The sequence below is a fragment of the Amycolatopsis roodepoortensis genome (assembly GCF_014873915.1).
Taxonomy (GTDB): Bacteria; Actinomycetota; Actinomycetes; order Mycobacteriales; family Pseudonocardiaceae; genus Amycolatopsis; species Amycolatopsis roodepoortensis.
Genome location: NZ_JADBEJ010000001.1, coordinates 111,620 through 169,290, shown reverse-complemented (window position 1 = coordinate 169,290; position 57,671 = coordinate 111,620). Strand labels below are relative to the sequence as shown.

Here is a 57,671-nt window from a genome sequence, read left to right as displayed (position 1 = left end):
GCGGGTGATACACGCGTTCACTCACGCCAAGACCGGCGGCGACCTGCACGGGTTCTTCTCGAAGGAACACCTCGCCGAGGCCGCGCCCTGGTACCCCGACGCCGAAACCTTCCTCTGCGGTCCGAAGCCGCTGATGGATTCGGTCCGCGAAGTCTTCGAGGCCGACGGCCTGGGCGCACATCTGCACACCGAGGAGTTCACCCCGCCGGCGCTCACCTTCGACACCGAGAACGCCGAAGGGCAGGTGCGGTTCGCGCGCAGCGGCCGCGAGTTCGCCAACTCCGGGAAACCGTTGCTGGAGCAGGCCGAAGAGGCCGGCCTCAGCCCGGAACACGGCTGCCGGATGGGCATCTGCTTCTCCTGCACGCAGATCAAGACCTCCGGCTGTGTGCGCAACGCCAAGACCGGCGAAACCTCCAGCGAAGAGAACGAAGAGATCCAGCTCTGCATCTCCGTCCCGGTCGGGGACGTCGAGATCAACGCTTAGAAAGGAGCCCGGGATGACCGGCTTGCAGGACAAGCTCACCCCCGCCCAGGTCGAGGAGTTCGGCCGCGAACTGGACGAGATCCGGCAGCGGATCGTCGCCGATCTCGGCCAGGCCGACGTCGACTACATCCACAACGTCATCAAGACCCAGCGCGCGCTCGAGGTCGCCGGCCGCGGGCTGCTGTTCGCCGGGTTCTTCCCGCCAGCGTGGGTCGCCGGGGTGACCGCGCTCTCGGTGGCGAAGATCCTCGACAACATGGAGATCGGCCACAACGTCATGCACGGCCAGTACGACTGGACGCGCGACCCGGCGCTGAGCTCGCAGAAGTTCGAATGGGACACCGTCGCGCCGTCGGAGAACTGGCGTCACTCCCACAACTACATCCACCACACGTACACGAACATCCTCGACAAGGACCGCGACATCGGTTACGGCGTCCTGCGGATGGACACCGCGCAGAAATGGCACCCGTACTACCTGGGCAACCCGGTGTACGCGACGCTGCTCGCGCTGTTCTTCCAGTGGGGCGTCATGCTGCACGACCTCGAGTTCGACCGCGTCGTCAAGGGCGAGCGCAAGTGGTCGGACAACAAGGAGGTCGGCCTGAAGATGCTCAAGAAGGCGGGCCGCCAGGTCGGCAAGGACTACGTGCTGTTCCCGCTGCTGACCGGTCCGCTCGCGCCGCTGACCTTCCTCGGCAACGCCACCGCGAACCTGACCCGCAACCTGTGGGCGTTCTCGATCATCTTCTGCGGGCACTTCCCCGCCGACGTCGAGAGCTTCACCGAGGAGGAGACCGAGAACGAGTCGCGGGGCCAGTGGTACCTGCGGCAGATCCTCGGGTCGGCGAACATCACCGGCGGCAAGCTCTTCCACATCATGACCGGGAACCTCTCGCACCAGATCGAGCACCACCTGTTCCCGGACATCCCGGCGCGCCGCTACCCGGAGATCGCGGGCGAGGTGCGGGCGATCTGCGAGAAGTACGGCCTGCCGTACAACACCGGCCCGCTGCACAAGCAGCTGTTCTCGGTGGCCAAGAAGATCGTGAAACTGGCCCTTCCGTGGAACGGCGAACCCCGCACACCGGCTACCGTGGAGAGCGACAAGACCCTCCGAGCGGCTTAAGGTGTCTGACATGGTCGGTCAGTTCGAGAGCACCAAGGACGTGGTCCAAGAGGTCACCGAGTCCGCGGCCACCCATATCGGCAACATCGCGACGATCATCACCGGCGCGATCCGGGACATCGCCCGCGAGACCGGTGACTGGCTGACGGACGTCATCGAGATGCGCGAGGCGTCCCAGCGGGCGCAGGCGGACGAGAACCGCGAGGACTAGCGGCACAGGTCGCCGAAGATTACGGAAAACCGGATGGGCACGGGGCGGGTGATCACGGCAGGCTGAAGCCGTGACCACCCGCCTCGCTCTTCCCCGACGCGTCCTCAGCGCCCAGCTGAGCCGCGCGTACTGGGCCGAGCTGGCGTGGGTGATCGCCGGCGCGCCGCTGACGCTGATTTTCGTGGTGCTCGTCGTCGTCGGGTTGTTCCTCGGCGCCGGCCTGAGCCTGCTCACCATCGGCCTGCCCGTGCTCATCGGCGTCCTGGCGGGCGCGCGGCTGATCGGCATCGCCCACATCGGCCTGGCGCGTGCCCTGCTCGGGACGACGGTCACCCCGCCCACCCGGCCCGAGCTGCGGCCGGGGCTCTGGAACGGCGTCAAAGGGCGGCTCGGGGATCCGCTCGGCTGGCGGTCGATCGCCTATCTGCTGATCCGGCTGCCGCTGTCGTTGATCGGGTTCTTCCTGGTCGCGAGCATGTTCGTGTACGCAGGGAGCACGCTGAGCTATCCGCTGTTCTGGTTCACCCTGAACGGCGAAGCCATGCCGACGTTCGACCTCCGCGTCGATACCTGGCCCCTCACCCTGCCGCTCGCCGCCACCGGGCTGGCCGTCCTGCTGGCGATGCCGTGGGTGGTACACGGGCTCACCGAATTCGACCGCCTGCTGGTGCGCGGCGTCCTCGGCGCCGAGGACCTCTCCCAACGCGTGCGCGAGCTCGAACGCAGCCGCGCGACCGCGGTCGACGACGCGACGCGGCGGCTGCGCCGGATCGAACGCGACCTGCACGACGGCGCGCAGGCCCAGCTGGTCGCGCTGGCGATGAAGCTCGGCATCGCGAAGGACGAGCTAGCCGCCGGCGGCGACATCGAGCAGGTCACCGCCCTGGTGACCGCCGCACACGCCAACGCGAAACAGGCGCTGGTCGAGCTGCGCGACCTCGCCCGCGGCATCCATCCCGCCGCGCTCGACGCGGGCCTCGACGTCGCACTGTCCACTTTGGCCGCGGGCTCGGGTATCGACGCGCGGATCACCGTGGACCTGCCGGAGCGGCCGTCGCCGTCGATCGAGACCATCGCCTACTTCACCGTCGCCGAGCTGCTGACGAATGCCGCCAAGCACACTTCCGCCGCGATCGAGGTCGACGTGGGTATCGTCGGCGAAGACCTGCGGCTCGTCGTGCGCGACGGCGGCGAAGGCGGGGCCCGGCCGGTACGCGGCGGCGGGTTGGCCGGGATCGCCGAGCGGCTCGCGACGGTGGACGGCGGGCTCGAAATCGACAGCCCACCGGGTGGGCCTACGGTGATCAGCGCGGGAATACCGATACGGAAATAGGGGGCGGCGTGCGCGTCGTGATCGCGGAGGATTCGGCAATCCTCCGGGCGGGGCTCGTCGAACTGCTGAACCTTCGGGGGCACGAGGTCGTCGCGGCCGTCGCCGACGGGGACAGCCTCTGCGCGGCGGTGCGCGAACACCGCCCCGATGTGTCCATTGTGGATATCCGGATGCCGCCGACGCACACCGACGAGGGGCTGCGCGCGTCCATCGCGCTGCGCGCGGAGCTGCCGGGGTGCGCGATCCTGCTGTTCTCTCAATACGTCGAGACTCAGTACGCGACGGAACTCCTCGCCGACCGCGCGGGCGGTGTCGGCTATCTGCTGAAGGACCGCGTCGCGGAGGTTTCGGATTTCCTCGACGCGCTCCGGCGGGTGGCCGACGGCGAGACCGTGCTCGACCCGGAAGTGGTCAGCCAGCTGTTCACCGCCACCCGGAAGACGGACGCGCTCGCCGGGCTGACGCCGCGGGAGCGTGAAGTGCTGGGTTTGATGGCCGAAGGGCGGTCGAACTCGGCCATCGCGGCGGCGCTGTTCCTTTCGGCGGGCTCGGTGGAGAAGTACGTGTCGAGCATCTTCGGGAAGCTGGCGCTGCCGCAGTCCGAAGGGGACAACCGGCGGGTTCTCGCCGTGCTGCGGTACCTGGAGTCCTAGGACGGCTCGACCGGCACTCCGTCCGGCTCCGGCAGGCACAGCTGCACCCACGCGACATCCCGCCAGGCTCCGTGCTTGTAGCCGATGCGCCGGTACGTCCCCACCGGCTCGAATCCCAGCGCGCGGTGCAGCCCGGCGCTCGCGTCGTTCGGCAGCACCATTCCGGCGCAGAAGTTCCGGAAGCCGCGCGACGCCAGCTTGTCCAACAGCGCCTGATAGAGCGCGCGCCCGCCGCCGGTCCTCCGTCGGCCGAGTTCCAGATAGATACTGACCTCGCAGGACCACCGATAAGACGGCCGGCCGCTGAAGGGGCCTCCGTAGGCGTATCCGGCGACGCGGCCTTCGTCGTCTTCGAGCACGAGCCACGCGTGTGATCGCTGCGCCTTGGCGATGCGCTCGGCCATCTCGTCCGGTTTGGGCGGCTCGGTTTCGAACGAGATCACCGTGTCGGTGACATACGGCGCGTAGATCTCCGCGCACGCCGTCGCGTCGGCTTCCGTCGCTTCCCTGATCACCATGGCGACCATAGTAACCGAGGCTGCCACTATAGTGAGCAGCATGTCCGATCCCCTGTCCGCGTCGCTCGCCGCGACGCTCCAGTCCACGAGACTCGACCAGAACCTTTCGGCCAACGCCCTCGCCGAGTCCTCGGGCGTGTCCAGGGCGATGATCGGCAAGATCGAACGCGGCGAGGCACAGCCGACGGCGGTCCTGCTCGGCAGGCTTTCCGCCGCGCTCGGGATGACGCTGTCCGAGCTGATCGCCCGCGCCGAACACGGCGACCGGCGCCTCGTGCGCGCCGCCGATCAGCCGACCTGGACCGACCCCGACACCGGGTACGTGCGCCGCGCGGTCTCACCTTCGCTCGGCGGCCCGCTGGAACTGGTCGAGGTCGTGCTGCCCGCGGGCGCCGAGGTCGCCTTCCCCGCGCACACCTACGCGCTGACCCATCACCAGATCTGGGTGCTCGACGGGCACCTGCGCTTCCGCGAGGGCGACGTCGAGCACGAACTCGACGCCGGTGACTGCCTCCAGCTCGGCACCCCCAAGCCGTGCGCCTACGTCAATCCGACCGGCGAACCGGTCCGATATCTGGTCGCGCTCGCCCGGCGGCACGCCTGATACTCGGCTGATGAACCACCGCGCCCTCGCCTGCGTCGCGGCGAAGGCACGCGGCGGGCACGAGGCCGGACTGCCGGTGACGCTGCACTTCCATCCGGACAGGTCCACAGTGGACGGCCGCCCGGTGCTGGCGGCGATGGCCGAGGACGGGTTCTACCGCAACCAGTTCGAAACCGGGACGAGCAACGGAGGGCTCACCGCGCGTCCCGGCGGAGACCGCTGGCACTGGGAGAGCCGGATGTTCGGCGGCGCCTACGACGACGCGCCCGCCGCAGAACGGCCCAAGTACGGCGCCTTGAACTTCCGCCGCCGCGCGGTCGGCGGCGCGCCGAGATTCGGCTCCGCCCATTTCCGGATGGCCGCGCACACCCTCGGCAGGACGACGTTCTGCTATCCGGACAGCGTGCTGAGCCCGGCGGATTTCGGGTGCGGCACCAGGGTTTCCGCGCTGATCGCGCTGGCGGAACAGGACGACACCGACCTTCTCGACGACTACATCGAGGCGCACGTCCACGGGCCGATCGATCTCACGAAGGACGTCGAAGCCCTCGTTCTCGACCCGAGCCACCGCGGCACCGACGTCGAGGAGGCCGCGTCGAGACTCGGCTGCTCGGTCGAATGGCATCCCGGTTTCCGTCTGTCCACCGACGAATTAACCCGCCATCCGGCGTACCGCGGCCCCGAGTTCGTCGAACTCGGCCTGGCGCTGGCCGAAGACGGCTATCTCGATCCGCGCGTCCTCGGCGAAGCCCGCGACGTCGACCAGCAAGCCCTCAAACGCGTCTGGCACTACGTCGCCCGCTTCGGGGCACTACCGTGAAGAGCATGTACTCCACGGAGATCGAGGTGCGCACCGGCAGCGTGGCCGTGGTGCACGACCTGACCAAGGACGCCGAGGCCTTTTTGCGCGACGCGGACGCCGAAGACGGGATCCTGCACGTCTTCGTCCCGCACGCGACCTCCGGGCTGGCGATCCTCGAAACCGGCGCCGGCAGCGACGAAGACCTGCTCACGGCGCTCGACGAACTGCTCCCCCGCGACGGCCGCTGGCGGCACCAGCACGGCAGTCCCGGTCACGGCCGTGACCACGTCCTGCCCGCGCTGCTGCCGCCGTTCGCGACGATCCCGGTGCTCGGCGGGGTGATGACGCTGGGCACCTGGCAGTCGGTCTGCCTAGTGGACACCAACCTGGACAACCCGGTCCGGCGCGTCCGCTTCAGCCTTCTGGAGGGCTGACCGGCCCGGCCACAGCGCGAGGACCAGCCCCGCCGCGAGCAGTCCGGCGAGCACCCACACCCCGGTCGTGACGTCCGGCGCGCCGGACACACCCTGCAGCAGGCTCCGGAGCCCTTCCGCCGAGAACCGGAACGGCGTCCAGGACCACAGCACCGCGCGGTACGCGGGGTTCAGCAGCTCCGGCACCTGACCCGCGACGGCGGGCGCGACCAGGTACAGCGGGCCGAGGATCGCCATCGCCCGTACGCCGAGCAGCCGCAGCAACCCGGTCTGCAGGGCGGCGAACCCGGTCGAGGTCAGGAAAAGGAAGCCGAGGACGTCCCAGCCGAGCGGGAGCGACGAGTCCCACAGCTTCAGGAATCCGGCCAGCGCACCGGTGACCAGCACACCCGCCGAGACGATCTGCGTGAAGCGCGCCGCGGCTCCCGCGTCCCGGCCGATCCGGCGTCCGGCCAGGATCAGCACGGCGCCCGCGGCCAGGCAGCCGACCCATGCCAGCGCGCTCAGCGCGAGCGGCGCGACCCGGCCCGCCGCGCTCGCGGGGTGCAGCGTCTCGACCTTCGGCGTGCCGCCGACGGCTTGCGCGGCGCCGGTCAGGACCTGTTGCGCGATCTGCGTTCCGGACGGGTTCACCGCCCCGGAGACCACGACCGTCGACGGCAGTTCGAGGACGCCGTAGACCTCCTTGTCCTCCAGCAGTTTCCGGCCTTCCGCCGGCGAGGTCACGCGCCACGAGACCTGGCCTCCGCCATGGGACGCGATCCCGTTCGCGGCCGCCTGGAGCGGTCCCGGAGGCGCGGCCACCGCGACGGGCAGCCCGTCGGGCGCGACGGTGGCCTGCGCGCCGAAGGTGAGAAAGCCGAGCACGACGGCGACCAGCGCACCGGCCACCGCGGCGAGTAAGGCGAAGGCCCCGGCGGGGCGACGGTTCGACATGACCGTCCTCCATTTATTCGTCATCTGTTGAATTAGCTGCCAAGGTAAGCCTCCCGGCCGCGGAAGTCAACAGACGTTGAATTAGCTCACCGGTACCGTCGGCCGCGTGACTACTCCGCATCGGCTCGTGCTTTGGGACATCGACCAGACCCTCGTGGACCTGCGCGGCGTCGGCGCCGCCTGGTACACGACCGCGCTCGCCGAGGTCGCCGGCGTCGAGTTGCGGACGTTGCCGAATTTCGGCGGCCGCACCGAACGCGCCATCAGCGCCGACATCCTGATCTCGCACGGCGTCGAGCCCACCGAGGAGAACGTGCGCAAGCTCTGGCTCGCACTGATCGCGGTCTCCGAAAGCCACGCACCCACGCTGGCTTCGAGCGGCCGGGCGCTCCCTGGCGCGAAGGACGCGCTGAACGCCTTCGCGACGCAGGGCGGCATCGTCCAGACCCTGGTCACCGGGAATCTGCCGGAGATCTCCGTGCACAAGCTGACCGCGTTCGACCTGCACGAACACGTGGACTTCGAGATCGGCGGCTACGGCTCGCTCTCGGCGCACCGCCCCGATCTGGTGCCCGCCGCCGTGGGCCACGCTTCGGCGAAACACGGCACCGAGTTCGCGCCGGCGTCGGTCGTCGTCATCGGCGACACCCCGGACGACGTACGGGCCGCGCTCGACAACGGCGCCGTCGCGGTGGCCGTGGCGACCGGGCAGTTCAGCGCGGAGGAACTGGCCGACGCGGGCGCGCACACCGTGCTCGCGGACCTGTCCGACCTGGCAGCGGTGCGTGCGGCCGTGCTCGGGAACGTTAACTAAGCTCGCTTCATGGCATACCCAGGCGGCAACGGCTGGCCGGAGCAGCAACCGCAGCAGCCCTATCAGCAGCAGGGCTACCCACTCCAGTACCCCCAGCAGCAGTACCAGGGTTACCAGCAGTTCCCGCAGCAGACGTACCAGGGTTTCGCGCCGGAGCCGCCGAAGAAGGGCAACAAAGGGCTGTGGATCGGCCTCGGCGCGCTCCTCCTGGTGATCGCCGTCGGCGCCACGCTGTTCTTCGTCCTGCGTGACGGCGAAGAGCCGCAGCCCCAGGCAGGTCCGCCGCCTTCCTCCGCGCCGGTGCCGCCCTCGTCGTCGGCGTCGAAGCCGTCGTCCTCGAGCAGTGATGCCCCGAAGGACAACAAAGTCCCCTCGACGACGCCCGGCTGGCAGGGGATCCTGTCGGTGAAGGACAAAACCGCCTACGACCTGCCCCCGTCGGGCTGGGAGACCAAGCCGGGCTATGTCACCGGGAACACCGAGCGGGACATGAAGATGGTGATCCACGAAGCGATGAGGTACAAGCTCGGCGCCTGCCCCGACGTCAGCGGTTCGCACCGGGGACTGGTCGGCTTCGCCACCGCGGACCAGATCCCCGTCGAGAACGCCGCCCGAGGCGCTGTCCGGCTGTGGATCCAGTCCGCCACCGGCAAGGCCGACGTGCCGCTGCCCGAGCTCAAGCAGATCACCATCGCCGGCGGCACGATCCAGGCGCTCAGTTCCACCGCCTCGTTCACCCCGAGCGAAGGCGAAGGCTGCCGGGCTCCGAGCGTGAAGGTCACTTCGGCGGCCTTCAAGAACGGTGAGCAGACCATCTGCTTCGTGATGGTCCTCGACCAGGGCACCCCGGACGCCCTGCCCGAAGCGGACGCGCAAATGATCCTCGCGAGTTTGAGGCCGCAGCAATGACCGGCCCCGGTGGGCGGAACGACGAACCTCGGCAGTGGTTCGTCGATCCCCTCACCGGGCAGCCGCTCGAAACCGAGGCCGAACAGACGAGACCGCTTCCGATCGTCCGGGACGCCGTCCCGCCGCGCCGTCGCCTGCGCCTGCGGCCGACGCTCGGCGTCCTCGGGCTGGCCGTCGTCCTCGCCGTCGGCGCGACGGCCACCTACCAGGCGAAGACCGCGCCTCCACCGCCGTCCGCCCACGACCTCGTCCTGCCCGACCCGGTGCCCGCCACACGGGTCCAGCCGGTGATCGCGGGCTGGCAACCGGTGGTGTCCGGCGATCATCCGTTCGTCTACGACGTCCCGCCCGATTGGACGCTCGAAGAGCCCGACGTCGCCATCGGCTACGAGACCCCGGCCGGGGACCTCGTCACCCTGCAGGGGGTCGCGCGGTTCCGCCGGGCGTTCTGCCCCAGCACCGATCTCTCGGCACGCGCGACGGCGGGATTCACGACGATCGACGAAGGCGAAGTCGGCGGCCTCGCCCAGGCCGCCGAGGAAACGACGCTGCGCTGGGCCGAAGCGGCGTACGGTCGCTCCGCGACGGCGGAGATCGGCGACCCCGGCCCGGTGCCCGTCCTGGACGGCGGGACGACCGCCACCGCCGTGACCACCTCCGTCGTCCCCGCCCCGGACGGGCCGTGCCCCGCCCCGTCGGTCGCGATCACCGCGATCGCTCTCCCGTTGCGCGCACTGCCCGGATCCGGCCGCTACCACGTCCTCCTCGTACTGGCGGACCAGGAGATCCCCGGTGCGATAGCCGGCGGTGTCGTCCTCAAGATGGGTGAGAGCATCCGTCGCGAGTAGCACTCCCCTAAGGGATAAATGGGTCCCGTGCCGGATGTGTCGGAGCACCTCCCGGACCTAATTTGAGTTCCATGCCAAAAGGGGGAAGCGGGACGGCCGCGCCGGGCCGGACACGCAAGATCATCACGGTGCTGAGGCACCGGCTGCCGTTCACCAGCCTCGTCACGCTCACCATGCTCGCGCTCGCCTTGGCCACGGGCGCGCTCTGGTCGGCCGCCGAGGACCGCGCGGTGTACCCGTATATCGCGTATGGGCTGCCGTCGCTCGAATCAGGCCGGTGGTGGACCTTGTTCACCGGACCGCTGTTCGCGGTCGTCCCGCTGTACTACCTGCCGATGGTGCTCAGCTTCGCGTTGTTCGCCGGGTTCGCGGAATGGCGGCTCGGCACCCGGCGGGCGATGGCCGTCGCCATCGGCGGCCAGTTCGTCAGTGTCCTGGTGGCGGTCCAGTTCCTGGCGCTGAGCCGCAACTCCGGCTGGGAATGGGCGGAACGGGTCGCGGCCAGCCTCGACGTCGGGTTCTCCGGCGGCGCGCTCGCCGCGGTCGCGGTCGCCAGCGCCACCCTGCGCCCGCCGTGGCGCCTGCGGTTGCGCGCCGGGCTGTGCGTCTACGCCGGGGTCGCGATCATCTTCGTCGGCACGCTCGCCGACCTCGTGCACTTCTTCGCCCTCGTCCTCGCCTTGCCGTTCGGCCGGAAGTTCCTCGGTGCCAAGGATTCCTCGCGCGAACGGCGGCCCAGCCTGCGTGAGTGGCGGTTCTACGTCATGGCGGGCCTGCTGGTACTGACGGTCGCCGAACTGGTGATGTCCTTCGTGCCGGGCAACGGTCCCTTCGGTTCGTCCGAAGAGCTTTCGCTGTCCACCTGGGAAGTCGTCGTGCTGTGCCTGATCGTGGTGCCGATCATGAACGGCCTGCGCAAGGGCAGCCAGGTCGCCTGGTGGTGCGCGATGATCCTGACGTCGTTCGTCATCCTGCAGGTGATGGTCTACGGCGGGGTGCTCACGCTGGCGGAGATCTTCGGCGAGGACGCCGGCGTGGTGGATCCGCCGCTGTTCTTCGTGGACAACCTGCTCTGGACGGTCGAATTCGCCCTGCTGGTCTCCTCCCGCGGCGCCTTCCGCGTGCCGTCGCGGCGGAAGTGCCGCCGCCTCGGCCGGATGGGCAACCCCGCGCTGGCCCGCACGCTGCTCAGCCGCCACGGCGGGAGCACGCTTTCGTGGATGACGACCTGGCCGCAGAACTCGTACTTCGTGGCCGCGGACGGCAAGTCCTACCTCGCCTACCGGCGGCACGCGGGGGTCGCCATCGCCCTCGGCGACCCGATCGCCCCGGACGGCGCCGCCGACCGGACGATCGCCGAGTTCATCACGATGTGCGAGAACACCGGTCTCGTGCCGTGCCTGTTCTCCGCCACCGGTGACACCACCGCCAAAACCGAAGAGCTCGGCTGGAAGCAGGTCCAGGTCGCCGAGGACACCCTGATCGAACTGGAAACGCTGGAGTTCCGCGGCAAGCGCTGGCAGGACGTGCGGACCGCGCTCAACCGGGCCAAGAAGGACGGCATCGAGTTCCGGCTCGTCCGGCTCGCCGACCAGCCACGCGCGGTGATCTCGCAGGTCCGCGCGATCTCCGAGGAGTGGATCAGCGACAAGGGCATGCCGGAAATGGGCTTCACCCTCGGCGGCGTCGACGAGGCGATGGACCCCGAGACCCGGGTGGGTCTCGCGGTGGACGCCGACGGTGTGGTCCACGGCGTGACGTCGTGGCTGCCGGTGTACACCGGAGCGGGTGCGATCGGCGGCTGGACCCTCGACGTCATGCGCAAACGCGCCGACGGGTTCCGCCCGTCGATGGAGTTCCTGATCGCGTCGTCGTGCCTGGCGTTCCGCGAGGAAGGCGCGAAGTTCGTCTCGCTGTCCGGCGCCCCACTGGCGAGCTCCGGCGAACCCGCGCACGCCGTCGAGCGGGTGCTCGACGCGCTCGGCACGATGATGGAGCCGTTCTACGGGTTCCGTTCACTGCACGCGTTCAAGGCGAAGTTCCAGCCGCGCCACGTGCCGCTGTACCTCGCGTTCCGCGACGAGGCGGACCTGCCGCGCATCGGGATCGCGCTCGGCCGGGCCTACCTGCCGAACACCGGGCTGCTGCGGCTGGCGAAGCTCGCGCGGTCGGGCAAGAAGCCTCAGCGCACGCTCGTGAACCCGCAGCCGCGAAGTACTTCTTCGCTGGCTTCACGGTAGAAGAGGCCATGCCCCGCGAAAGCCACTTTCGGGACATCAGGCGTCGCGAAAGTGGCTTTCGCGACCTGCCACGTTTGACTTTCGGCTCAATACAAACCAGACATTTCACCGCCTGGAGTCGTCCCGCAGTCCGGCTCCGCCGGGAGCCTCAGCGCAACGTCGAAGGCGGCGGCGTGATGGTCTTGCGGTCGGCCTCCGGGACACCCCGGTAGGTCTTGAGGATCTTCAGGATCAGCTCGCGGTCCGCGCCGCCCGGAGCGCCCTGGCCCGAATAGACGGCCAGGGCCGCCGAGGCGTCGCCCAGTTCCGGTGCGAGCACACCGACCAGGGCTCGCTGGACACCACAGGGCCCCGGCGGGGTGACGACCTCCGCGAAAACGATGCTGGCGGGGACCTTCTTGCCGGTACCGAGGGTGAATTCGGCCGGCTGGGGTGGTTCCGGGGTGATCTTGGCGGTCAGCGGGCCGTTCTCCGGGTTGTAGGCGCTGACGGCGAGATCGTCGACCGCCTTCTTCGCGGCGGCGGCGGGATCGGAGACCTTGATGTTGGCCACGCCGGCGCCGCCGACCCTGCTTCCCTTCTCCTGCGGGCAGTAACCCTCGCCGACGAAGGCGCTGGCGACCATGGTGATGCCCGGGACCTGGGTGCCCTTTTCCCAGCCGTGGATCGTGCCGGGTTTCGGTATCCAGTTCGGCGGGACGTCGTAGGCGTAGACGCCGTCCTTGCCGGCCACCGACTGCCAGCCTTCGGTCACCGGCGGCGCGACGACCCGGGGCGAAGGCGTGTAGACGACCGGGGCCCGGGTGGTCGGCCCGCTGCTGTCCGACCTGTCGCTGTTGTTCGCAAGCGCGGCGACCGTGATGACGCCGATCGTCGCGAAGAAGCCGTACATGGCCCTTCGCCCGCTCCGCGACATCGGCTGCTTCGCGGGCTTCTCCGGCTCCGGCTCGGGTTCAGGAGCCGGGGTCTCGGGAGCGGGCGTGTAGCCGGACGAGTCCGAGGGCTGATAGCCCCCGAACCCGTCCAGCGCCGCGTTGTCCTCGTAGCCCGGGGAATCCCTGCGCTTCTTGCCGAACATTACGAGCGGACGAGTTTGACCAGGTGCTCCACGACCGCGTCGACGGCGATCTCCTCGCGCTCGCCGGTGCGGCGGTCCTTGACCTCGACGACCCCGTTCGCCAGGCCGCGCCCGACGACGAGGATCGTCGGAACACCGACGAGTTCGGCGTCGGCGAACTTCACGCCGGGGGTGGCCTTGCGGTCGTCGAGGACGACCTCGATACCGGCGGCGTCCAGTTCGGCGGCGAGCTTCTCCGCGCCCGCGGCGACCGTCTCGTCCTTGCCCGCGATGACGACGTGCACGTCGAAGGGCGAGACCTCGCGCGGCCAGACGATGCCGAGGTCGTCGTGGTTCTGCTCGGCGAGCACGCCGACCAGCCGCGAGACTCCGACGCCGTACGAACCCATGGTGATGCGGATGGGCTTGGAGTCCGGGCCCAGCGCGTCGAGCTCGAACGCGTCCGCGTACTTGCGGCCCAGCTGGAAGATGTGCCCGATCTCGATCCCGCGGGCGGCGACCAGGGTGCCCTTGCCGTCGGGCGACGCGTCGCCCTCGCGGACCTCGGCGGCCTCGATCGTGCCGTCGCCGGTGAAGTCGCGGCCCGCGACCAGGTCGACCACGTGGTGGTCGCGCTCGTCGGCGCCGGTGACCCAGGCGGTGCCGTCGACGACGCGCGGGTCGAGCAGGTAGCGGACGCCGTTGTCCTTCAGCGCCTTCGGGCCGATGTAGCCCTTGACGAGGAAGGGGTTCTTGGCGAAATCGGCCTCTTCGAGCAGCTCGAATTCGGCGGGCTCGAGCGACGCTTCGAGGCGCTTCGTGTCGACCTCGCGGTCGCCGGGGAGGCCGATGGCCAGCAGCTCCCACTCCTTCGCTCCCGGCTGGCGGGTCTTCACCAGTACGTTCTTGAGCGTGTCCGCGGCGGTGAAGGTGCGGCCGAGATCGGCGTTGTTGAGGAACGCGACCAGGGACTCGATGGTCGGGGTGTCCGGCGTGTGGTGGACCTTCGCCTCGGGCAGGCCTTCGATCGGCTTCGCCTCGGGAGCGGGCGTGGTGACCGCTTCGACGTTGGCCGCGTACCCCGATTCGGTGCTGCGGACGTAGGTGTCCTCACCCGTCTCGGCGACGGCGAGGAACTCTTCGGAGGCCGAGCCGCCCATCGCGCCGGAGGTCGCCTTCACGACGACGTACTCGATGCCGAGGCGGTCGAACAGCTTCGTGTACGCCTGGCGGTGCAGCTCGTACGACTTGGTCAGGCCCTCGTCGTCGAGGTCGAAGGAGTAGGAGTCCTTCATGACGAACTCGCGGCCGCGGAGGATGCCTGCCCGGGGGCGCGCTTCGTCGCGGTACTTCGTCTGGATCTGGTACAGGACGACCGGGTAGTCCTTGTACGAGCTGTATTCACCCTTCACGGTGAGCGCGAAGAGCTCTTCGTGCGTCGGGCCGAGGAGGTAGTCGGCGCCCTTGCGGTCCTTGAGGCGGAACAACGCGTCGCCGTACTCGGTCCACCGGCCGGTGGCCTCGTAGGGCTCCTTCGGCAGCAGCGCGGGGAACTGGATCTCCTGCGCGCCGATGGCGTTCATCTCTTCGCGGACGACGTTCTCGATACGGCGCAGCACCCGCAGGCCCAGCGGCAGCCAGGAGTAGCCGCCCGGGGCGACCCGGCGGACGTAGCCGGCGCGTACCAGGAGCCGGTGGCTCGGTACCTCGGCGTCCGCCGGATCCTCACGCAGGGTGCGAAGGAACAACGACGACATCCTGGTGATCACTTCTGGGCTCCTCGCTGGAATTACGTGCTTAGACGTTCTGCGCAGCGTAGTCACCCCGCCCCGGGCGGGTTCAACCGGTTATCGCGGGCGCCCGGTTTTGTCGGTGGGTGCGGCTAGCGTGCCGCCATGGGTATCGAACTGGGCATGATCACGATCGACTGCGCGGATCCGCGCGGGCTCGCGGCGTTCTGGACGAAGGCGCTCGGGGTCGAGGTGGATCAGGACCACGGCGGCGAGTTCCTGATCCTGCGTGCCAAGAAGGAGAACGGGCCGGTGTTCGCCTTCCAGCGTGTACCGGAGGAGCGGGCGGGCAAGAACCGGGTCCACATGGACTTCGGTACCGACGACATGGAGAAGGAGGTGGAGCGTCTGGTCGGATTGGGCGCGAAGAAGCTGGACAGGCACGAGATGCCGGGCTTCGCCTGGACGGTGCTGGCCGATCCCGTCGGCAACGAGTTCTGCGTCGCGGCCCACGGAGGGTGACGCCGGTCGCGGCGGCCAGAATGGCGGCATGACGGAGCGAGCCATCCTGCCTTGGTCCGACATCGAGCTGCCCGAGGGCCTGAGCGTGCGGCTCTACGACGGTCTGGGTCCGCTGCCGGACGAGGGCCTCGATGAGGTTGAGGTCTACGTGCTGCCGTACGACACCGGTGCCGAGCCGATGAAGCTGCTCTCGCGGCTTCCGTCGCTGAAGCTCGTGCAATCGTTGTCGGCCGGGGTGGAGAAGCTGATCCCGCTGGTGCCGGCGGGGGTGAAGCTGGCCAACGGCCGCGGCCTGCATGACCTCAGCGTGGCCGAACACGCCCTGGCACTGATCCACGCCTCACAGCGGGATCTGCCGCGCTGGTTCGCGCAGCAGGCGACGGCGTCGTGGGAACGCGAGCACACGCGTTCGCTGGCCGACAGCCGGGTGCTGCTGGTCGGTCACGGTTCGATCGGCCAGGCCATCGAGCGGCAACTGGTCGCGGCCGAGGCGGTCGTGACCAGGGTGGCGAGCACGGCCCGGCCCGCGGAGCGCGTGCACGGCGTGGGTGAGCTGGCCGAACTGCTGCCGTCCGCCGACATCGTGGTCCTGATCCTGCCCGAAACGCCCGCGACGATGGGCCTGTTCGGCGCCGCGGAACTCGCCGCGCTGCCGGACGGCGCCCTGGTGGTGAACGTCGGGCGAGGCTCGGCGATCGACACCGCGGCGCTCACGGCCGAGACCGGCTCCGGGCGGCTGCGCGCCGCGCTGGACGTCGTCGACCCGGAACCGCTGCCCGCCGGGCATCCACTGTGGACCACGCCGGGCGTAATCGTCACGCCGCATATCGCGGGTGGTTCGGCGTCGTTCTACCCACGCGCGAAGCGGCTGGTCGCCGAGCAGTTGCGCCGGTACGCCGCCGGCGAGGAGCCGCTGAACCTCGTGAGCGGTATGGACGGTTAGAACCGGCCTGGCCACTCACGACTCCTTTCTCCCGCCCCGAGGTGTCGCCCCCCGGTGGCGTTGCGAAAGCCACTTTCGCAACGTTGAAGGTTGCGAAAGTGGCTTTCGCAACGGGTCCCCGGCCGCAGTGAACTAGCGACGGCCCTGGTCGAGGCCGATGTCGCGAAAGCCACTTTCGGGACACCTGACGTCGCGAAAGTGGCTTTCGCGACACACGTCGGCGCTCACGAGCCGACGCCCGAATCTGGAGGGTACAAGTCAAACAGAACGCGACCAGCAAGACGTGAAAGGGCCTTTCGCCGCATCAGACGCAGCGAAAGCTCCCTTCAGCGCAGCTGCGACGAGCACGCCACATGAACCTCGTGAGCGGTATGGACGGTTAGAACCGTCCTGGCCACTCACGAGCCGGGCTGCTGCCGCGCGGAGGGCGGACACCCGTTCGCCGCCCTTGCGCGAAGGTGAGGGCCGCAGGCACAAGGTCGTCTGTGGAGGATTTGGGACACTCGACGTCCCGATTCCTTCATAGACGGCGCCGGCCGCCGCGCTACTGCCAATGCGTCCGGTAAGCGAGCCACTCGCGCATGGCCGCCGCGAGACGCCGTTGCGCCACGCGCACACCCGTCGTCGCAGGCGGTTCCGGTAGCCGGGACGCTCGTTCGGCGTGCCCGGCCAGTGCGACGCCGAACGCGGTGACCGCCCAGACCGGGACCCCGGCCAGTACGGGGCGCCGCCGGAGCAGCCGGTCGACGTCGGCGGGTTCGTGTCCGGCGTCGAGCAGGTACGGGACGAGCGCGACCAGATCGAGCCAGCCCGCGCCCCGCGCCGGGTAGCGCCAGTTGGTGACCAGCACCCGGCCCGGCCCGGTCCGCACCAGGTATTCGGGCTGGATGTCGTTGTGCAGCAACGTGTCCCCGGCCGACCACGGATGCCACGACGTCTCCAGCTGGACGAGCCGGTCGAGGTTGCGGACGGCCCAGCCGTCGAGGTCGTCCGGCGGTTCCTTCGCCAGTTCGTGCCAGCCTCGCAGGAGTGGGCCGAGATCGTCGAGGGCGTCCGGGACGTCGGGCAGCGGGCACGGCGTGAGCGTGCGCCTGAGCGCGCCGAAGGTGGCCAGCACCGCGGAAAGGTCCGGCGATCCGGGGCGCAGGTTCGGCCTGGTGCCGTCGAAATCGGCGAACGCGAGCACCAGCCACTCACCATCCACAAAGGACAGGAGCTTCGGTGTGGGCGCCTCCGCGGGAAGCCGCCGCGCGATGGCGGCCTCTGTCCGGTAACCGCCCGCGCGCGGGCTGTCCGCGGGGATCGCCTTCAGGAAGACCCAGCGATGACCGCGTTCGAGTTCGAGCCGCGCGGCGACACCGCCGTCGAATTCCGGGGTCTGCCACAGCGAACGACGGACCGCCGACCCGAGCTCACGCTCCACGGCGTCACGCGTCGCCGACGGCAGGTCGTGCCAGCCGAGGCGTGCGGAAACCGGCAACGCCCTACCACCCCCAGCGATCTCATCCGAGAAGATCGACTGTACCGAAATCCGCCCTTTCGGGTGACAACCGGTCAGGTCGGAACGGGCTTCACGTACCCGGCCCAGCGCTGGAACTCGCTGAACCCGACGCGCTCGTAGACCCCGAGGGCGCGGTGGGTGTTGTCCTGGTCGACGTTGAGCGAAGCCCGCTGGAAACCGTCGGCCTTGGCCTGGACGAGCGTGTGCCCGAGCAGCGCGCCCGCGATCCCGCGCCCGCGAAGGCCCGCGTCGGTCGCGACGTGGCTGACGTACAGATCCTTCACGCCGGTGGCCGCCGTATCGGAGGCGAAGTGGGCGCTCAGCACCATCGCGACCACCCGGTCCCTGTCCGGGCTCAGCAGCAGGAACGACAGGTGCGGCTGGAAGTCCTTCGCACCGACGACCAGATGCCGCCAGGCCTGCGGGGACTGCTCCGTGCTCCCCCAGTGGTCGGCGAAGGTCTCGTTACGGGACCGCAGCGTGAGGGCCTCGTACTTCTGCTCGTACGCGACGAGCGGGAACTCCTCGGGCAGCGGTTTCAGCGGCGGGATCGAGCCGAGGTCGGCCCGCATGTCGACGAACCACCGGGCGTGCTCGTACCCGGCGTCCACGAGTACCTCGGAAAGCCAGCGCTGCTTGGTGTTGGCCGCGGCGTGCAGCTCCAGCGGTACGTCCGGGTGGGACTTCGCGTGGAGCGCCTTGCCCGCCTCCTCGAACCAACCGGTGAGGTGCGCGGCGATCGTGTCGTCGCGGTACGCGGGGTGGACGAGCGTCTCGACTCGCATCATGTGCACCGGATCGGCCGCGTCACGCTTCCGGAGCAGACCGTAGGCGACCAGCGTTTCGCCGTCCCACGCGCTGGTGGACGCCGTCGGCAGGTCGACGGTCGGCGTACCGATCTCTTCGGCGAGGTCCTCCGCGCTGTAGTGCTCCTCGATCGGCTCGACACGCTCCGCCTCGGCGAAGGTCTCGGCCAGTCGCGGCATGTCGTCCATGGTCAGCGGGCGCCAGGTCAGGCTCATGCGGACGAGGCTAAGCCCGCGCCTCGGGGTGACGCACCCCATTTAGTTACGCTTCCGTGGTGCTCGTGCTCCTCCCCCCTTCCGAGACCAAGGCCGCCGGCGGCACCGGCGCGCCGCTGGACCTCGACGCGCTGTCGTTCCCGGAGCTGAACCCGACCCGGGCGAAGCTGGCCGACGCGCTGACCGAACTGGCCGTCGACGTCCCGGCCAGTGTCGCCGCGCTGGGCATCACGCCGCGGCAAGCCGACGAGGTCGCCCGCAACGCCGAGCTGTGGACGTCCCCCACGATGCCCGCGCTGCGCCGCTACACCGGAGTCCTCTACGACGCGCTCGACGTGAAGTCCTTTACCAAGGCGACGCTGGCGAAGGCCGAGAAGCGCCTCGCCGTCGCTTCGGCGCTGTTCGGCGTGGTCGCGGCGACCGACCCGATCCCCGCATACCGGCTTTCGGGCGGGAACGCGCTGCCGTCGCTCGGCACCGTCCGCAGCGTGTGGAAGCCGGTCCTCGAGCCGGCGCTCCAAGCCGTCGAAGGGCTCGTGGTCGACCTGCGGTCCGGGACCTACTCGGCGCTGGCGAAGCTCCGCCCCGACGCGGTGACCGTGCGCGTCGTGACCGAGGACGCGAAGGGCAACCGGACCACGGTGAGCCACTTCAACAAGGCGTACAAGGGACGGCTGGCCGCGGAGCTGGTGAAGTCGCGCAGCGAACCGTCCACTGTGGAGCAGCTGATGCGGGTGCTGACGAAGGCCGGCCTCGACGTCGAGCGCACCGGCGACCACAGTATCGAGCTGCTCACCGGCGACGGGGCGCATTAGTTCCGTACCCCTACGGGCTCCTTCCTCGGTTGTTCCGCCAGGTGCACATGCGGAAAGTGATTTCCAGCCACCTGGAAAGGAACCACCGTGAACAGAAGACAACGGCTACTGGGGATCGCCACCGCCACCCTCGGCTGCCTCTCGGTCCTCCTGCCCGCACCGGCGGCCGCCGCGAACCTGCCGGCCGTCACCCCGACGGATCAAGCGGTCGTCCCCGGTGGACTGCACACGAACTCCATCGGCGGCACCCCCGCCTCGGTCAAGGACCACCCGTTCATCATCGCGGGCCTGCGCGAAGGTGGCACGCGGCCGCAAGGCCAGACCTGCACGGGGTCGGTCGTCGCGCCGCGCAAGATCCTGATCGCCGCGCACTGCAAGGACGCGGCGGGCGAGAAGTCCTTCCTCTACGGGCTGGACGATCTCAACGCCGGTGGCGGGACGCGGATCGGCGTCGTCAGCTACGAAAAGCATCCGAAGTACGTCAACTTCGACCAGGGGTACGACGTCGCGGTGGTCACCACGGACGCCGACATCCCGGTGCCGGGCGGCCAGTACGCGAAGGTCGCGACCTCGGCCGACACGGAGTTGCACAAGCCGGGCAAGTCGGGGCTCGGGCTCGGATACGGCAAGAAGGACCACAACGACGACACCCGCAACGTCGAACTGCACAAGTTCACGCTGCCGATCGTCCAGGGCGGCAACTGCAGCGGGGTCGGCGCGGGTTTCAAGGACGCGACGATGATCTGCAGCGGCTACAGCGACGGACGCGTCACGATCCTGCCGGGTGACAGCGGCGGTCCGCTGATCGTGGACGGCAAGGTCGTCGGTGTCGCTTCCTGGAGCCGTAGCGACTTCAAGTGGTACAGCGTGTACGGCAGGCTCAACAACGAGATGGGCGACTGGGTCAAGCAGCAGATCGGCGAGCCGCAGAACCCGGAGAAGTTCTCGCTCGGTGTGACGCCGTCGGCCCTCAAGGTCGAGCCTGGCAAGTACGTTTCGGCCACGGTGACCAGCAAACCGGGCAAGAACGGCGCGGAGAAGGTCGATCTCAGCGCTACGGGACTTCCCGAGGGCGCGACGGCCACATTCCAGCCTTCTTCCATCAACTCGGGTGAGTCGGCGAAGGTGAGCATCGAGGTGCCCGCCGGAACGGCCGAAAAGGACTACGCGGTCACGATCTCGGGCAAGGGCACCGCCGACACCGCGACCACGAACCTGACGCTGACCGTCGGCGAAGGTGGGCCGCAACCCGGTGACCTCAAGGTGGGCCTGAGCCCCACCAGCGGGACCGCGCAGCCCGGTTTCTTCAGCAACGTCACGGTTTCCGCCACCGGCGGCACGGGCACGATCACGCTGTCGGCGTCCGGACAGGGACTGCCGTTCGCACCGTTCTTCAACCCGAAGACGATCTCGAGCGGCGGCAGTTCGACCATGCAGGTGGTCGCGCCCTTCCAACGGGGCACGTACCCGGTGACCGTCACCGCGACCGACTCGGCGGGTAAAACCGCCACCGCCACCTACACCCTCACCGTCCAGTAAGCGAATGCGCGTGAAGGCCCCCTTCCCTCGGCTGAGCCGAGGGAAGGGGGCCTTCACGCGCTCGCCAGCACCGCCATCGCGGCGTTGTGGCCGGGGATACCGGAGACACCACCGCCCCGCACAGCTCCGGCGCCGCAAAGCAGGACCCGCTCGTGCGCGGTCTCGACACCCCAGCGACCCACCTGAGCGGCATCCGCCGCATAAGGCCACGACAGATCGCGATGGAAGATGTGTCCCGCGGGCAGTCCCAGCTCGGTTTCGAGGTCCAGCGGCGTCTTCGCCTCGATGCACGACCCGCCGTCCGGCGAACGCAGCACGCAGTCCTCGACCGGCTCGGCCAGCACACTGTCCAAAGAGGACAACGTCGCTCGCAGGGCCTCCTCACGCGCCGCGTCGTTGCGCCCCTCGAACAGCCGCGCCGGCATATGCAGCCCGAACAGCGTCAGCGTCTGCACCCCGGCGACCCGTTCGGCCGGGCCGAGGATCGACGGGTCGGTCAGCGAGTGGCAGTAGATCTCGCACGGCGGCAGCGACGGGATCCGGCCCGCCTCGGCCTCGGAGTAGGCCGTCGCCAGCTGCTCGTAACTCTCGTTGACGTGGAACGTCCCGCCGAACGCCTCCCGCGGATCGACACTCGAATCACGCAGCCGCGGCAGCCGTGACAGCACCATGTTCACCTTGAGCTGCGCGCCTTCCGGCGTCTCCGGCGGCTCTCCCCCCAGCAACCGCGCGAGCGTCCGCGGCGCGACGTTCGACAGCACGTGACCGCCACGCACCACGAACTCGTCGTCGCCGAGCCGGTAACGCACCGAGCCGCCGGGGTCGATCGACAGCACTTCGGCACCGGTCGTCAGCCGGGCCCCGGCGGAAGACGCGGCCGACGCGAGCGCCCCGGTCACCGCGCCCATCCCGCCCACCGGCACGTCCCAGTCGCCGGTCTCGTTGCCGATCACGTGGTAGAGCAGGCACAGGTTTTGCCGGAAGTCGCCGGCGCCGGCGAAAGTGCCGATCAGCGCGTCGGTCAGGACCACGCCGCGGACGACGTCGTCACCGAACATGGCGGTGAGCGTCTCCGAGATCGGCCGTTCGAACAGCGCGTCCCACGCCTGGCGCTCAATGCCCGAGCGCAGTTCCTCCCTGGACATCAGCGGTTCGGTCAGGGTGGGGAAAGTCCGTTTCGCGACCTGGGACGTCATCGCGTAGAACCGTCGCCAAGCCTCGAAGTCCTTTGTGGACCCGGTGAGCGCGGAGAACGACGCCGCCGTACGGCCGTCGTCGCCCGTGTCGACAAGGAGACCCCTGTCGCCGACGGGGGTGTACGAAGACATCCGCCGCCGCCGGAGATCGAGGCCGAGCCCCAGCTCCGCGATGATCTTGCGCGGCAGCAGGCTCACCAGGTACGAGTACCGCGACAGCCGGACGTCGACGCCGGGAAAGGCACGGAAGGAGACCGCCGCCCCGCCGACCTCGTCGCGCCGTTCCAGCACCAGCACCGAGCGGCCGGCCCTGGCCAGGTAGGCCGCCGCCACCAGGCCGTTGTGCCCGCCACCGACGATCACGGCGTCGTAGGACTCCATGCACAGCCTCCCAGCGAAAACGACAATGCGCCGCGGTCATCGTGACCGCGGCGCACCGCCGTTCGCAAGGACTCAGAAGGTGATGGAGAAACCTTCGATCGTCCCGCTGTCGAACCGGTAGACGTCACGGACCCGCAGTTTCCAGGTCCCGTTCGCCGGTTCGGACGAGGCGTTCACCGTGTACGACGTGTGCACGCCGGTCGCCTCGCCGATCCCTCCCGCCTGCTTGAGGCCGAACACCGCACCGCTCGGCCCGATCAGGTCGATCGCCAGGTCACCGGTGTAGGTGTGCGCGATGTCGACCTTGACCGGCAGCGTCGCCGACGCCTTCCCGTCGCAGCCTTCCTGCGTCACCGAACTGGTCACCGCGTCACCCGCGTCCGGAATGGACACCGGTGTCGTGTTGGATTTGACCCCGCACGTCGGTGTGGGGCCACCGCCGCCGATGAACGACACGTTCAGCAGTTTGTTGACCGTGCCGGACGGCAGTCCCTTGAGCACGCCGTCGGAGGCGTTGTTCACCAGCGCGTCCCGCGTCTGCTGCGCGGTGGCACCGGAGTTCGCGGCGAGGTACAGCGCCGCCGCCCCGGCCACGTGCGGCGTGGCCATCGACGTCCCGCTCATGTTCGCCGAACCACCGTTGGACGTGGACAGCGACGTGATGTTGCTGCCAGGGGCGAAGATGTCCACGCACGAACTGTGGTTGGAGAACGAGGATTTGTTGTCACTGCTGTCCGAGGCGCCGACCGTGATCGCCTCGGGAACCCGAGCGGGGCTGACGTTGCAGGCGTTCTGGTTCTCGTTGCCCGCCGCCACCACGTAGACGAAGCCCGCCGCGATGGACTTCTTGATGACGTCGTCGCCGACGCCCGCCTGATCCATCCGGAGGCTCAGGTTCGCCACCGCCGGTTTGGTGCCGTTCGCGGTGATCCATTCGACCGCGTCGATGATGCCGGAGTCGGGACCGTTGCCCGAACAGTCGTTGCCCAGCACCTTCAGCCCGACGAGCTTGACCTTCTTCGCCACGCCGTAGGTCTTGCTGCCGATGGTGCCCGCGGTGTGACTGCCGTGCCCGTTGCAGTCCTTCCCGTCGCCGCCGAAGAAGTCCTTGCCGACCGACGCGCGTCCCTCGTACTCCGGGTTAGCCGGGTTGATCCCGGTGTCGAGGTCGTACGCGGTGACGCCCTCGCCCGTGTTCGGGTACGTGAAGCTCTTGTCGAGCGGCAGGTTCTTCTGATCGACCCGGTCGAGCCCCCAGGTGGGGTTGGCCTGCGTGCCGACGGCACGCGCGGTGCCGTCCTGGTAGACCGCCTTGACCGCCGGGTCGGCCGCGAGCCGCCGGGCCTGCCGCTCGGACATGCCCTTGACCGAGAACCCGCGCAGCACGTTCTTGTACGCCGACCGGACCTCGCCGCCGTAGCGGCCGGTCAGCGCGGCCGAGGACTGCTCGACCGCCAGGGTGCCCACATCGTGAAGCTCCACGATGTACTGATCGCCGTAGTGCTGCTTCGCCTGCACGACAACGCCTTCCGCCTCCGCGGCGAGGGCGTTGCCCGCGGCGAGCGCGGCCAGCGCGGTGGCCGCGACGGCCACCACACCGGCCCGCACGCCGCGCCGCATCAGAGGCCCGTCACGTTCAGCAGCTTGTTCGTCGAACCGGAGCCCGGGCTCGTCACGACGCCGTTGGTGGCGGCGTTGGCGAGACCGGAGGCCACGGCGGCGGGGGTCGCCGACGGGTTCGAGGTCAGGTAGATCGCGGCCGCGCCGGCGACATGCGGCGTCGCCATCGAGGTACCGCTCATCTGCTGGGTGCCGCCACCGTTGCGCAGGGAGGTGATGCTGGTGCCCGGCGCGAAGATGTCGGTGCAGCTGCCGTAGTTCGAGAACGTCGACCGGCGGTCGTCGCTCTGGGTGGCGTTGACGGTGATGGCCTCACGCACCCGGGCCGGGCTGGTGCCGCAGGCGTCGGTGTTGGAATTACCGGAGGCCACCGTGTTGGTGATACCCGCGGAAACGGCGCGGCGCACGGCGGCGTCCACTCCGGAGTCGGCCGGGCCACCGAGGCTCATGGTGAGCACCGACGGGCCCTTGGCGTTCTTCACGACCCAGTCGATCCCGCTGATGATCTGCGAGTACTGGCCGCTGCCCTGGCAGTTCAGCACGCGGACCGACACGATCTTGGCGCCCTTGGCCACGCCGTAGGTCGCGCTGCCGACCGTTCCGGCGACGTGCGTGCCGTGGCCCTGGCAGTCGCGGGCGTCGCTGTCGTTGTCGATGAAGTCGTACCCGCTGGTCGCGCGGCCGCCGAATTCGGCCTGGCGGTAGTCGACACCGGTGTCGAGGACGTAGACCGTCGCCCCTGAACCGGTGTTCGGGTAGGTGTACTTCCGGTCCAGCGGCAGGTTCTTCTGGTCGATCCGGTCCAGGCCCCAGGTCGGGTTGGTCTGGGTGCCGGTCATATGCGCGACCGCGTCCTGCTGGACGAAGTCGACGTTCGGGTCGGCCGCGAGCCGTTTCGCCTGTGCCTCGGTCATCTTCGCCGAGAAACCGTTCAGCGCGGCGGTGTAGGTCGCCTTGACCTGGCCGCCGTACTTGGCCGCGAGGCCGGCGTCGCCGCTCTTGAGCGAGACGATGTACCCGTCCGTGACGGCTCCCGGCACACCGGCGCCGCGGATCTGCCCCTCGGCGGCCGCGGCCGGTCCGGCGAAGGCCACGGTGGCCGCCGCACAGGCCCCGGCGAGCACCGCGCCCGCGATCCGGTGACGTCGAAGTTCTCCACGCATTTCCTGAGCTCCGTTCACTCGAACAGGTGGTTCACGCCGGCGGGATTCCGGGCCGGCGTCGTGACGTGCAGTCACGCATGAATCACTTTCGGGTGGCGGGACCTGCGCGAACAAGCGAGGCAACGGTCCGTAGGACTACGTATCTAATGGCGAAACTCCCCGTCCCTACGAAAGTTCTGTGACGGTCCGGGTGGGTTCCGTGAGCACTGAGCGGGCGCTTAAGCTGCGTTCACTCGAACGGTGTGGTTCGTGAAGCGGGGGTGACCCGGCAATGGTGATCGGTGGCTGCCGACGCAGGACGAGTTCGCCCGTGCTCGTCGGCCGTGAGGCGGAATTACGCGAACTCCTCGACGGCGCGATGCGCTCGCCGTCGGTGATCATGCTCGAAGGCGAAGCGGGGGTGGGCAAGACCCGGCTCGCCGCCGAACTGCTGGCCTGCGCCGAACTGGCCGGGCGGCCGGTCCTCACCGGAACCTGCCAGCCGCTGCGCGAGCCGTTCCCGTACGGCGTGGTCTTCGACGCACTGAAGGACATCCGCCCGGCACGCGAACTCAACCCCGTGACCGGCGTCCTCGCGCCTTACCTACCGGAACTCGCGGCCTTTCTGCCGGAGCCGCCGCCCCGGCTCGGTGATCCCAGGGCCGAACGGCACCGGCTCTTCCGCGCCGTCCGCGAACTGCTCGGCTCGCTGGGCCCGCACGTCCTCCTCGTCGAGGACCTCCATTGGGCGGACGACGGATCCCGTCGCCTGCTGCGGTTCCTGATGACCGATCCGCCCGCCGGTCTGACCCTCCTGCTCACGTACCGGCGGGAAGAGACACCAGGCGGCATCCCGCTCGGCAGCGCCTATCGGCCGGCCCCAGGTACCGCGCACACGCTCGTCACGCTCCGGCCGCTGGACCGCGACGGCGTCCAGGCGCTGGTTTCGGCGCTGCTCGGCGAAGCGAACGTGTCCGCCGAGTTCGCCACGCGGCTGCACGAGCGGACCGCGGGGATCCCGTTCGTGGTCGAGGAGATCGTGCACGCGATCGGCGGCGTCGAGGGCGCGGTGCACGCCGACGGCACGACCGCGCGGCACCTGCTCGACACGGTCGAAGTCCCGGCGCTGCTGCGGGAAGCGACGGTCGAACACCTCGTCGCGCTGCCACCGGCCGCCCGGCGGATCGCCGAGGCCGCCGCTGTCCTCGCCACACCGTCCACTTCGGACCTGCTGGCCGCCGCGGCCGCGCTCTCCCCCGAGCGCGCCCGCCGCGCGCTCGTCCTCGCGCTCGAACGCAACGTCCTGGTGGAGACCGGCGAAGGCACGTACGGCTTCCGGCACGCGTACGCCCAGCAAGCCGCGTACCTCACCATTCCCGGTCCTGATCGCCAGGAACTGCACCGGCGGGCCGCGCGGCTGCTGCGCGACCGACTCCCGCAATCCCTGGTACGGCTGGCCGAACACTGCCGCAAGGCGGGTGACCGGGCCGGTGCCCTGAAGTACGGCGAAGCGGCCGCGGACCAGGCGTCGGCGGTCGGCGATCTCGCGACCGCGACGGATCTGCTCCGCACCCTGCTCGACGAACCGGGTCTGCAACCGTCCGATGTGGACAGACTGGCGGTCAAGTTCAGTTCGGTGGCGTGCAACGGACTCGCGCAGACCGAGGTCGTCCCGGCACTGGAGCGGTTGCTCACCGACGGCAGGCTGTCCGGACGACTGAGCGGCGAGGTCCGGCTGGGGCTCGGGCTCCTGCTGGTGCGCCAGGCGGGCGGGCTGGAGGCGGCGAGGACCGAGATCGAGATCGCCGTCAACGACCTCGCCGACCGGCCCGACCTGGCCGGGCGCGGGATGGGTGTCCTCGCGCAGCCGTGGGTCGGCGCGACCCCGCTACGGGAGCACCGGCGCTGGATGGACCGGGTGGACGGGCTCATCGAACGGGCCACCGACCGGCGGCTGAAGATCATCCTGCTGGCCAACAACGCGGCGTCACGGCTGCACATCGGCGACGCGCGCGGCTGGGACATGCTGGATCGGGCGCCCACCAGCGTCGGTTCCACCGACGAACAGCGGCACTTGGCGCGGCTGCACTGCAACAGCGCCGACGCCTGCGCCTGGACGGGCCATCACCGGCGGGCCAGAAGCCTGTTGCACAGCGGGATGCAGCTGGCCGCCGACTGCGGGGCGCCGTACGTCGTCAGCACCGCCCGCGCGACGGCCGTCCACACCGACTGGCTCACCGGGAACTGGGACGGCCTCGCCGAACGGGCCTGCGCGCTGATCGACGAGTACCGCGATCTCCTGCCGGTGACCAGCGAACTGTGCCTGGTCCTCGGCCTGCTCGCCGCCGCGCGCGGCGAATGGGACGAGGCCGCCGCCCGGTTCGCCGGCACCGCGGCGGACCAGCCGGAGAACGCGTTCACCCCGGTCGCGATCGCCGCGCACGCCGGGATGGCGGGCATGCTGCTCGCCCAGGATCTCGGCGAGGCCGCCGTCACGCAGGCCGAGAAGGGGCTGGAACTCTTGCGCGCCAAGGGTGTCTGGGCCTGGGGCGCCGATCTGCTGATGGCCGCCGTCGACGCGTACTGCGCCACCGGACGGGACGCCGACGCGCAAGCGCTGACCGACGAGTTCGAACGGGAGATCGGCGACCTCGACGCGCCGTCGACCCGGGCCGCGCTGGCCGCGAACCGCGGGCTGATCGCGGCTTCCCGGGGCGAGCACGAGGAAGCGATCGAGGCCTTCGAGCAGGCTCGGACCCGGTTCGATGCCCTTCCCGCGCCGTATCACGCGGCGCTTGTCGCCGAACGCGCCGCGCGCTGCGGCCTGGCCCGCAACGAGGACGTCGCCGAGACCTTCGCGGCACTCGCGGAGACCTTCGACCACCTCGGCGCCACCCGCGACGCCGCACGCTGCCGCCACGCCTTCCGGTCGACCGGCGCGGTCGCCCCGTCGCGGCGCGGCCGCCGCGGCTACGGCGACGAGCTGTCCCCGCGCGAGCGCGACGTCGCCCGGCTGCTGGCCGCCGGGCACACCAACCGGGAGATCGCCGAGGTGCTGTTCCTGTCACGGCGCACGGTGGAACAGCACGTCGCGAGTGTCCTGCGGAAGCTGAAGGTGCGGTCGCGGAGCGAGCTGGCGGGGCTGCGGTCGGCGTAGGCGCGTCGTGAGTGGCTCGGACGGTTCTAACCGTCTTTACCGCTCACGAGGCCCAGCACCGGCCGGAAGTGCCCGCGACACTTATCAGAATTAAATCGGTTGCGGTCGCCCGGAGGGGTCGGGAATGATCGTGCGCGATCCGGCAGGGAGCCGGTGGATGCGACAGGGAGGTGCCTCGTGCTGATGACTGTCCGGGGCCTTGGCCGCCCCCATCCACTCGCCCCTCGCGGCTGAGCGCGGAGCCACGACGCTCGCCCGGTGGGGCATCCCTGATCTAGGAGAACCCACCAGTGCGCAAGCACGATCTCGACGAAGAAAACCACAGCCGTCCGAGCCGTACCCGTCGTCCCCGTTTCGACGACGAGCCCGAACCCACCCGTGGCGGACGGCTCACCGAAGCCGAACGCGTCCGGCTCGCCCGGCTGCGTGAGGACGCCTACACCGAAACCGCCATCCCCGACGGCGCCGACCGTTGGAGCACGTGGGGAGACGCCGAGCACGGGCCGCTGCCGCGCCCGGACTGGGTGATCACCGAACTGGCGGCGGTCGACTCCGAACTCGGCATCCTCAAGACCGGCAAGGAGGCGGACGTCCACCTCGTCCGGCGGAATCTGCCCGGCACCGAGGGCGTCGTGCTCGCCGCCAAGCGGTATCGCAGCGGCGAGCACCGGTTGTTCCATCGCGACGCCGGCTACCTCGAAGGCAGGCGGATGCGCCGGTCGCGCGAGATGCGGGCGATGGAGTCGCGCAGCAGCTTCGGCCGCAACCTCATCGCCGAACAGTGGGCCGTGGCCGAGTTCGGCGCGCTGAGCAGGTTGTGGTCGGTCGGCGCGCCGGTGCCGTACCCGGTGCAGCGCGACGGCACCGAGCTGCTGCTGGAGTTCCTCGGCGACGGCGAGACGGCCGCGCCGCGCCTGGCGCAGGTCCGGCCGGAGCCCGAGCAGTTGCGGGAACTGTGGTTCCAGACCTCGGCGATGCTGGAACTGCTGGCGTCCCAGGGGCTCGCGCACGGCGACCTCTCGGCGTACAACCTGCTCGTCCACCGTGAGCGGATCATGGTGATCGATCTGCCGCAGGTGGTCGACATCGTCGCGAATCCCGGCGGGCTGGAGTTCCTCGCGCGGGACGTGCGGAACATCGCGACGTGGTTCCACTCGCGTGGGCTGCCGGAGCGGCTCACGGCGGTCCCGGAGCTGATCGAGGAGCTGAAGGAGATCGCCGGTCTCCGGTGACCGTCCACAGTGTCATGACAGGGTCGTTCCCGGCGTGCGGCGCCGGGAACGACCCGTCGTGGAGACCCTGCCCACAATCGGTCCCTCCGGTTGGGAGGCCGGATAACGGTCCGGTACAGTAGTGACAGACCGCAACCGGCGGCGTGGATGAGTTGGTGTCCGTCGCCTCCAAAGCCAACCGAATGGCTCGCGGTATCCGTATCAACCAATTGGCGCGCGGTGTCACGCAGACGCGGTGTGCCGGGTTCGTCCCTGTGAACGCCCATCTGTGCACACCATCTTGCCTTGCCTGCGTGCGGGCAGCCCGGGCCTCCTTGTGACGTGCCACGTCCGAGAGGCATTTGTGACAGTCACGTTCAACTCCGGCCACGTCTCACCGTCGGCACGTCAGCACCGCAGTAAGCCGCGCACCCGCCCCGCGGGTGACTCGATGCTGCACAACGACGCCGTCGAGAGTGTCAAGGCCACCACCTGGGCGGAGCTCGGCCTTCCCGAGCCGCTGCTGCGGGCTCTGGCCGACGCCGGTATCACCTCCCCGTTCCCGATCCAGTCGGCGACCATCCCCGACGCGCTCTCCGGCCGCGACGTGCTCGGCCGCGCCCAGACCGGTTCCGGCAAGACCCTCGCCTTCGGCCTGGCGATGCTGACCAGGCTCAACGGCGGCCGTGCCCGGCCGAAGCACCCGCGCGCGCTGATCCTGGTCCCGACCCGCGAGCTGGCCATGCAGGTCGCCGACTCGCTGACCCCGCTGGCCAAGTCGCTCGGCCTGTGGTGCCGCACCGCCGTCGGCGGGATGGCCTTCACCCGCCAGGCCGACGCGCTTTCCCGCGGCGTCGACCTGCTGATCGCCACCCCCGGCCGGCTGTCGGACCACGTCCGCCAGGGCACCGCGTCGCTGTCCGACGTCAACTTCGTCGCGCTCGACGAGGCCGACCAGATGGCCGACATGGGCTTCATGCCGCAGGTCCGCGAGATCCTCGACCTGACCCCGGCCCGCGGCCAGCGCCTGCTGTTCTCGGCCACCCTCGACGGTGACGTCGACAGGCTGGTCCGCGCGTACCTGACCGACCCGGTCACGCATTCGGTCGCCCCGTCGACCGCGAGCGTCACCACCATGGACCACCACGTGTTCCAGGTGTCGCACCAGGACAAGCAGGACATCATCACCGAGATCGGCGCCCGTGAGGGCCGCACGATCATGTTCGTCCGCACCAAGCACCACGTGGACCGCCTCACCGAGCGCCTGCGCGAAAAGGGCGTCCACGCGGCCGCGCTGCACGGCGGCAAGACCCAGGGCCAGCGCAACCGCGTCCTCTCGGACTTCAAGGAGGGCTACGCGCCCGTCCTCGTCGCCACGGACGTCGCCGCGCGCGGTATCCACGTCGACGACATCTCGCTCGTGCTGCACGTCGACCCGGCCGCCGACCACAAGGACTACCTGCACCGCGCCGGCCGCACCGCGCGCGCCGGGGCGTCCGGTGTCGTGGTCACCCTGGTCACCCACGACCAGCGCCGCATGGTGCGCCGGATGACCGACCGCGCCGGTGTCCGCGCCGAGCAGACCACGGTCCGCCCCGGCGACGCCGAGCTCGCTCGCATCACCGGTGCGCAGCAGCCCAGCGGCGAGCCGGTCGTCGAGCGTCGTCGTGAATCCCCGCGTCGCGGCGGTGGCCGTGGCTACGGTGGCGACCGCGGCGGTTACCAGGGCTCGCGCGAGGGTCACGGTCACCGCGAAGGCGGCCGTCCCGGCGGCTTCCGCGGCCGCCCGCGTCGCGGCGAGTCCGGTGGCGGCAACGGCCGTCCGCAGCGTCCGGGCAACGGTCGTCCGCGTCGCAGCTACGACAGCTGAAACAACTGAAGCCGGTCCTCCCGGCGAGCTAGTGCCATGAACGGGCCGTTCCCCGCGAATTTCGCGAGGAACGGCCCGTTCATCGCTGTGGGGACCACCACGCCCATCGGGAAACAGCGGATGGGAGACTGCGGGACGTGACTTCTTCCGGCCCCGCTTCCCAGAACCTCCCGCCCGACCAGGTCTTCGACTGGCTCGACGTGGAGGCGGAGAAGCGGGCCGAGGCCGGGCTGGTGCGCAAGCTGCGCATCCGGCAGGCACAGGAACCGGAGCTGGATCTCGCGGGTAACGACTACCTCGGGCTCGCCAGGGACAAGCGCGTCGCCGGCGCGGCGGCCGCGGCCGCGTTGCGCTGGGGCGCCGGGGCCACCGGCTCCCGGCTCGTCTCCGGCACCACCGAGGTCCACGCCGAACTCGAACACGAGCTCGCCCGTTTCTGCGGCACACAGGCCGCGCTGGTCTTCTCGTCCGGCTTCACCGCGAACCTCGGCGCCGTCACGGCCCTGTCCGGCGCGGATTCCGCGATCGTCACGGACAAGTACATCCACGCCTCGCTGATCGAGGGCTGCCGCCTGTCCCGCTCGGACATCGCCGCCGTCGCGCACAGCGACCCGAGCGCCTTCAAGCACGCGCTCGCGACCCGCCGCAAGCCGCGCGCGCTCGTCGTCACCGATTCCGTGTTCTCCGTCGACGGCGACATCGCGCCGCTGGAGCGGCTCGCCGGTGTTTGCCGCGAGCACGGCGCTTCACTGCTCGTCGACGACGCGCACGGTTTCGGCGTCCTCGGCGAGGGCGGCCGTGGTGCCGTCCACGCGGCGGGACTCTCCGGCGCGCCGGACGTCGTCACCACGATCACGCTGTCGAAATCCCTTGGGGCACAAGGCGGTGCGGTACTCGGGCCGCGTCGGGTGATCAAGCATCTCGTGGACACCGCGCGCAGTTTCATCTTCGACACCGGTCTCGCGCCCGCCAGTGCGGCCGCCGCGCTGGCCGCCCTCACCGCGTTGAAGGCCGAGCCCGAGCTGGCCACCAAGGTGACCGACGCCGCCGGAAACCTGGCCATGCAGCTGAAATCCGCGGGTTTCCGGGTCAGTCTCCCGGACGCCGCGGTGATCTCGGTGCAGGCGCCGTCACCGGAATCGGCCGTCGCGTGGGCGGCCGCGTGCGCCGATCAGGGGGTGCGGGTCGGGTGCTTCCGTCCGCCGTCCGTACCCGACGGCATCTCCCGCCTGCGCCTGACCGCGCGGGCCGACCTCACCGAGGCCGACGTGGACCGGGCGGTCGGGGTGATCACGGCCGCGGCGCCTCCCGGCGCCACATCGTGAGGTGCGGGATCCCGTCCTCCATGAACTCTTCGCCTTCGGCCACGAAGCCGTACTTGGCGTAGAAATCCGTCGCGTACGTCTGCGCGTCGAGGACGCACGGCGCGTCGCCGATGCCGGCGAGGGCGGTCTCCATCAGGCGTCCCGCGAGTCCCTTGCCGCGTGAGCGGACGGCCGTGCACACCCGGCCGATGCGGAAGGTGCCGCCGGCGTCCTGCAGCACCCGCAGGTACGAGTCGACGGCGACGGAACCCCCGATCCAGAGGTGCCGGGTGCCGGGCAGGAGGTCACGCCCGTCGATCTCGTGATAGGCGCAGTCCTGCTCGACGACGAACACGTCCACGCGCAGGCGGAGGATGCCGTGCAGCTGCGCGGCGGTGATCTCGTCACCGGCGACGGACAGCGGGAACGACGAGGTCTCGATGATCGGGGTGTCGGTGGTCACGCCCACTTGTTAGCACATCGGAGGCGGAGAAGGCACCGATCAGCCGATCAGGCCCCGGTTCTTCTGCTGGGAGATGTCGTTCGCGAAGTGGGAGACACGGGTGTAGACACCGGGTTTGCCCGCCTTCGCGCAGCCTTCGCCGAACGACACGATCCCGATCAGCGTGTCGCCGACCATGAGCGGCCCGCCCGAATCGCCCTGGCAGGCGTCGATACCGCCTTCGGGGTAGCCGGCGCACACCATGTCGCTCGGGTCGTAGCCCGAGTACGCGGTGCGGCAGGTCTTGTCGCTGACCACCGGGACGACCGCGCTGCGCAGGTAGTCCGACCGCGCGCCGCCCTCGGAGACGCGGCCCCAGCCGAGGACCGTCGCCTTCGTGCCTTCCTCGTAGAGGCCGGCGTCGCCGTTGTCCGCGACCTTCGCGGGCCGGTACGGCAGCTGCCCGCCGACCGTCAGCACCGCGATGTCGTCACCCTTTCCGGGGTCGCCGCTGTAGTCGGGGCTGACCCAGATCCGCGAAACCCGCAGTTCCACGCCGTCCCGGGAGCGCTTGTTGTCCCGCCCCGCCACCACGCGGATATCGGCGCGCTTGACCGCGACCGCGCAGTGCGCCGCCGTCACGACCGTCGTGGAACTGACGATCACCGCGCCGCAGTACTGGTTGCCGCCGCGATCGGCCAGATAGACCGCGTACGGGTGCTGCGAGACCGAAGCCTTGCCACCGCCCACGATCCTCGGCTCGGCCGCCTGTTCCGGGCCGCTCGCCGAGGTGTCGTCCGCCGCCGCGCTGTTGACCGCGACCGGCACCATCACGGCCGTCGCGAGGACCGCACCGACCGCGAGCAGCAGGGTGCGACGTGACTTCTTGGGCATGTTCTGTCCCTTCACCGGGGCGTACGTACGGTCAAACCCTGGGAAGTCATTCGACTCCAGCGCGTACACGAGCGATCGCGAATACCCTAATCGGAGAAAGCCCGATGTGGTGTCACTGAAACGGGTGGACCTGTGCTCACCGAACGCATCTGTCACCCTGGACGCCGTGCGGGCTACGGCGACGGTTCTGGCGGCTACGGCCCTTCTGCTCTTCTCGTGTTCGAGCCCGGCCCCGCCCACGCCGTCCACTCCCGCGGTGACCAGCGCGCCCGCCGAAACCCCTTCGGCGGCAACGACTCCGCCCACCTCCGCCCCTGCCTGGCAGGTCGGCGCGAAGCCGCTTCCCTTGAGTCGTGACGGTTTCGGGCAGATCCTCCCGACTCCTCCCGTGTTGGCGAACCGTTCCCTGCCGACCACCGACCTGCTTCCGCCGCCTGCCGGGAACCGGTTCTCGGGCACGGTGAATCCCGTTCCCGCCGAGGTTCTCGCGCGCAGCACCTGGCAGGCGGCATGCCCGGTCGCCGCGGGCGAACTGCGTTATCTCACGCTCTCGTTCTGGGGTTTCGACGGCCGCGCGCACACCGGGGAAATGCTCGTGAACGCGTCGGCGGCGAACGCCGTCGTCACCGTGTTCGGGCAGTTGTTCGCCGCGAAGTTCCCGATCGAGGAAATGCGTGTGACCGCTCCCGCCGAACTCACCGCTCCCCCGACGGGTGACGGGAACAACACCACCGCCTTCGTCTGCCGTCCGGCGCGCGGCCAGGCGAACTGGTCCGCGCACGCCTACGGTCTCGCGATCGACGTCGACCCCTTCTGCAATCCGTACACCAAGGGCGACCTCGTGCTGCCCGAGCTCGCGTCGGCGTACCTCGACCGGGGAAACCGGCGGCCGGGGATGATCACCGCCGGGGACCGGACCGTGGCCGCGTTCTCCGCGATCGGCTGGACCTGGGGCGGCACCTGGACGACGCCGAAGGACCTGATGCACTTCAGCGCCAACGGGCGCTGAAGCGGGAACAACCGCTCGCCGTGACAAGTTGGCTAGAGTCGGAACCACCCGCTCCCCCGCCGCAAAGGAAGACAGCGTGCCCCACTACGACCTGGTGATCGTCGGTACCGGATCGGGCAACTCGATCCTCGACCCGCGTTTCGCGGACTGGAACACGGCGATCGTGGAGAAGGGCACGTTCGGCGGGACCTGCCTGAACGTGGGCTGCATCCCGACGAAGATGTTCGTGCACGCCGCCAACGTCGCGGCCACCCCCGCCACGTCGTCGAAGTTCGGCGTCGACGAGGAGCTGACCGGGGTCCGCTGGCGCGACGTCCGCGACCGGATCTTCGGTCGGATCGACCCGATCGCCGCCGGCGGCCGCGAGTACCGCGTCCAGCACGAGGACAACAAGAACGTCACCGTGTACGAGGGCGAAGGCCGCTTCACCGGGCACAAGGAACTTCAGGTCAGCTACTCCGACGGCCGTCCGCCGGAGACCATCACCGCCGACAAGTTCGTGCTCGCCGCGGGCGGGCGCCCGGTGATCCCGGACGTCCCCGGGCTCGCCGAGACCGGCTACCACACCTCCGACACGGTGATGCGGCTCGACGAGCTGCCGTCGAGCATCGTGATCCTCGGCGGCGGGTACATCGCGGCCGAGTTCGCGCACGTCTTCGCCTCGTTCGGGGTGGACGTGACCGTGGTCAACCGGTCCGGCGCGCTGCTGCGTTCCGAGGACGACGACGTCAGCGCCCGGTTCACCGAGCTGGCCGCGCAGCGGTTCGACGTCCGGCTCGACCGGAAGACCGTCCGCGCACGCAAGACCGCGTCGGGCGTCGCTCTGGACCTCGAAGGTCCCGAAGGCGCCGAGACCGTCGAGGCCGACGTGCTGCTGGTCGCGACCGGCCGCAAGCCGAACTCCGACCTCCTCGACGTCGCCGCCACCGGGGTGACCACGGGTGAGCGCGGGCACGTCGTGGTCGACGAGTACCAGCAGACCGTGGTCGACGGGATCTACGCGCTCGGCGACCTCTCTTCGGTCTTCGAGCTGAAGCACGTCGCGAACCACGAGCAGCGCGTCGTGCAGCACAACCTGCTGCACCCGGACGAGCGGATCGAGGCCGACCACCGGTTCGTCCCGCACGCGGTGTTCACCTCGCCGCAGGTCGCTTCGGTCGGGCTGACCGAACGCGAGGCGCGGGAGCGTGGCGTCTCGTACGTGACATCGCACCAGGACTACGCGGGTATCGCCTACGGCTGGGCGATGGAGGACACCACCGGTTTCGCGAAGCTGCTCGCCGACCCGGCGACCGGGCAGCTGCTGGGCGCGCACATCATCGGCCCGCAGGCGTCTTCGGTGATCCAGCCGCTGATCCAGGCGATGAGCTTCGGTCTCGACGCGAAGAGCATGGCGCGCGGGCAGTACTGGATCCACCCGGCGATGCCGGAACTGGTCGAGAACGCGCTGCTGAACCTGCCCCTGGACTGACCCCCGGTCGCATTTGGCCCTCTGAATGCGGCTCGTCCCGGCCCGATCGGTGGCCATGTCGCGAAAGCCACTTTCAGGACATCAGACGTCGCGAAAGTGGCTTTCGCGACACGTCTCGACCGCAGGGTTCTCCAGGGGGCACATCAGCGACGCGCTACGGCTCCACTGACGTTGCGAAAGCCACTTTCGCAACCTTGAAGGTTGCGAAAGTGGCTTTCGCAACCTGCCCGCCTGCGCCTTAACCCTCCGCATTTAGAGGACTAGACGCGGTCAAACGACGCGGTCGCAGGCCCGGGCCCCGTTCCGCGCCGCGAGCGCGCTCACCGCGTCCCTCTCGACGTCCGAGGCGCCCATCAAGACGGCCGAGCGGGCCCCCTCCCCCGAGAACCGCTCGCCCGCCTCGACGTACCGGCGGATCGCCGCCAAGAACTCCTCCCGCGCGGACGCCGCCCCTCCCGGCACCGCGCGGACCCCCGTCGCCCCCTTGAGGACGTCCTTGGCGTCGTCCACCCGCGTCGCGACGTAGTGCTGCCACTTGCGCAGCTCCGTCGCGGCGTCCCCCTCCGGATCCGGCCAGTAGCGCTCGATATCGGCGCCGCTGTCCTTCCACACCCGCACGCACACCCGGTCGACGGCGCGGTAGAACTCGTGCGGCGAACCCACCGCCGCGGGCCGTTCCGGCGCCACGGCGACACACACCGCGGCAAAACACGCCAAAGCCGAGCCGTACGCCAGTCCCTCCATCACGCCGACCCCCAGGACCGAGTTTTTGAACAGGTTCAACTCGCTCAGGCTATGGCTCCGCCCCCGGTGGGGTCAAGATGTTTTTGAACGCGTTCAGACGAAGCGGCGGCGACCGGCCAAGGCACCGAAGGTCATCTGCGCGGCGAAGACGGCGAGCATCATGATCCAGGGAACGGTCCAGCCGTGGGTGAGGTCGTGAAGCAGCCCGAAGAGGAAGGGCCCGACGGCGGCCATCAGGTAGCCGATGCCCTGCGCCATCCCCGACAGCCGCGCGGTGTCCTCGCCGGTGCGCGCCCGCAGCGCGATCACCGTCAGCGCGAGCGAGAAGACGCTCATCCCGAGCCCGATGAGGAGGCACCAGAGCAGCGGCGAGGCGGCGGGAGCGACCATCATGCCGACCATGCCGGCGAAACCGGGAACGCCCAGCCCGACGATCCACGGGCTCTGGCTCTTGTGCCGCGCGGCCATCGGCGCGACCACGAGACTGATCGGGACGGCGATGAGCGAGATCAGGCCGAGCAGCAGGCCGGAATCACCCTTGCTCACCCCCGCGTCGATCATCACCTCCGGCAGCCAGCCCATCACGACGTAGGCCAAAAAGGCCTGAGTCCCGAAGAAGAGCGTGACCATCCACGCAAGGGGGCTACGCAGGAGCGATCGCCCGCTACCCTGCTTGCCTGCCTCGGCAACGGGCGCACGTCCCGCACCGCGGGCTGCGAGAATCCAGACGAGGAGTGCGAGCACCGCCAGTACCGACCAGGCGCCGAGACCTTGGCGCCAGCCGCCGAACGCGTTCTCCAAGGGAGGGGTGAGCGCGGACCCCAGGGCGCCACCGCCCTGCAGAGCGGCGGTGTACACGCCGGTCATCATGCCGACACGTGCCGGGAAGGAGTCCTTGATGACGACCGGGATCAGTACGTTCGCCAGTGCGATTCCCGCCGTGGCCACCAGGGTCCCCCCGAGCACGACGTACGGTCCGTCGAGCACGCGCAGCACCAGGCCGACGGCCAGCACCGAAAGCGCGGAGGCGATGGCCGCGCCGATGCCGAACCGGCGGGCAAGCAGGGGCGCGGCGAGACCGGCGGCGGCGAAACAGAGGCCGGGGAGCGTGGTGAGCACGCCGGCCCAGGTCGCCGTGGCGCCGAGGTCGTCGCGCATCTCGCCGAGCATGGGCCCGACACTGGTGATCGCGGGGCGCAGGTTGAGCGCCACCAGGATCACCGCGACACCGAGCAGCACGCCGCCGGTGATCACTCCCGGCCGCCACTCCGTTTCGATCGAGCCTTCGAGTTCAAGGCTTTCGTCGAACGGGGCCACGGATTCTCGAGAGTCGACACGCACGTCGGCTAGTATCACATACATAGGATGATTGGATGAAGGGACAACGCTGTGCCATTGGCCACCACGCGCCGTGCCGGCCTGGTCGATCAGGTCATCGAGCAGCTGCGTGACGCCGTCACGCAGGGAGAATGGCCCATCGGTCAGCGGATTCCGACCGAACCGGAGCTGGCAGGACAGCTCGGCGTCGGGCGCAACACCGTCCGCGAGGCCGTCCGGGCGCTCGCGCACACGGGGCTGCTCGAGGTCCGGCAGGGCGACGGGACCTACGTGCGGGCGACGAGCGAGGTCTCGGGCGCGATCCGGCGGTTGTGCGGTTCGGAACTGCGCGAGGTGCTGCAGGTGCGGCGCATCCTCGAGGTCGAAGGCGCCCGGCTCGCGGCCGCCGCGCGGACCGACGAGGAGGTCGCCGAGCTCAAGGCGCTGCTCGAACGCCGCAACGCCGAGCTGCGCGAGGGCCATTGGGAGGAGTTCGCCCGGCTCGACGCGGAATTCCACTTCGCCGTCGTCCAAAGTGGACATAACACGCTGCTGACCGAGATGTACCGCGGGCTCACCGAGGTGATCACGGCCAGCGTGGCCGCCACCTCGAACGTGACGCCGGGGCGCGAGTACCTGCCGGAGATAGGGCATGAAGGCCTCGCCGAGGCCATCGCCGACCAGGACGCCGACCGGGCCGCCAGCGAGGCGTGCGGTTTCCTGGACGAACTCCTGGCCCGCGTGGAGCAGGACGAGAGCTGACCCTTCAGCGCGTGAAGGCCCCCTTCCTTCGGCTGAGCCGAGGGAAGGGGGCCTTCACGCGCTGCGGGCCGCTCAGGGCAGCGTGAGGATCTCGGCGCCGTCCTCGGTCACCACGAGGGTGTGCTCGAACTGCGCCGTCCACTTCTTGTCCTTGGTGGTGACGGTCCAGTCGTCGGCCCAGATGTCGTAGTCGATCGTGCCGAGGGTGATCATCGGCTCGATCGTGAAGGTCATGCCCTGCTCGATCACCGTGTCGACCGACGGCTCCTCGTAGTGCAGCACGGTCGGCGGGGTGTGGAACGCCGGGCCGACGCCGTGGCCGGTGAAGTCGCGCACGACGCCGTAGCCGAACCGCTTCGCGTAGGACTCGATGACGCGGCCGATCACGTTGAGCTGCCTGCCGGGGCGGACGGCCTTGATGGCGCGCATCGTCGCCTCGCGCGTGCGCTCGACCAGCAGCCGCGCCTCCTCGGAGACGTCACCCGCCAGGAACGTCGCGTTGGTGTCGCCGTGGACGCCGCCGATGAACGCGGTGACGTCGATGTTGCAGATGTCGCCGTCCTCGATCACCGTCGAGTCCGGGATGCCGTGGCAGATCACCTCGTTCAGCGAGGTGCAGCACGACTTCGGGAACGCGCGGTAGCCCAGCGTCGACGGGTACGCGTTGTTGTCCAGCAGGAACTCGTGGATCACCTTGTCGATGTCGTCGGTGGTCGCACCGGGTTTGACGGCCTTGCCGCCCTCCTCGAGCGCCTGCGCCGCGATCCGGCCCGCGACCCGCATCGCCTCGATGACCTCGGGTGTGCGGACCCCGTTGCCCGTGTCGCGTTTCGGCGCCGGCCGGTCGACGTACTCGGGACGGGCGATGCTGGCGGGGACGACTCGCCGCGGCGTCTGGACACCGGGCTTCAAGGGGGAGCGAACGGACATGGGACCAGCCTACGACCTGACGGCTAGCCGAGCCCCGTCAGGAAGCGCTGGGCGGCCTCGACCGCGGGCCTGGACGTTCCCGCGTCGGTCGTCAGCACCGCGAAGGCCAGGTCTCCGGTGTAGCCGACGAACCAGCCGTGCGAACGCGTGCCGTCGCCGAACTGTGCCGTCCCTGTCTTGCCGCGGACGTCCGCCAAGGGTTTGAGCAGCGTCGCCGTGCCGTCGGTGACGACTTCGCGCATCATCCCGCGCAGCGCGTCGAGCACCTCCGGCTTGATCGGCTTGCCGAGTCCGGACGACGTCGTGGCCATCCCCCGCACCAGCGTCGGCACCGGGACCTTGCCGGACTGGACCGTCGCGGTGGCGACCGCCAGCCCGAACGGGCTCGTCACGACGGTCCCCTGGCCGAACCCGTTCTCCGCCCGCTGCGCGACGGTGTTCGCCGGCGGGGCCGAACCGGTGATCGTGGTCAGGCCGGGGATCACGAAGTCGGCGCCGATGCCGAGGTCACGCGCGGCGTCGGTCAGCGCGGCGGGCGGCAGATCGGTCGCGAGTTTCGCGAACGTCGTGTTGCAGGACTTGGCGAACGCCGTGGACAGCGGGACGACGCCGAGCGCGAACTTGCCCTCGTTCGGCACCGTCCGGTTCTCGAACGTGGCCGTGCCGGGGCAGTCGACGGGACTGTCCGCCCGCACCGAACCCGCGGTCAGCCCCGCGACGGCGGTGGCCATCTTGAACGTGGAGCCCGGCGGGAACCGGCCGGTGAGCGAGATCGCGCCCTGCGGGTCGGCTGCGGCGTTCTGCGCCACCGCCAGCAGTTCACCGGTCGACGGCTGGATCGCGACCAGCGCGGAGGCCGTCGGGACCGGGGCGAGCGCCCGCTCCGCCGAACCCTGCGCCTTCACGCTGAGCGTGCTGACGACGGCGGGCGCGGGCTTGGGGTTCTCGGAGTGCAGATCGGTGATCTCGCCGCCGCCCGTGTCGAGCGTGACGACGCGCCAGCCCGCCGAGCCCTCCACCTGGTCCTCGACGAGCGACCGCACCGCGGGCAGCACCTGCTTGCCGAAGTTCTTGTCGTCGGGCAGCAGCCTTTCCTGCTGGCTGAACCGCACGCCCGGCAGGTCGTAGATCTCGGGCCTCACCTCTTGGTAGCTGTTCGCCCGCAGGCTCACCACCGGATAGCCCGAGCCGGGCTTGAGCGTCTTCACCCCGTCGCGGATCGACTGACCGGTCACCGACGCCTCGAACCGGTTGAGCGCCGCGCCGAGTTTGTCGGTGACGGCCACCAGATCGCCGGCCTTCGCCGGGTCGAGCACCACGCTGACGACCGTCTGCGGACGCAGCAACGGCATCCCGTCGCGATCCAGCACCGGCGCGAGATCCGGCGGATCGGCCTTCAGCGCGATGCTCTGCTGCGCGGCCAGCTGCGGATGGAGCGCCGTCGGCAACCAGCGCACCTTCCAGCCGTCCTGCGTGGAATGGACCTGCGCGTCGGCCTTGTACGTCCAGGTCCGGCCGCGCGGCAGCTTCCAGGTGAGCTGGTAGGTCGCCGTCCCGTTGTCCGCCCCGGACGCATGCTGGACCTGCTTGTCCACCACGGCGATCGACTCGGGCGAAAGCGCTTTCCGGGCCATCTCCAGCGACGCGCGCGCGGCCTCCGGCGAATCGGTGAACGAGGCCGCGGCGGCGACGTCGCCGGAGGAGAGACCGCCGAGGAAGCCCGAGATGGCGTCTTCAGGACCGGAATCGGCGAAGAGGCCGCATCCGGCGGCCGAGAGGCCCACCACCCCCGCGAGCACGACGACGGCGACACGACGACCTGCAGGCATGCTTCGGATCCTGCCAGCCCCGGCCCTTCCCGGCCGGACGCGACACGGCCTAGAACAGAACCGTCGCGTACCGGCCGACCTGCTGGAAGCCGATCTTGCGGTACGCGGCGAGCGCCGGGCTGTTGTAGGCGTTGACGTACAGGCTCGCCGTGCGGCCCATCCCCCGCACGAGCCTGGTCACCACGGACGCCGTCCCGGCCGTGCCGACCCCGCCGCCGCGGCGTTCCGGATGCACCCAGACACCCTGGATCTGGCCGACCGTCGAGGACATCGCGCCGATCTCGGCCTTGAAGACGACCTCGCCGTCCTCGAACCGGGCGAACGCGCGGCCGCCGGCGATCAGCTCGGCGACTCGGGCGCGATACCCGGCGCCACCGTCACCGTTGCGCGGGTCGACGCCGACCTCCTCGATGAACATGGCGATCGCGGCCGGGAGATACCGGTCGAGTTCCTCCGGGCGTACCGCGCGGACCAGCGGATCGGCGGCCACGGACGGGATCCCGTCGAGCGCCAGCAGCGGCTGGTCGTGCCGGACTTCGCGGGCGGGGCCCCATTCCGGCTCGAGTTCGTCCCAGAGCCCCAGAACCTGCTCGGCCGGGCCGACCAGTGACGAACAGGTGCGCTGACGGCGCAGGGCTCGATCGGCGAAGGAACGCAGAGCGGAGGCGTTGCCGCGCAAGGGGATCAAGTTCGGCCCGGAGAAGCACAGCCCCTGGAGCCTGCCCGCGCGAACGGGGCGGGAATCCGCGGCCCAGAGCTCACCACCGAGCCGCCAGGGGTCGAGACCCGCGGTCTCCACCCTGGCACTGACCATGCAGCTGCCGACCGGGTCTGTGGCGAGCGCGGCACGGACCGCGGGATAGTCCCGATCATCGAGCAGCCGTGCACCTGCAAGCCGCAACACCACTCCAGGGTGCCAGATGAGCGGCGTAAACGGAACGCAAGCTTCACGACACGCTGAGAGAACTTCGGCAGGTCGAGATCACCACGCCGGGAAAGGTCCGTTCCCGGCGTGGTCTCGACCAGTCAGCCGACGGTGACGGTGGGCTCGCCCTCACCGATCGTCTGGCCCGACTCCTCGGCGATCCGCATGGCCTCTTCGATCAGCGTCTCGACGATCGCGTGCTCGGGCACGGTCTTGATGACCTCGCCCTTGACGAAGATCTGGCCCTTGCCGTTGCCCGAAGCGACGCCGAGGTCGGCCTCGCGCGCCTCGCCGGGCCCGTTGACGACGCAGCCCATGACCGCGACACGCAGCGGGACCTCCATGCCCTCCAGGCCGGCGGTGACCTGCTCGGCGAGGGTGTAGACGTCCACCTGCGCGCGGCCGCACGAGGGGCAGGAGACGATCTCGAGCTTGCGCTCCTTGAGGTTCAAAGATTGCAGGATCTGGATCCCGACCTTGACCTCTTCCACCGGCGGCGCCGAGAGCGAAACGCGGATGGTGTCGCCGATGCCCTGGCGCAGCAGCGCGCCGAAGGCCACGGCCGATTTGATGGTGCCCTGGAACGCCGGGCCCGCCTCGGTGACGCCGAGGTGCAGCGGGTAGTCGCACTGCTCGGCGAGGATCTCGTACGCGCGCACCATGACCACCGGGTCGTTGTGCTTCACGGAGATCTTCACGTCGTAGAAGTCGTGCTCGGCGAACAGCGACGCCTCCCACAGCGCCGACTCGGCCAGCGCCTCCGGGGTCGCCTTGCCGTACTTGTCCATGATCCGCTTGTCCAGCGAACCCGCGTTGACGCCGATCCGGATCGGGGTGCCGTGGTCCTTCGCGGCCCGCGCGATCTCCTTGACCTGGTCGTCGAACTTGCGGATGTTGCCCGGGTTCACCCGGACCGCCGCGCAGCCCGCCTCGATCGCGGCGAAGACGTACTTCGGCTGGAAGTGGATGTCGGCGATCACCGGGATCTGCGACTTCTTCGCGATCGCGGGCAGCGCTTCGGCGTCGTCCGCCGACGGGCACGCGACGCGGACGATGTCACAGCCCGCAGCGGTCAGCTCGGCGATCTGCTGCAGGGTCGCGTTGACGTCGGAGGTGAGCGTGGTGGTCATCGACTGCACCGAGATCGGGTGCTCGCTGCCGACGCCGACCGGCCCGACCTGCAGCTGTCGGGTCTTGCGACGCTCGGAGAGGACGGGAGGAGGAAGCGCTGGCATACCAAGAGCGACAGTCACGCCCTCAAGCGTACCTACCCCGATCGGCGGACATCCACGACGTCAGCCGTCACGGTGAGCAGCATTACCTGGGCAGCGCAACGACGCTGACAGCGCGCTCTCTCGCCGTCCTCCCGCGTCACTGGAACAGCTTGACCGGGTTCACGATGTCGGCGGTGACGGTGAGCAGAGTCACCGCGCCGCCGATGAAGACGAGCACCATCGTCACCGCGGAGAGCTTCGTGTAGTCGACCGGCCCGCCCGCCGCCTTCCCGCGCAGCTTGCGGAACCAGTCCCGCACCCGCTCGTACCAGACGACCGCGATATGCCCGCCGTCGAGCGGGAGCAGCGGCAGCAGGTTGAACACGCCGATGAAGAAGTTCAGGCTCGCCAGCAGGAGCACGAAGATCTCCCACAGACCGCGCTCGGCGGCCTCGCCGCCGATCCGGCTGGCGCCGACCACGCTGACCGGGGTGTTCGGGTCGCGCTCGCCGCCGAAGATGGAATCCACCACCGCGGGGATCCGCGACGGGAACTCGATCAGCCGCTTGGCGGTCTCGGAGAACATCGTGCCGGTGAAGGAGAACGTCGCGCCGACCGCGTCGACCGGGCCGTAGGCCAGCATCGGCGGCGCGGTGTTCTGGACCGGCGAGGCGCCGATCATGCCGACGTCCTTGACCGTGGTGTTGTTGGAACCGTCGGCGACCAGCCGCTGCACGCGCGGCACGTCGACGGTCAGGTTCAGCGTCTGGCCGTTCCGCTCGACCACGAACGGCGTCGGGCCACTGGCGACCTGGACGGCGGCGAGCATCTCGCGCCAGGTCTTGATCGGCTTGCCCGCGACGGAGACGACCTTGTCGCCGGCCTGGAGACCGGCGGTCTTCGCGGGGGTCGGGGCGCCGGGCGGGCAGGCCGTGTCGTTCAGCTGCTCCATGGTGGTGGCCGGACGAGCACACGACGTGGCGCTGATCACGGCCTCGGTGGGCGCGGCCTGCGCGGCCGGATTCGGCAGGCCCATGGTGACGGCCATCAGGTACAGGATGATGAACCCGAGGATGAAGTGCATCGCCGAACCCGCCGACATGACGACGGTGCGCTTCCAGGTCTTGAAGCGCCACATCGCGCGCTTCGACTCTTCCGGGGTGACCTCGTCGAGCGCGGTCATGCCCGCGATGTCGCAGAACCCGCCGAGCGGGATCCACTTCATGCCGTACTCGGTCTCACCGCGGCGGAAGGAGAAGATCGTCGGCCCGAAGCCGATGAAGTAGCGCCGGACCTTCATGCCGAAGGCTTTCGCCGCCCACATGTGGCCGGCCTCGTGCAGCGCGACGGACAGGCAGATGCCCAGCGCGAACAGCACGATCCCGAGAATGAAGACCACGCGCTACTTCCCCTTACCGATCAGCGCACCGGCACGCGCGCGAGCCCAGCGCTCGGCAGCTAGTACGTCATCCACGTCGCGAGGTTCACGACGCCATTCGTCGGCGGCTTCCACCACCTGGGCAATAGTGTCCACAATCGAGGTGAAGCCGGTGTTCTGTGCCAGGAAGGCGGCCACCAGCTCCTCGTTCGCCGCGTTGTAGACCGCCGGGACGCAGCCGCCGACGGTCCCGGCGTGCCGCGCCAGCTCGACGGCGGGGAACGCGTCGTTGTCGAGTGGCTCGAAGGTCCAGCTCGCGGGCTGGTCCCAGGCGCACGCGGCCGCTGCGCCGGGCACGCGGTCCGGCCAGTGCAGGGCGAGCGCGATCGGCAGCCGCATGTCGGGCGGGCTGGCCTGGGCGATCGTCGAGCCGTCCACGAAGGTCACCATCGAGTGGATGATCGACTGCGGGTGGACGACCACGTCGATGCGGTCGGTCTCGATGTCGAACAGGAGCTTCGCCTCGATCAGCTCCAGCCCCTTGTTGACCAGGGTGGACGAGTTGATCGTGATGAGCGGGCCCATCGACCAGGTCGGATGCGCCATCGCCTGCTCGACCGTGACGTCCGCCAGCTCCTCGCGCTTGCGACCGCGGAACGGGCCACCCGAGGCGGTGAGCACCAGCCGGGCGACCTCGGACTCACGGCCGGCGCGCAGGGCCTGCGCGATCGCGGAGTGCTCGGAATCGACCGGGACCAGCTGGCCGGGTTTGGCCGCGGCAAGGACCAGCGGCCCGCCCGCGATCAGCGACTCCTTGTTGGCCAGCGCGAGCGTGGCGCCGGTGGCGAGCGCGCGCAGGGTCGGCGGGAGCCCCTGGGAGCCGGGGAGCGCGTTGAGCACGACGTCGACCGGGGTGGCGTCGATCATCTCGACGACCGCGTCGGCCCCGGCGAAGATGCGCGGGAGCTTGAAGTCGCCGCGGTTGTAGCCGCGCTTCTGCGCCTCGGCGTACAGCGCGAGCTGCAGGTCTTCCACGGCCGTCGGCCTGCTGATCGCCACGGCGTCGACCTGGTGCGCCAGGGCCTGCGCGGCCAGCGCGGCGGGGTCGGACCCGCCGGCGGCGATCCCGGCGACCCGGAACAGCTCCGGGTTGCGGGCCGCGACGTCGAGGGCCTGGGCGCCGACCGATCCGGTCGAACCGAGCACGAGCACACTTCGCGAGGTAGTCATCGGGGCTCATTGTCGCTTGGGGCCCGTCGGGCGCGTGCAGCCAGGTGTGGGATCATTCGCGGGCAAGCGAACCATCGGGTTTTGAGGAGTTGATCGTGGCGAGCAAGGCGGTCGAAAAGCGCGGCCGGGTGGGCGTCGACACCGTTGACCCCCGCGACGAGCCGTCGGCCGAGTGGGGCTGGCACGGTTCCTTCCCGAAGGCGACGCGGATCGCCGGTTGGCTGACCGCGATCATCCTGCTGGTGATGCTGTACGGCAACCACCACGGCTGGACCGAGAACCTGTGGCTGATCGGCCTGTCCCTGCTGCTCGTGTTCGGCCTCGTGCTGGACATCCGCAAGCAGCGCACGGCCTGGCGCAAGTAGCTTCTTCACGGCTCAATGGCCCCTGTCCACCTTCGTGGGCAGGGGCCATCGGCCGTTCTGGGACCACAACTCGTTGACGATCTTGACCGCGTCACCCGCCTCGACGCCGTAGCGATGCCGGTACTTCGCCGCCGGCCGCTGGACGACCGCGGCGACCTCCCCGATGGCGACGTCGTTCCACGAGTCGTTCGGGTAGAACTGCCGCATCACGGCGAGGAACCGGCCGGTCGCCCAGACCGGGTCCGTCCGCTGCTCGAAACTCCCCCAGCTCGCGCGCTGCTGGAAGAGCCCGACCGAGTCGCCGAGGCCGCCGTCGAGGTTGGCGATACTCGATTCGACGATCACCGTGGCGATCGCGATGGCCGCCGCGCGATCGTTGAACCCCGATCTCTGGACCGTCTCGACGATCACTCTGGCGCACGACGTGTTGTACGGGTTCATGTAGCCGCGCATCTTGGTGGCGAGCTGTTGATTGAGGCTTTTGGCCGCGTCCGCGTCATCCGTCGTCGCGCCTGCTTGGACGCAGGGCAGGGCGACGTGTTCGACCTGGTCCGGGCGGATCTCGGTGGGCGGGAGCAGGACGAGGGAAAGGGCGAGGTACGCGGCGGTGAACATGCGGCTCCAGGTGGTCGTGAGTGGCGATTCGTGTTCTAACCCGAATCGCCACTCACGACCACCTGGACCGCGCGCCCGCGTGAACGGCTACCCGACGACCATCCTTTTGGGTTAGGTTCCCCCTCATGAAGCTGCGCTGGGGTGTCACCGCTGTCGTTTCCGCTCTCGCCGCCGTCCTGCTGCCCGGTGTGGCCACCGCCGCGCCCGCCCCGGCGTCCGTGCCGATCGTGCGCTGCGAGTTCACCCCGACGCCGGAAAACCCCGCGGCCCGCCCGGTGCTGCGCCCGCTTCCCTTCGCGTTCACGCGCGGCACCGTCGACGTCACCTTCCGCTTCAACTACGGCCCGGTGACCGTGCGCCTGAACCGCGCGGGCGCCGCGCCGTGCGCCGTCCACAACCTGGCGAGCCTGGCGCTGCAGCGTTTCTACGACCGCAGCCAGTGCTGGCGCCTGACGAACTCGTCGCGCCTCGGAGTCCTTCAGTGCGGCGATATCTACGAAGCCGAGAAGGGCGGGCCGGGCTACAAGTTCCCGGACGAGGTCGACGGCACCGAGACCTACGAACGCGGCACCATCGCCATGGGCAACCAGGGCCCCGGCACCAACGGCAGCGAATTCTTCATCGTGCACTCGTTCGCGAACATCCCGAAGAACTACTCGGTGATGGGCAAGGTCGTGCGCGGCATGGAGGTGCTGGACCGGATCGTGGCGAACGGCATCATCCCGACGGATCCGAACGGTCCGCAGGACGGGCTGCCCGCGAAGCCGGTGAAGATCCAGAAGGCGACCGTGGGTTTCTGATCGTTCAGACTCGCGAGTCGCCGGATTCGACCAGGAGCCCGAGGAACTCGGCGAAATCACGGGCGACCCGGCGGGGAACCCGATCTTCGTCGAGATATACGACGGATGGCTCAGCATCGCCATCGCATTCGCGATAGTCGAGCATGACCGCGTCGTGCCCACCGGAAGGCATGTCGAAGAGGACGATCCCGATATCCGGGTACCCCCACTCCGCGATCATGTCCTTGCTTCCGTGTCCGCCGTTCGAGTCGATTCCCCGGGCGCCGCCGATTCCGATCAGCGATCGCACCTCGAAATGATCGTCCGCCCACGAGGTAGGGAACGACGTCGGACACCGCCTGCGCCGGAGGGACCCGCCGTTCGTCCGGCGCAGGACGTCCAAATAGGACGACGGGAGGCGATACCCGAGTCGTTTCTCGGTCTCAGCGATCAGCGCATCGTCGACAGGTGGGCCGGTGAACATGTCTTCGCTTGCGAACGGTTCGACCACCGTCGTCCTCCCCAAATCACTGCTCGCCGAAGTCAGACAGATTCCTGTGTGAGAACGAATTCGGCGATCTCCTTCCGCCGGAGCACCCTCCACACCGGATCCCGCGTCACCGATGCGAGCCATTCCTCGAAGTCGGTGCCGTCGCTACGAAACCACCACACCGCACGGCTCCCGACCGATCGCAGGTCCACATCCACCCGACAGTGGAACTCGAAGCTGACTTGCGAGTACTCGTCATGCTCACCGGCGGCATCGACGATTTGCATCTGCCGTACGAACCTCACCGCGAACATCGGCTCGGAGAGCCAGTTCACTTCGCTGTACTCGAAAAGAAAACCATCGGTGTCAGTGCCATCTGGCACAGCGAACGCGACGGCTTCGAAGCCGCGGATGGCCGATACGACCTCGTCGACAGCCGGAGGCTTCCGGCGTGATCCAGGCACCCCGAGGAGATCTTGCGCGACAGTGATCGCAGAATCGATCGGGAGCTTCGCTCCTTCGCGGTACACAGACCGCGCGCACAGTGCGAGAGCGAAAGAACCGAAGTCGTCCCCCAGCTTCTCCGGAGTCTTGTCGGCATGAGACCAGGCCAGGACCGGATACTCACCGGAGTCGTCCGGCCGCGAGGAATCGAGGACGACCGCACCACCCATGCCGTCGAACATCACCACGATCAGCTCGGGGGCCAGCCCGTGGTCCCGTCGCATGTCCAAGGTCTCGGCGACGGATCCGAGCAAGCCCGGGCCGTAGCCGGGAGTGCGGTACACACCGAGGAACTCCAGTCCCGCGATGTCCCAGGTGCCGAATTCCTCGACCAGGCGTCGATATGAGGGAGGGAACGCGACACCCAAAGTGCGTTCAGCGGAGCTGATCATCCCCTCGTCCGCGCCGTCGGCGTGGTTCGACAGGTCGCCGTTCGCGCGCACCAGATCGATCAGCCGCTCGCTCGCGTCGACACTCATTCGACGACTCGGCCTTCCACTTCAGCGAGGACGGTGTCCAGGAATCGCCGGAGATCCGGGGCCACCGTGGCGACCTCCGCCTGATCCGCATCGTATGTGCCGGCCAAAACGGCGCCACCGCGAAGCCGGTACACGCCGCGGCCGCTCGTGCTGAGCGCGAACAGCGCGCCTCCCCCATCCGACCCGAAAACGATGATCGAGTCCTCTGTGGCACCGCCGAGCAGGGTGGGCATCGCCCCGCGCAACCCGGCGAGCACTTCCCGCGCCGAATGCACGAAAATGCCGTTACCGAGATCCGGCAACGACACCTCTCGCACGACGGCATAGAAATCCACCAGCTCCGTCGCGCGGCCGAGGTCCGCGAGGAGTCGGCTACCGCCTGGAGCCTCGTACGCCAGGACCACTTGGTTCCCGCCCGGCGGGTAGCCGCACCTCGCCTCGAATCCCCGCTCGAACTCGGCACTCAGGAAGGACATCCGCTGAGTCCAGAAGCGCAGATCCGGTCCGTGCCCATCGAATTTCACGAGTCCCACCGAAGCCCCTGCCGAACCAGGAAGTCGAGAAAGCCGGGCGCCTCACGTTCACGCAGGCCATCTTCGTGGAATCGGAAATCGACCGCTTCGCCACACTCGTTCCCGGTCAAGGTGAAGCCCCACCAGTCCCCGGTACCGACCGGTGCCACCGCGAGAAATCCAGCCTCCCGCAGGAGACCACGATTGACCGAGACGAGGTCTTCTTCCCTCGGGTCAGCTGCGACGACCGGCAGCAGATCGACGAAGAGGAACCCGCCGCCGCCATGTCGCACCATGAATTCCTTGTACTGCGAAGGAAGGCGAACATCGAGCTCGTGCTCGACATGCTCGATCTCCTCCTCGGACGAACGCCATGAATCGAATGGGAAGAAGTCTTCGGGATAGTCCTGAGTCGGCAGCCTTTCCCTGGTCCGCAGCACGAGGGCATCGAACTCATCGAACTCCATGACCGTTCACCCCTCTCGCCGGCCGCTCACGACTTCAAACACTCCACCAGTCTCGCGGGCTCCCGTTCGCCCGATCTCAACACCTTGAGCATGAGCTCGCCTGGCTCGTTCACGCGCTGCGCGAGCCTGCCACTCTCGTCGACCACCTCACCGCCGTGTACGACCCCGGCCGCGATGACGATCATCAGCGAGAGAAGCTCATCGAGGTCCACCCCGCGGGAGTCGGCCGCGGCGAAGACCGACCATCGTCCCGGGATCTCGGCGTACTCCGGCCCCATGACCATCACCCGTGCTCCGGCGGCACTCCCCCAGCTGAAGCTCCATGTCAGCTCGGCCTCACCGGTGACGACGATCTCGATGTTGTCGACGCCCAGCAGAAGTCGCATCGTCACCGTGGCCACACGAGCGACCGACGCCACCCGCGGCTCCTCGGCGCACCACGCTTCATAGTCGATCGCCAACGTCTATCCACCTTCGAGTAATTCGAGCCCGACGGGCCGCGTCAGCCGGTTAATCTCCAACAGGCGCCGTCGATCCACACGGCGAATGCGCAGCCCCGCACAGGAACCAGTATTTCACTCCGCAGAGTGGCGCATCCTTACCCGGCAGGAAGGCCGGTGACGCCTGGGGCGACGATGATGACTCACGAGCAGCACCTGTCCACAAGGAGATTCCCGGCCCTCGAAGGGTTGCGCGCGATCGCCGCGCTCCTCGTGGTGGTGTTCCACCACGAGGACCGTCGTGGGCCATGGGCAACGGGTGGATCGGCGTCCACCTGTTCTTCGTTCCTTCCGGTTTCCTGATCACCACACTGGCGCCGCGTGAAGAAGACCGAAAACGGCAAGATCTCGCTCGCGAACTTCTATATCCATCGCGCGTTCCGCATTCTTCCGTTCTATTCACCGACTCTGGGCATACACCACCAGCGGACCCTCCGGAGCCACGCCATACCTCCTGACCTTGACGAACGAGTTCCCATAACGCACTGTTCGGCCAGTCGCGGCGCTGAGCTTCCCGAAGCGACTCGGCTGGCGATCGCGCTGGTCGCGCTGATCCCGGTGATGCCGCACGCCGCATCATCATCGGTTGCCCCCTCGCCATCGACCTCCACTACCGCAAGGGCTTCGCGGTCCTCCGCGTCTTCACCCATCTCATCGCCCGCCTCGTCCTGCTCGCGGCTCTCGTGGTCCTTCAGCTCCACGTGATCGACTTCCAGGACGGCGGAACCACGTGCGCCGTACTGACCGCGCCGTTCATCACCTCACTGGTCCCGCGCGGTCCGATCGCCTGGCTCTTCGCCCCCCCGGCGATGCGGTTCATCGGCGAGAGGTCCTACTTCGTGCATCTCTTGTAGGGGTGGCGGCGGCCGTGGTCGCCTTGTCGACCCCCAAATGGGCCCGCATCGGACCTTGACCGCGGTCGCCGTGACCGTCGTCGCCCTGGTCATCTCGGACGTCCTCCGCCACCGGGTCGAGGTACCCATGACCGACGTCGGCCGCAGGATCGTGGCCCACGCAGGCCGAACCCGCCCCGTCCCACGATGCGGGAAAGTCGAACCCGCGCCGGCCAGCAGGAGAGCAATTCAGGCGGAGTGGCCTTGTCCTGATCCGGTAGTCTTGGGCACCAAGGTCGAGAGGCGCTGCAACGGACCGCCGGGTCCGCCACGCTCGGCCCCGGACTTCACCGCAAGGGCGCCTCCCACGACATGGGAGGAGCGCTGGATGGAAACGACCGCCCTGCGAAAGCTGCTGGATGAGCGCATCGTCGTGCTCGACGGGGCGTGGGGGTCGATGCTCCAGAACGCCGGCCTCAAGCCAGAGGACTACCGCACCGAGCGGTTCCAGGACCACCCCCGTGACATCACCGGCGACCCGGACCTGCTGAACATCACCCGGCCGGACGTCGTGCTCGACATCCACCGCCAGTATCTGGACGCCGGGGCGGACATCACGACCACCAACACCTTCACCGCCACCACGATCGGCCAGGCGGACTACGGGCTCGAGCATCTCGCGTACGAGATGAACCTCCGCGGCGCCCAGATCGCCCGCGAGGCGGCGGACGCGGCGGGCGGGAAGTTCGTCGCCGGGTCGGTCGGGCCGCTGAACGTCACGTTGTCGCTGTCGCCCAAGGTCGAGGATCCGGCGTTCCGCGCGGTCACCTTCGACGAGGTGTACGCCGCGTACGCCGACCAGATCAAGGCGCTCGCCGAGGGCGGCGTGGACCTGCTGCTCATCGAGACGATCTTCGACACGCTCAACTGCAAGGCCGCCATCGCCGCCGCCCGCGACGTCGCGCCGCATCTGCCGCTGTGGATCTCGGTGACGATCGTCGACCTGAGCGGCCGGACGCTGTCCGGGCAGACGGTCGAGGCGTTCTGGAGCTCCATCGAGCACGCGGATCCGCTGCTCGTCGGCGTCAACTGTTCGCTGGGCGCCGAGGAGATGCGCCCGCACATCGCCGAACTGTCCCGCCTGGCGGGCACATACACCGCCTGTCACCCGAACGCGGGTCTGCCGAACGCGTTCGGCGGTTACGACCAGACGCCCGAGGAGACCGGCGGGCTGCTCGGCGACTTCGCCACGGCCGGGATGGTCAACGTCGTCGGCGGCTGCTGCGGCACGACCCCCGCGCACATCAAGGAGATCGCCGACGCCGTCCGCGGGATGAAGCCGCGGAACGTCCCGGCCCCGAAGCCGCACACGCGGTTCAGCGGGCTGGAGCCGTTCGAGATCGGCAAGGACACCGGGTTCGTCATGATCGGCGAGCGGACCAACGTCACCGGTTCCGCCAAGTTCCGGAAGCTGATCGAGGCCGACGACCACCAGGCCGCCGTCGACGTCGCGCTGGAGCAGGTCCGCGGCGGGGCGAACCTGCTGGACGTCAACATGGACGCCGACCTGCTCGACAGCGAAAAGGCGATGACCACGTTCCTGAACCTCATCGCCACCGAACCCGAAGTCGCCCGGCTGCCGATCATGATCGACAGCTCGCGCTGGACGGTGCTCGAGGCCGGACTGAAATGCGTGCAGGGCAAGGGAGTCGTCAACTCCATCAGCCTCAAGGAGGGCGAGGAGCAGTTCCTCCAGCAGGCCCGCCGCATCCGCGACTACGGCGCGGGCGTGGTCGTGATGGCCTTCGACGAACAGGGCCAGGCCGACACCGCCGACCGGAAGGTCGAAATCTGCGCCCGCGCCTACGACCTGCTCACCCAGCAGGCGGGTTTCGTCGCCGAGGACATCATCTTCGACCCGAACGTGCTCGCGGTCGCGACCGGTATCTCCGAGCACAACGGGTACGCCAAGGCCTTCATCGACGCGCTGCCGCGGATCAAGGAACGCTGCCCCGGCGTGCACATCAGCGGCGGTATCTCGAACCTCTCCTTCTCCTTCCGCGGCAACAACGTCGTGCGCGAGGCGATGCACTCGGCCTTCCTGCTGCACGCGGTGCGCGCCGGGCTCGACATGGGCATCGTCAACGCCGGGCAGCTCGCGGTCTACGAGGACATCCCCAAGGATCTGCTGGAACTGGTCGAGGACGTGCTCTTCGACCGCCGCGAGGACGCCACCGACAGGCTGGTCACGTTCGCGGAAACGGTCAACGGCAAGGGAACCCAGCGCACGGTCGACCTGTCCTGGCGCGAGAACACGGTCGAAGCACGGCTGAGCCACGCGCTGGTGCACGGCATCGTCGACTACATCGAAGAGGACACCGAGGAAGCGCGCCAGAAGCTGCCGCGGCCGCTGGAGGTCATCGAAGGCCCCCTGATGGACGGCATGAAGATCGTCGGCGACCTGTTCGGGTCCGGCAAGATGTTCCTGCCGCAGGTGGTCAAGAGCGCGCGCGTGATGAAGCGGTCGGTCGCCTACCTCGAACCGTTCATGGAGGCCGAGAAGGAGAAGGCGCGCCTCGAAGGCCGGATCGAAACCCGCCAGGGCAACGGGAAGGTCGTCCTGGCGACGGTCAAGGGCGACGTGCACGACATCGGCAAGAACATCGTCGGCGTCGTCCTCGGCTGCAACAACTACGAGGTGATCGACCTCGGCGTGATGGTCCCGGCCTCGGTCATCCTGGACACCGCCGTCTCCGAAGGCGCGGACGCCATCGGGCTCTCGGGCCTGATCACGCCGTCGCTGGACGAGATGGTCAACGTCGCCGCCGAAATGGAGCGGCGCGGGCTGAAGCTGCCGCTGCTGATCGGCGGCGCGACCACGTCACGCCAGCACACCGCGGTCCGCATCGCGCCCGCGTACGAGCACACGACCGTGCACGTCCTCGACGCCTCCCGTGTCGTCGGCGTCGTCGGCGACCTGCTCGACGCCGACCGCGCCGAGATCCTCGACAAGAAGAACCGCGAGGACCAGGAAGAGCTGCGCGTCCAGCACGCGAACAAGCAGCGGACGCCGTTGCTGACGGTCGAGGAGGCGAGGGCCAACCCGGAGAAGGTCTCCTTCGACGACATCCCGACGCCCGCGTTCACCGGCGTCAGGTACGTCTCGCCGTCGCTCACCGAGCTGCGCGAGATGATCGACTGGACCTTCCTGTTCCTGGCCTGGGAGCTGAAGGGCAAGTACCCGGCGATCCTGGACAACCCGGTGGCGCGGGAACTGTTCGACGACGCGAACGCCCTGATGGACCAGATCATCGCCGAAGAGCGGTTCCAGGCGAAGGGGGCGTACGCGTTCTGGCCGGCGCACTCCGAGGGCGACGACATCATCCTCGAATCGGGCGTCAAGTTCCCGATGCTGCGCCAGCAGACCAAGAAGCCGCTGTCGCGGCCCAACCGCTGCCTGTCCGACTACATCGCCCCGGCCGGCGCGGGCGATCACCTCGGCGGCTTCGCGGTCACCATCCTCGGCGCCGAGGACTTCGCGGCCGAGTTCGAGGCGAAGCAGGACGACTACCGCGCCATCATGGTGAAGGCGCTCGCGGACCGGCTCGCGGAGGCGTTCGCCGAGTACCTGCACCTCCAGGCGCGACGGGAGTGGTTCGAGCCGGACGCCGATCCGAAGCTGGAGGACCTGCACGCCGAGAAGTTCCGGGGCATCCGCCCGGCACTGGGCTACCCGGCGAGCCCGGACCACAGCGAGAAGCAGGAGCTGTTCGACCTGCTGGACGCGGGCAGCTTCGGCATGGCGCTGACGGAGTCGTTCGCGATGACACCGGCGGCGAGTGTCAGCGGGCTGATCTTCGCCCACCCCGATTCGCGGTACTTCACCGTCGGACGGCTCGGCAAGGACCAGGTCGAGGACTACGCGGCCCGTCGCGGCGTCGAACTGTCCACTGTGGAGCAGTGGCTGCGCCCGAACCTCGCCTACGAGCCCGAATGACACAATGATCAGGTGACTGCCGAAGGTTCGGACTTCCTGCAGCTGGACATCGGGGACGCCCCGCCGGGGCGCCGGTCGGACTGGCTGGCGTCGCGGCTGCGGCACGCCATCTCCGACGGCCGCCTGCCGGTCGGCAGCAGGCTGCCCGCGACCAGGGCGCTGGCCGCCGACCTGCGGGTCTCCCGCGGCGTGGTCACCGAGGCCTACCAGCGGCTGGTCGAGGACGGGCACGTCGCCGGACGCGGCCGCGCGGGCACGGTGGTCGTCGCGGCACCGGCGAGGACCAAGGAGCAGACGGCCTCGGGTCCGCCTGCCGCGGGCACGATCTTCCGGCCCGCGCCCGGGATCGGCGTCTTCGACTCGCTGCGGGCGACCCCGGCGAGGATCGACCTGTCCCCCGGCGTGCCGGATCTGACGGCGTTCCCGCGGACGGCCTGGCTCCGTGCCGAACGCACGGTGCTCAACAGCCTTTCGGCGGCGGACTTCGGCTACGGCGATCCGCGGGGCGCGCCCGCGCTGCGGCTCGCGATCGCGCACTGGATCGCCCGCACCCGCGGCATCACCGTCGACGCCGACGACGTGCTGATCGTCGCCGGTGTCGCGCAGGGCCTCGGGCTGCTGGCCCAGGTGCTACTCGAGAACGGCATCTCCGAGATCGCCGTCGAGGACCCGAGTTCCCTGGGCGCCCGTCAGCATCTGCACGACCGGCGGCTGGCGACGCCGCCGATCCGCGTCGACGAGGACGGGGTCGACGTCGGCGAGCTCGTGCGCAGTGGCGCGCCCGCCGTGCTGCTCACACCGGCGCACCAGTTCCCGACCGGGGTCGTGCTCGGCGGGGAACGCCGTCGCGAACTCATGCGCTGGGCCGCGGACGGCGGGCTGATCATCGAGGACGACTACGACGCCGAGCACCGCTACGACCGTCCGCCCGTTCCCGCGCTGCGCTCGATGCTCGCCGAGCAGGTCTGCTACGCGGGCAGCGTGTCGAAGTGGCTCGCGCCCGCGCTCCGGGTGGGCTGGATGCTGGTCCCGTCGCGGTACCGGGACGAGGTGGTGG

At 69.4% G+C, this 57,671-nt stretch carries 52 protein-coding genes and 1 pseudogene (2 of these 53 running past the window's edge); 28 read left to right on the top strand and 25 right to left on the bottom strand.

Translation table 11 applies throughout. The features are described 5' to 3' along the window. The 5 genes from H4W30_RS00835 to H4W30_RS00815 form a co-directional block, all read left to right on the top strand. Positions 1-487: the final stretch of a ferredoxin reductase gene (locus H4W30_RS00835; RefSeq protein WP_192741029.1), read on the top strand. Its footprint begins 605 nt before the window's first position; the window shows 487 of its 1,092 coding nt (coding positions 606-1,092); the start codon falls outside the window, past its left edge; the stop codon is at positions 485-487. A 13-nt stretch (positions 488-500) separates the two neighbouring features. Continuing rightward, the gene (locus tag H4W30_RS00830; RefSeq protein WP_034311090.1) at positions 501-1,616 is read left to right on the top strand and encodes a fatty acid desaturase family protein; all 1,116 of its coding nucleotides are present in this window, start codon (positions 501-503) and stop codon (positions 1,614-1,616) included. A gap of 10 nt (positions 1,617-1,626) precedes the next feature. Continuing rightward, positions 1,627-1,827, top strand: coding sequence for a hypothetical protein (locus H4W30_RS00825; RefSeq protein ID WP_126736024.1), 201 nt, complete (start codon positions 1,627-1,629; stop codon positions 1,825-1,827). Positions 1,828-1,897: 70 nt separating this feature from the next. Continuing rightward, entirely contained in the window at positions 1,898-3,160 is a 1,263-nt protein-coding gene (locus H4W30_RS00820; RefSeq protein ID WP_192741028.1) for a sensor histidine kinase, read from the top strand. 8 nt (positions 3,161-3,168) lie between these two features. Continuing rightward, positions 3,169-3,813: a response regulator transcription factor gene (locus H4W30_RS00815; protein ID WP_125673115.1), complete on the top strand. Its 645-nt coding sequence runs from the start codon at positions 3,169-3,171 to the stop codon at positions 3,811-3,813. Here H4W30_RS00815 and H4W30_RS00810 read toward each other — a convergent pair. Then, positions 3,810-4,340 (bottom strand): GNAT family N-acetyltransferase, encoded by a 531-nt coding sequence (locus tag H4W30_RS00810; protein WP_192741027.1) that lies wholly within the window; start codon positions 4,338-4,340, stop codon positions 3,810-3,812. The genes H4W30_RS00815 and H4W30_RS00810 overlap by 4 nt on opposite strands. A gap of 31 nt (positions 4,341-4,371) precedes the next feature. Between H4W30_RS00810 and H4W30_RS00805 the strand changes: the two genes are divergently transcribed. The 3 genes from H4W30_RS00805 to H4W30_RS00795 are packed head-to-tail and all read left to right on the top strand — an operon-like array spanning position 4,372 to position 6,171. After that, on the top strand, positions 4,372-4,935 hold the full coding sequence (locus H4W30_RS00805; RefSeq protein WP_192741026.1) for a helix-turn-helix domain-containing protein: 564 nt from the start codon (positions 4,372-4,374) through the stop codon (positions 4,933-4,935). Between the two features lie 10 nt (positions 4,936-4,945). Continuing rightward, positions 4,946-5,755 carry a DUF3626 domain-containing protein gene (locus tag H4W30_RS00800; protein ID WP_225948711.1) on the top strand — a complete coding sequence of 270 codons (810 nt, stop codon included), beginning with the start codon at positions 4,946-4,948 and terminating at the stop codon, positions 5,753-5,755. A 5-nt stretch (positions 5,756-5,760) separates the two neighbouring features. Beyond that, positions 5,761-6,171 carry a secondary thiamine-phosphate synthase enzyme YjbQ gene (locus H4W30_RS00795; RefSeq protein WP_126736027.1) on the top strand — a complete coding sequence of 137 codons (411 nt, stop codon included), beginning with the start codon at positions 5,761-5,763 and terminating at the stop codon, positions 6,169-6,171. Here H4W30_RS00795 and H4W30_RS00790 read toward each other — a convergent pair. Then, on the bottom strand, positions 6,109-7,107 hold the full coding sequence (locus H4W30_RS00790) for a YhgE/Pip domain-containing protein (protein WP_192741025.1): 999 nt from the start codon (positions 7,105-7,107) through the stop codon (positions 6,109-6,111). The two genes, H4W30_RS00795 and H4W30_RS00790, sit on opposite strands and share 63 nt — an antisense overlap. A 127-nt stretch (positions 7,108-7,234) precedes the next feature. Here H4W30_RS00790 and H4W30_RS00785 point away from each other — a divergent pair, with 127 nt between their 5' ends. The 4 genes from H4W30_RS00785 to H4W30_RS00770 all read left to right on the top strand — a co-directional run bounded on the left by H4W30_RS00785 (position 7,235) and on the right by H4W30_RS00770 (position 11,918). Beyond that, on the top strand, positions 7,235-7,921 hold the full coding sequence (locus tag H4W30_RS00785; protein ID WP_192742366.1) for an HAD hydrolase-like protein: 687 nt from the start codon (positions 7,235-7,237) through the stop codon (positions 7,919-7,921). Between the two features lie 9 nt (positions 7,922-7,930). Then, positions 7,931-8,830 carry a hypothetical protein gene (locus H4W30_RS00780; RefSeq protein WP_192741024.1) on the top strand — a complete coding sequence of 300 codons (900 nt, stop codon included), beginning with the start codon at positions 7,931-7,933 and terminating at the stop codon, positions 8,828-8,830. After that, entirely contained in the window at positions 8,827-9,678 is an 852-nt protein-coding gene (locus tag H4W30_RS00775; protein ID WP_192741023.1) for a hypothetical protein, read from the top strand. Before H4W30_RS00780 ends, H4W30_RS00775 begins: the two co-directional genes overlap by 4 nt. A 71-nt stretch (positions 9,679-9,749) precedes the next feature. Further along, positions 9,750-11,918 carry a bifunctional lysylphosphatidylglycerol flippase/synthetase MprF gene (locus tag H4W30_RS00770; protein WP_192741022.1) on the top strand — a complete coding sequence of 723 codons (2,169 nt, stop codon included), beginning with the start codon at positions 9,750-9,752 and terminating at the stop codon, positions 11,916-11,918. Between the two features lie 148 nt (positions 11,919-12,066). On the opposite strand, the gene H4W30_RS00765 is transcribed toward H4W30_RS00770, so the two are convergent. Both H4W30_RS00765 and H4W30_RS00760 read right to left on the bottom strand, forming a co-directional pair. Next, entirely contained in the window at positions 12,067-12,996 is a 930-nt protein-coding gene (locus H4W30_RS00765; protein WP_192741021.1) for a hypothetical protein, read from the bottom strand. Further along, positions 12,996-14,744 (bottom strand): proline--tRNA ligase, encoded by a 1,749-nt coding sequence (locus tag H4W30_RS00760; RefSeq protein WP_192741020.1) that lies wholly within the window; start codon positions 14,742-14,744, stop codon positions 12,996-12,998. Before H4W30_RS00760 ends, H4W30_RS00765 begins: the two co-directional genes overlap by 1 nt. A gap of 126 nt (positions 14,745-14,870) precedes the next feature. Between H4W30_RS00760 and H4W30_RS00755 the strand changes: the two genes are divergently transcribed. Together H4W30_RS00755 and H4W30_RS00750 are read left to right on the top strand one after the other, a co-directional pair. Then, entirely contained in the window at positions 14,871-15,227 is a 357-nt protein-coding gene (locus tag H4W30_RS00755) for a VOC family protein (protein WP_192741019.1), read from the top strand. Positions 15,228-15,255: 28 nt separating this feature from the next. Next, positions 15,256-16,170: a 2-hydroxyacid dehydrogenase gene (locus H4W30_RS00750; RefSeq protein ID WP_192741018.1), complete on the top strand. Its 915-nt coding sequence runs from the start codon at positions 15,256-15,258 to the stop codon at positions 16,168-16,170. 544 nt (positions 16,171-16,714) lie between these two features. On the opposite strand, the gene H4W30_RS00745 is transcribed toward H4W30_RS00750, so the two are convergent. Both H4W30_RS00745 and H4W30_RS00740 read right to left on the bottom strand, forming a co-directional pair. After that, positions 16,715-17,650: an aminoglycoside phosphotransferase gene (locus tag H4W30_RS00745; protein WP_192741017.1), complete on the bottom strand. Its 936-nt coding sequence runs from the start codon at positions 17,648-17,650 to the stop codon at positions 16,715-16,717. Positions 17,651-17,724: 74 nt separating this feature from the next. Continuing rightward, positions 17,725-18,693, bottom strand: coding sequence for a GNAT family N-acetyltransferase (locus H4W30_RS00740; RefSeq protein ID WP_192741016.1), 969 nt, complete (start codon positions 18,691-18,693; stop codon positions 17,725-17,727). A gap of 59 nt (positions 18,694-18,752) precedes the next feature. On the opposite strand from H4W30_RS00740, the gene yaaA reads away from it, so the two are divergent. Both yaaA and H4W30_RS00730 read left to right on the top strand, forming a co-directional pair. Then, the gene (gene yaaA / locus H4W30_RS00735; protein WP_192741015.1) at positions 18,753-19,508 is read left to right on the top strand and encodes a peroxide stress protein YaaA; all 756 of its coding nucleotides are present in this window, start codon (positions 18,753-18,755) and stop codon (positions 19,506-19,508) included. Between the two features lie 87 nt (positions 19,509-19,595). Continuing rightward, positions 19,596-21,047 (top strand): trypsin-like serine protease, encoded by a 1,452-nt coding sequence (locus H4W30_RS00730; protein ID WP_192741014.1) that lies wholly within the window; start codon positions 19,596-19,598, stop codon positions 21,045-21,047. 53 nt (positions 21,048-21,100) lie between these two features. On the opposite strand, the gene H4W30_RS00725 is transcribed toward H4W30_RS00730, so the two are convergent. From H4W30_RS00725 to H4W30_RS00715, 3 genes are all read right to left on the bottom strand, one after another. After that, entirely contained in the window at positions 21,101-22,624 is a 1,524-nt protein-coding gene (locus H4W30_RS00725) for a phytoene desaturase family protein (RefSeq protein ID WP_192741013.1), read from the bottom strand. Between the two features lie 72 nt (positions 22,625-22,696). Further along, positions 22,697-24,244, bottom strand: coding sequence for a S8 family serine peptidase (locus H4W30_RS00720; RefSeq protein WP_192741012.1), 1,548 nt, complete (start codon positions 24,242-24,244; stop codon positions 22,697-22,699). Further along, the gene (locus H4W30_RS00715; RefSeq protein WP_192741011.1) at positions 24,244-25,407 is read right to left on the bottom strand and encodes a S8 family peptidase; all 1,164 of its coding nucleotides are present in this window, start codon (positions 25,405-25,407) and stop codon (positions 24,244-24,246) included. Before H4W30_RS00715 ends, H4W30_RS00720 begins: the two co-directional genes overlap by 1 nt. Positions 25,408-25,717: 310 nt before the next feature. On the opposite strand from H4W30_RS00715, the gene H4W30_RS00710 reads away from it, so the two are divergent. The 4 genes from H4W30_RS00710 to H4W30_RS00695 all read left to right on the top strand — a co-directional run bounded on the left by H4W30_RS00710 (position 25,718) and on the right by H4W30_RS00695 (position 32,949). Then, on the top strand, positions 25,718-28,543 hold the full coding sequence (locus H4W30_RS00710; RefSeq protein WP_192741010.1) for an ATP-binding protein: 2,826 nt from the start codon (positions 25,718-25,720) through the stop codon (positions 28,541-28,543). Between the two features lie 290 nt (positions 28,544-28,833). After that, complete coding sequence (locus tag H4W30_RS00705) at positions 28,834-29,775, top strand: serine protein kinase RIO (protein ID WP_192741009.1); 942 nt, start codon at positions 28,834-28,836, stop codon at positions 29,773-29,775. Between the two features lie 343 nt (positions 29,776-30,118). Further along, a complete protein-coding gene (locus H4W30_RS00700) occupies positions 30,119-31,624 on the top strand; it encodes a DEAD/DEAH box helicase (RefSeq protein ID WP_126736044.1) in 1,506 nt (501 codons plus the stop codon). Positions 31,625-31,761: 137 nt separating this feature from the next. Further along, the gene (locus H4W30_RS00695) at positions 31,762-32,949 is read left to right on the top strand and encodes an 8-amino-7-oxononanoate synthase (RefSeq protein ID WP_192741008.1); all 1,188 of its coding nucleotides are present in this window, start codon (positions 31,762-31,764) and stop codon (positions 32,947-32,949) included. Here H4W30_RS00695 and H4W30_RS00690 read toward each other — a convergent pair. Then, positions 32,915-33,397, bottom strand: coding sequence for a GNAT family N-acetyltransferase (locus H4W30_RS00690; RefSeq protein WP_192741007.1), 483 nt, complete (start codon positions 33,395-33,397; stop codon positions 32,915-32,917). The two genes, H4W30_RS00695 and H4W30_RS00690, sit on opposite strands and share 35 nt — an antisense overlap. Before the next feature lie 33 nt (positions 33,398-33,430). Then, a complete protein-coding gene (locus tag H4W30_RS00685; protein WP_192741006.1) occupies positions 33,431-34,264 on the bottom strand; it encodes a S1 family peptidase in 834 nt (277 codons plus the stop codon). Positions 34,265-34,610: 346 nt separating this feature from the next. On the opposite strand from H4W30_RS00685, the gene H4W30_RS00680 reads away from it, so the two are divergent. Next, entirely contained in the window at positions 34,611-35,273 is a 663-nt protein-coding gene (locus tag H4W30_RS00680) for a M15 family metallopeptidase (RefSeq protein WP_192742365.1), read from the top strand. A 76-nt stretch (positions 35,274-35,349) separates the two neighbouring features. Continuing rightward, on the top strand, positions 35,350-36,744 hold the full coding sequence (locus H4W30_RS00675) for a mycothione reductase (protein WP_192741005.1): 1,395 nt from the start codon (positions 35,350-35,352) through the stop codon (positions 36,742-36,744). 270 nt (positions 36,745-37,014) lie between these two features. On the opposite strand, the gene H4W30_RS00670 is transcribed toward H4W30_RS00675, so the two are convergent. Both H4W30_RS00670 and H4W30_RS00665 read right to left on the bottom strand, forming a co-directional pair. Next, complete coding sequence (locus H4W30_RS00670; protein WP_225948707.1) at positions 37,015-37,527, bottom strand: hypothetical protein; 513 nt, start codon at positions 37,525-37,527, stop codon at positions 37,015-37,017. Positions 37,528-37,581: 54 nt separating this feature from the next. Beyond that, a complete protein-coding gene (locus H4W30_RS00665) occupies positions 37,582-38,829 on the bottom strand; it encodes a CynX/NimT family MFS transporter (protein WP_192741004.1) in 1,248 nt (415 codons plus the stop codon). Between the two features lie 48 nt (positions 38,830-38,877). On the opposite strand from H4W30_RS00665, the gene H4W30_RS00660 reads away from it, so the two are divergent. Next, entirely contained in the window at positions 38,878-39,567 is a 690-nt protein-coding gene (locus H4W30_RS00660; RefSeq protein ID WP_192741003.1) for a FadR/GntR family transcriptional regulator, read from the top strand. Between the two features lie 72 nt (positions 39,568-39,639). Here the strand turns inward: H4W30_RS00660 and map are convergent, their stop codons facing one another. The 6 genes from map to dxr form a co-directional block, all read right to left on the bottom strand. Next, positions 39,640-40,497, bottom strand: coding sequence for a type I methionyl aminopeptidase (gene map, locus H4W30_RS00655; RefSeq protein WP_192741002.1), 858 nt, complete (start codon positions 40,495-40,497; stop codon positions 39,640-39,642). A 23-nt stretch (positions 40,498-40,520) separates the two neighbouring features. After that, positions 40,521-42,326 carry a penicillin-binding transpeptidase domain-containing protein gene (locus tag H4W30_RS00650; RefSeq protein WP_192741001.1) on the bottom strand — a complete coding sequence of 602 codons (1,806 nt, stop codon included), beginning with the start codon at positions 42,324-42,326 and terminating at the stop codon, positions 40,521-40,523. A gap of 49 nt (positions 42,327-42,375) precedes the next feature. Next, positions 42,376-43,230, bottom strand: a complete 855-nt coding sequence (locus tag H4W30_RS00645) for a GNAT family N-acetyltransferase (RefSeq protein ID WP_126736053.1) — start codon at positions 43,228-43,230, stop codon at positions 42,376-42,378. Positions 43,231-43,352: 122 nt separating this feature from the next. Continuing rightward, complete coding sequence (ispG, locus tag H4W30_RS00640; protein WP_167373562.1) at positions 43,353-44,504, bottom strand: flavodoxin-dependent (E)-4-hydroxy-3-methylbut-2-enyl-diphosphate synthase; 1,152 nt, start codon at positions 44,502-44,504, stop codon at positions 43,353-43,355. 118 nt (positions 44,505-44,622) lie between these two features. Then, positions 44,623-45,864 carry a M50 family metallopeptidase gene (locus tag H4W30_RS00635; RefSeq protein WP_192741000.1) on the bottom strand — a complete coding sequence of 414 codons (1,242 nt, stop codon included), beginning with the start codon at positions 45,862-45,864 and terminating at the stop codon, positions 44,623-44,625. A 3-nt stretch (positions 45,865-45,867) separates the two neighbouring features. After that, complete coding sequence (gene dxr, locus H4W30_RS00630) at positions 45,868-47,073, bottom strand: 1-deoxy-D-xylulose-5-phosphate reductoisomerase (RefSeq protein WP_192740999.1); 1,206 nt, start codon at positions 47,071-47,073, stop codon at positions 45,868-45,870. 95 nt (positions 47,074-47,168) lie between these two features. Between dxr and H4W30_RS00625 the strand changes: the two genes are divergently transcribed. After that, positions 47,169-47,438 carry a DUF2631 domain-containing protein gene (locus tag H4W30_RS00625; protein ID WP_126736056.1) on the top strand — a complete coding sequence of 90 codons (270 nt, stop codon included), beginning with the start codon at positions 47,169-47,171 and terminating at the stop codon, positions 47,436-47,438. A 12-nt stretch (positions 47,439-47,450) separates the two neighbouring features. Here the strand turns inward: H4W30_RS00625 and H4W30_RS00620 are convergent, their stop codons facing one another. Next, positions 47,451-48,053, bottom strand: a complete 603-nt coding sequence (locus H4W30_RS00620; RefSeq protein WP_192740998.1) for a hypothetical protein — start codon at positions 48,051-48,053, stop codon at positions 47,451-47,453. A 125-nt stretch (positions 48,054-48,178) separates the two neighbouring features. Between H4W30_RS00620 and H4W30_RS00615 the strand changes: the two genes are divergently transcribed. Further along, complete coding sequence (locus H4W30_RS00615) at positions 48,179-48,853, top strand: peptidylprolyl isomerase (protein ID WP_192740997.1); 675 nt, start codon at positions 48,179-48,181, stop codon at positions 48,851-48,853. A 4-nt stretch (positions 48,854-48,857) separates the two neighbouring features. Here H4W30_RS00615 and H4W30_RS00610 read toward each other — a convergent pair whose 3' ends face one another. The 5 genes from H4W30_RS00610 to H4W30_RS00590 are packed head-to-tail and all read right to left on the bottom strand — an operon-like array spanning position 48,858 to position 51,745. Further along, positions 48,858-49,343: an SMI1/KNR4 family protein gene (locus H4W30_RS00610; protein WP_192740996.1), complete on the bottom strand. Its 486-nt coding sequence runs from the start codon at positions 49,341-49,343 to the stop codon at positions 48,858-48,860. Between the two features lie 32 nt (positions 49,344-49,375). Beyond that, entirely contained in the window at positions 49,376-50,305 is a 930-nt protein-coding gene (locus tag H4W30_RS00605; RefSeq protein WP_192740995.1) for an SMI1/KNR4 family protein, read from the bottom strand. Then, complete coding sequence (locus tag H4W30_RS00600) at positions 50,302-50,829, bottom strand: SMI1/KNR4 family protein (protein WP_192740994.1); 528 nt, start codon at positions 50,827-50,829, stop codon at positions 50,302-50,304. The genes H4W30_RS00605 and H4W30_RS00600 overlap by 4 nt, the downstream gene beginning before the upstream one ends. Continuing rightward, on the bottom strand, positions 50,826-51,284 hold the full coding sequence (locus H4W30_RS00595) for an SMI1/KNR4 family protein (RefSeq protein ID WP_192740993.1): 459 nt from the start codon (positions 51,282-51,284) through the stop codon (positions 50,826-50,828). The genes H4W30_RS00600 and H4W30_RS00595 overlap by 4 nt, the downstream gene beginning before the upstream one ends. 26 nt (positions 51,285-51,310) lie before the next feature. Further along, complete coding sequence (locus H4W30_RS00590) at positions 51,311-51,745, bottom strand: hypothetical protein (protein WP_192740992.1); 435 nt, start codon at positions 51,743-51,745, stop codon at positions 51,311-51,313. Positions 51,746-51,919: 174 nt separating this feature from the next. Between H4W30_RS00590 and H4W30_RS44815 the strand changes: the two are divergent. From H4W30_RS44815 to pdxR, 3 genes and pseudogenes are all read left to right on the top strand, one after another. Beyond that, a pseudogene (locus H4W30_RS44815) lies at positions 51,920-52,890 on the top strand (acyltransferase family protein). Between the two features lie 115 nt (positions 52,891-53,005). Next, a complete protein-coding gene (metH, locus tag H4W30_RS00585) occupies positions 53,006-56,614 on the top strand; it encodes a methionine synthase (protein WP_192740991.1) in 3,609 nt (1,202 codons plus the stop codon). Positions 56,615-56,626: 12 nt separating this feature from the next. Next, positions 56,627-57,671 carry the 5' portion of a MocR-like pyridoxine biosynthesis transcription factor PdxR gene (gene pdxR / locus H4W30_RS00580; protein ID WP_192740990.1) on the top strand. 392 nt of this gene lie beyond the right edge of the window, so 1,045 of the gene's 1,437 nt are visible here — the first part of the coding sequence; it begins with the start codon at positions 56,627-56,629; its stop codon lies off the right edge, out of view.

Excerpts from the sequence above, each read along its gene's own strand:
- H4W30_RS00605 (WP_192740995.1), bottom strand. The coding sequence starts at position 50,305 with ATGAGTGTCGACGCGAGCGAGCGGCTGATCGATCTGGTGCGCGCGAAC.
- H4W30_RS00790 (WP_192741025.1), bottom strand. The coding sequence starts at position 7,107 with ATGTCGAACCGTCGCCCCGCCGGGGCCTTCGCCTTACTCGCCGCGGTG.
- H4W30_RS00795 (WP_126736027.1), top strand. The coding sequence starts at position 5,761 with ATGTACTCCACGGAGATCGAGGTGCGCACCGGCAGCGTGGCCGTGGTG.
- H4W30_RS00750 (WP_192741018.1), top strand. The coding sequence starts at position 15,256 with ATGACGGAGCGAGCCATCCTGCCTTGGTCCGACATCGAGCTGCCCGAG.
- H4W30_RS00800 (WP_225948711.1), top strand. The coding sequence starts at position 4,946 with ATGAACCACCGCGCCCTCGCCTGCGTCGCGGCGAAGGCACGCGGCGGG.
- H4W30_RS00770 (WP_192741022.1), top strand. The coding sequence starts at position 9,750 with ATGCCAAAAGGGGGAAGCGGGACGGCCGCGCCGGGCCGGACACGCAAG.
- H4W30_RS00780 (WP_192741024.1), top strand. The coding sequence starts at position 7,931 with ATGGCATACCCAGGCGGCAACGGCTGGCCGGAGCAGCAACCGCAGCAG.
- H4W30_RS00615 (WP_192740997.1), top strand. The coding sequence starts at position 48,179 with ATGAAGCTGCGCTGGGGTGTCACCGCTGTCGTTTCCGCTCTCGCCGCC.
- H4W30_RS00805 (WP_192741026.1), top strand. The coding sequence starts at position 4,372 with ATGTCCGATCCCCTGTCCGCGTCGCTCGCCGCGACGCTCCAGTCCACG.
- H4W30_RS00810 (WP_192741027.1), bottom strand. The coding sequence starts at position 4,340 with ATGGTCGCCATGGTGATCAGGGAAGCGACGGAAGCCGACGCGACGGCG.
- H4W30_RS00720 (WP_192741012.1), bottom strand. The coding sequence starts at position 24,244 with ATGCGGCGCGGCGTGCGGGCCGGTGTGGTGGCCGTCGCGGCCACCGCG.
- H4W30_RS00725 (WP_192741013.1), bottom strand. The coding sequence starts at position 22,624 with ATGGAGTCCTACGACGCCGTGATCGTCGGTGGCGGGCACAACGGCCTG.
- metH (WP_192740991.1), top strand. The coding sequence starts at position 53,006 with ATGGAAACGACCGCCCTGCGAAAGCTGCTGGATGAGCGCATCGTCGTG.
- dxr (WP_192740999.1), bottom strand. The coding sequence starts at position 47,073 with ATGACTACCTCGCGAAGTGTGCTCGTGCTCGGTTCGACCGGATCGGTC.
- map (WP_192741002.1), bottom strand. The coding sequence starts at position 40,497 with ATGTCCGTTCGCTCCCCCTTGAAGCCCGGTGTCCAGACGCCGCGGCGA.
- H4W30_RS00620 (WP_192740998.1), bottom strand. The coding sequence starts at position 48,053 with ATGTTCACCGCCGCGTACCTCGCCCTTTCCCTCGTCCTGCTCCCGCCC.
- H4W30_RS00830 (WP_034311090.1), top strand. The coding sequence starts at position 501 with ATGACCGGCTTGCAGGACAAGCTCACCCCCGCCCAGGTCGAGGAGTTC.
- H4W30_RS00715 (WP_192741011.1), bottom strand. The coding sequence starts at position 25,407 with ATGCGTGGAGAACTTCGACGTCACCGGATCGCGGGCGCGGTGCTCGCC.
- H4W30_RS00740 (WP_192741016.1), bottom strand. The coding sequence starts at position 18,693 with ATGAGCCTGACCTGGCGCCCGCTGACCATGGACGACATGCCGCGACTG.
- H4W30_RS00755 (WP_192741019.1), top strand. The coding sequence starts at position 14,871 with ATGGGTATCGAACTGGGCATGATCACGATCGACTGCGCGGATCCGCGC.
- H4W30_RS00775 (WP_192741023.1), top strand. The coding sequence starts at position 8,827 with ATGACCGGCCCCGGTGGGCGGAACGACGAACCTCGGCAGTGGTTCGTC.
- H4W30_RS00595 (WP_192740993.1), bottom strand. The coding sequence starts at position 51,284 with ATGGAGTTCGATGAGTTCGATGCCCTCGTGCTGCGGACCAGGGAAAGG.
- H4W30_RS00650 (WP_192741001.1), bottom strand. The coding sequence starts at position 42,326 with ATGCCTGCAGGTCGTCGTGTCGCCGTCGTCGTGCTCGCGGGGGTGGTG.
- H4W30_RS00685 (WP_192741006.1), bottom strand. The coding sequence starts at position 34,264 with ATGCCCAAGAAGTCACGTCGCACCCTGCTGCTCGCGGTCGGTGCGGTC.
- H4W30_RS00825 (WP_126736024.1), top strand. The coding sequence starts at position 1,627 with ATGGTCGGTCAGTTCGAGAGCACCAAGGACGTGGTCCAAGAGGTCACC.
- H4W30_RS00765 (WP_192741021.1), bottom strand. The coding sequence starts at position 12,996 with ATGTTCGGCAAGAAGCGCAGGGATTCCCCGGGCTACGAGGACAACGCG.